The following is a 57671-nucleotide window of genomic DNA, read 5'->3' on the forward strand; positions in this document are numbered from 1 at the left end:
TATTCAAGGACAGCCTTTACATACGGCCACCATCTCGTAACAGACGCTTACATATACTGCGTGCTATCAATATGCCGTAAAAATAATCAAGACCGGCACGGCCGGCCGCGCCTCCGCTTCCCATTCAACGCAGACAGGAAACCCTCAGCAATGAACCATACGATCAAGCGGCTGGCGCTGGCCATAGCCGCCGCGCTCGCAGGCCAGGCCGCAACCGCCGCTCCGTTTCAGCCCATCCGCCACGACGCCTTCGCCCAGTCCTGCCAGGCGCTGTGGGGCAAGGAAACCGCTCGCAGTCATTGGGTGAAAGACGACGGCCAGGGCGGCCTCGCCTATGCGCCGCTGAACGGCAACGGCGACCGCATCATGGACTTCTCCAGCGCCGGCTATATGGGCGGCGGCGCGGCGCTGCCGGCTGCGCCAGTGAAGGCGACAGTGAAGCCCAGCGGCAGCGCGGCCAGCGATCTCGCCAACATCCAGGCCGCCATCGCCAAGGTGGCCGCCTTGCCGGCGGTGAACGGCGTGCGCGGCGCGGTGCTGCTGGCGCCCGGAACCTTCCTGCTCGAGTCGCCCATCCAGCTGGCCAGCGACGGCGTAGTGCTGCGCGGCAGCGGGTCCGGCGCCGGCGACACCGTGCTGAAGGCGCAAGGCAGCGGCCATGCGATGCTGAACCTGGGCGGCGCCAGCGCCAGCCTGACGCCGGTCGGCTCCGCCGCCGCCATCGCCGACGGCTATCTGCCCTCCGGCACCAGCGTGATCCACGTGTCCGACGCCTCCGGCTTCAAGCCCGGCGACGCGGTGATGGTGCGCCGCCGCGCCAGCGCCGAATGGATCCACTTCATGGACATGGACCAGCTGGTCCGCGACGGCAAGCCGCAAACCTGGATCAACGCCGGCAACAACAACGAGTACTGGCTGCGCGCCGTCGCCGCCGTCGACGGCAAATCATTGACGCTGAACGCGCCGCTGTCCGACTCCTTCGACAGCGGCTACCTGGGCGGCAACGGCGGCAGCGTGCAGAAATACGCGGCCAGCGGCATCGCCGGCCAGATCGGCGTCGAGCATCTGGCACTGGAAGGCCAGCCGCGCGGAAGCGGAACCGACTACGCGGTGGCCAATCTGGACAATCTGGCCGACGGCTGGCTCAGCGACATCCAGGCGCATAACTTCACCGGCGGCGTGGTGGTCGGCAAGCAGGGTCGACGGCTGACGCTGGAGAAAGTGGCGTTGAGCCACGACCACAACAATGTCGACTGCTCCGGCGCCAAGGAATTCGAATTCAGCATCGCCGGCAGCCAGGTGCTGGTGGACCGCAGCGCGTCCACCGGCAGCAAGAAGTCGTTCTACTACGCCACCCAGGCCCAGGCCGGCGGCCCCAACGTGCTGCTGAACTTCACTGGCCGCGCCGAAGCCTGCGGCAATATCGAACCGCACCAGCGCTGGGCCACCGGCCTGTTGGTCGACAACGCCGACATCAGCGGCGCGATCGCGCTGGGCAACCGCGGCGCCGACGGCAGCGGCCACGGCTGGAGCATGGGCTGGGGCGTGGCGTGGAATTCCAAGGCCGACCAGCTGGCCATCGCCGCGCCGCCGGGCGCGACCAACTGGGCGATCGGCAGCAGCGGCGCGCTGACGCCCAATGTGCCGGACGCCCAAGGCGTGCCGGTGCCGCCCAAGCTGGGCGCGGTGGACTCGGCCAACGTCCGCGTCGGTCCGGACAGCCTGTACCTGATGCAGCTGTGCCAACGGCTGGGCCCGCAGGCGGTGAAGAACATCGGCTATTGATGGCCGGCGGAAACGACAAGAGGCCCGGATGGGCCTCTCTTCATGCCGAACTCCCGATGCCACGCATCATCCGGCCGCGGGTATCGCCTGAAGCGAACCCGCGCTACGCGGCTTGGGTTCCCGAAGCTCCAATCGGTACGACGCGCCCCATTTCCCCTTTCAGGACGCGCCGTCCGAAAAGTCGAGGGCAAGGTTTTAAGCTGGCGACTGTGTGAGGTGCGCGACGTTAGCGCGCGCCGAGTTTGCCAGCGCCTTGCCCTCGGCTTTCCGGGCGGAAATCGCGGTCTGTAGGGGCGGCCTGGAGTTGTCTGCGTGCGAATCTTTGATCCGCTCAGCGATAGAGGGCTGGCCGGGCAGCCCTCTTGCCCGTAGCGCGGGCGGAACCGCCCTAATCATCGTCCGCGCAGCGGACTCTACGAAATGTCCACCGTGAATTGACTCGGATGAGCGTCTCGCTACGCTCGCAGCCTGATCAATCGTCCCGGGTCAGCACTTCCAGCAACTCGATCTCGAACACCAGATTGGAATTCGCCGGAATGCGGTCGCCGATCTGGCGCTCGCCGTAGGCCAGATGCGCCGGCACCCACAGCTTGCGCTTGCCGCCCACCTTCATGCCCATCATCCCCTGGTCCCAGCCCTTGATCACGCGGCCGGTGCCGATCACGCACTGGAAGGGCCGGCCCTTGTCGACAGAAGAGTCGAACTTGGTGCCATCCTCCAGCCAGCCGGTGTAATGGCTGGTGATCAGCGCGCCGCGCACCGCCTCCTTGCCCTCGCCCACCACCAAGTCCTCGATCTTCAGCTCTTCGCTCATTGCTCTTCATCCACAAAACGCCGCGCGGGGCGAAAGCCGCTATTGTACTCCGCGCGGCGGACGATGGATCAGGCGTCCCAGGCCGGGGCGAAGTCCGGGTTGGCGATGCGGCCGCCGTCTTCCAGCCCGGCGATGCGCGTCATATCGTCCTCATCCAGCCGCAGCTTCAGCGCGTCCAGATTCGCCGCCAGATTGGCGCGCTTGGTGGACGACGGAATCACCGCGATGTCCTGCCGCAGCTGCCAGGCCAAGGCCACCTGGGCCGCCGTCGCCTCATGCTTCTGGCCGATGGCCTGCAGCACCGGATCGCTCACCACCCGGCCATAGGCCAGCGGCATGTAGCCGGTCAGCGCGATGCCGCGCTCGCGGCAGAAGGCGCGGACATTGAGGTTCTGCAGATAGGGATGGACTTCCAGCTGATGCGTGCCGATAGCGTCGGCGCCGACGGCGGTGATGGCCTGTTTCAGGTGGGCGATGGTGAAGTTGGACACGCCGATCTCGCGCGTCAGCCCCAGTTGCTTCGCCTCCGCCAGCTGCTCCATGTACACCGCCATCGGCACTTCGTCCTTGGGCGAGGGCCAGTGGATCAGCGTCATGTCCACCTGGTCCAGACCCAGCTTGTCCAGGCTCTCGCGCAGGCTGGGAATCAGCTTGCCGGGACCGAACTTGTCGGTCCAAATCTTGGTGGTGACGTAGAGTTCGCCGCGCGGAACGCCGCTCTTGGTGATGGCGCGGCCGACATCGGCCTCGTTGCGGTAGATCTGCGCGGTATCGATGTGGCGATAGCCCAGCTCCAGGCCCATCGCCACCGACTCTTCGGCTTGCTGTTCCTTCAGGCGGAAAGTGCCCACTCCCAGTTTCGGCATTTGCACGATGCGTTTCCTCATTTGAATGGCGGCCGGTCGTCCCGCGCCCAGCGAGAGTATCGAACTCGGCCGGAAGCGGACGCCATGCCTTCGGCATTGACGGCGTCCAGCCTACCCGAGCCGACAGCCGGAAACCAGCCTCGGCGGAGATCCCCTTGGGCCGACTATCCTAATCGGCCTAAAAACGTTACATTGACGATTAATGTCCGAAGGGTGGGCTTCCCGGCATGAAACCATTGATTCTGCTGTTCGCCTGCGGCCTCAGCGCCGCCGCCGCCGCGGAAACGCTGACGGTGGGCATAGGCGATCAGGCCTTTCCGCCCTACAAGATGGGCAACGACACGCTGGACCCGCGCCGCCCCGGCCTGTCGGTGGAACTGGTGCAGTCGGCCGCGCGCAGTTGCCGATTGAAAGCCGATATTCGCCTGCTGCCCGGCGCGCGGCTGCTGAAGGAGCTGGAGCACGGCGCGCTGGACGCCGTGATGATGCTTTCCTACACCGCCGACCGCGCCGCCTACACCGCCTTTCCGCTGCAAGGCGGCAAACCGGACGAGGCGCGGCGGCTGGCCACGCTCAGCTACGCGCTCTACGTGCGCCGCGACAGCGACGTGGGCTGGGACGGCAAGAAGCTGTCCAATCTGCGCCGCAGCGTCGGCGCCAACGCCGGCTGGTCGATCAACACGGACCTGCAGCGGCTGGGCATCCCGGCGGAAACCGCCAACAGCGTGGCGCAAAACTTCGACAAGCTGGCCGGCAAGCGCATCGACGCCTACGCGGTGCACGAGACGCTGGGCGACGCCTACCTGGCGCGCAATCCAACGCTGCCGGTGCGCAAGCTGGCGTTGCCCATCAGCACCAAACCCTACTTCCTGCCGGTCTCGCGCCGCTACGCCGCCAGCCATCGCAAGCAGGTGGACTGCCTGTGGGGCGCCATCGCCGCCCAGCGCGACGAGCTGACCCGGCGGCGCATCCGCTTCTATCTGGACGCCGGCGGATAAGCCGCCAGGCTCAGTCGCCCAGCGTCCACGGATCAGCCAGGCGGATCACGTCGTCGCGCTCGGCTCCGGTGGAGATCAGCGACATCGGCGCGCCGGCCAGCTCCGCTATCCGCCGCACGTAGGCGCGCGCCTGCTCCGGCAGCGCGTCCAGGCTGCGCGCGCCGCGGGTGCTTTCTTGCCAGCCCGGCAAGGTCTCGTACACCGGCTCGATCCGGCCGCGCTCGGCCAGCCCCGCCGGATAATCGCCCCGCAGGACGCCGTCCAGCCGATAGCCGGTGCAGATTTTCAGTTCATCCATGCCGTCCAGCACGTCCAGCTTGGTCAGCGCCAGGCTGGCGATGCCCCCCACTCGCACGCTCTGGCGCAGCAAGGCCGCGTCCAGCCAGCCGCAGCGGCGCGGCCGGCCGGTGTTGGTGCCGTACTCGCCGCCGCGCTCGCGCAGGCGGTCGCCTAGCGCGTCGCCCAGCTCGGTGGGGAACGGCCCGCCGCCCACCCGCGTGGCGTAGGCCTTGCACACGCCCAGCGCGTGGCCGTGCGCGGCGCTGCCCAGGCCGGAACCGGAAGCCGCCTGCGCCGGCCCGGTGCCGGACGAGGTGACGAAGGGATAGGTGCCGTGCTCGACATCCAGCAGCATCGCCTGCGCGCCTTCAAACAGAATGCGCTGGCCGGCCTCATCGGCTTCGTTCAACAGTTTCCACGCCGGCCGCAGGTAAGGCAGGATGCGGCGCGCCTGCTCCAGCAGCGCCGCCAGCATCGGCTCCAGCTCGAAAACCGCCCGCCCCAGCGCCGCCAGCACCGCGTTGTGGTAGCGCAGCGTCTCCTCCAGCCGTCCGCGCAGGACGGCAGAATCGGCCAAGTCCGCCAGCCGGATCGCCCGCCGGCCGGCCCGGTCCTCGAACGCCGGCCCGATGCCGCGCCCGGTGGTGCCGATCACCTGGGTCCGCGCCGCCTCCTGCGCCGCGTCCAACGCGATGTGGGACGGCAGCAGTAAGGTGGCGTTGTCGGCGACCACCAGCTGGTCCGGACCGATCGCCAGTCCCTCGGCGGCGATGCGGTCGATCTCGGCCAGCAGCGCCTGCGGGTCCACCACCACGCCGTTGCCGATCACGCCCAGCTTGCCCCGCAAGAGACCGCAGGGCAGCAGCGCCAGCTTCCAGGTCTTGCCGCCCACCACCAGGGTATGGCCGGCGTTGTGGCCGCCGTTGAAACGCACCACGCAGTCCGCCGTCTCGGCCAGCAGATCGACGATCCGCCCCTTGCCCTCGTCGCCCCATTGCGCGCCCGTCACAATCACCTTGTTCATGCGTTTCTCCAGAAGTGAAAATTGATGCTGTTGCGACAACACCTTACGCAACTTGCCGCTCGATGGACAAACGACTTATTCTGGCTTTTCATGTCAGGAAAACTCACACGAATGAAACGAGACCTTCCGCCGCTGAACGCCTTGCGCGCGTTCGAGGCCGCCGCCGTCCGCCAGAGCTTCAGCGAGGCCGCCGAACTGCTGCACGTCACCCACGGCGCCGTCAGCCGGCAGATCCGCCTGCTGGAGGAGTGGCTGGGGGCGCCGCTGTTCGAGCGCCGCCACCGCCAGGTGCGGCTCACCGACGCCGGCCGCGACTACCTCGCCGACGTCCGCGCGGCGCTGGAGCGGATAGAGACCGCCAGCGCCCGGTTGCGGCGCGGGCCGCTGCCGCTGCGGGTGAACGCGCCCGCCACCTTCACGCTGCGCTGGCTGATTCCGCGGCTGTCCCGGTTCCAGTTGCAGCACCCGCACGTGGAGGTGAAGCTCACCACCTCCAGCGAGCCCATCGCCCAGCTGGCCGACAGCTTCGAGGTGGCGATACGCGGCGGCCCGCAGGCGCTGCCCGGCTTCATCGCCCACGAATTCCTGCAGGAAAGCCGGCTGCCGGTGTGCAGCCCAAGGCTGCTGGAGCGCCTGCCTATCGCCTCGCCGGCCGACCTGTCCCGCCACACCCTGCTGCACACCGCCGGCAGCCCGGAGTTCTGGCCGCAGTGGCTGGACGCCGCCGGCGCGTCCGGCCTGCAGCCGGCGGCCAGCCTGACGCTGGAGCACTTCTACCTGACGCTGCAGGCGGCGCTGGACGGGCTTGGCGTGGCGCTGGGCCCCAGCCGGCTGATCGCCGACGATCTCGCCAGCGGCCGGCTGGTGCAGCCGTTTTCCGGCCCGCGGCTGGAGGACTGGCGCTACTTCGCCTACGTGCCGGAAACGCGCGACGGCCACCCGGCGGTCGCCGCATTCTGCCGCTGGCTGGCTCAGGCGGACCCGGCGTGAGCGCCGACGACAAAACACTCCATTGTCATGCTCGACGCCGTCCGCCGCTTCGGCTATATCTAAAAGCCTCCGCCGGTCCGCGGGGGAACTCATCCCGCCGCGCGGCCTCGTACCAGTAAGCCTCGATTGCCCGGAGGGCGGCCAGACGCCGCGCTCCAACCCGGTTTTGCCAGTTGTTCCCCTTCCAGAAACGACAGGAGAAGCGCCATGCAATTGAACGGAAAAGTCGCCCTGATCACCGGCGCCGCCAGCGGCATAGGCAAGGAGATCGCGCTGGTCTACGCCCGCGCCGGCGCGGCGGTGGCCATCGCCGACATCAACCTCGACGCCGCGCGCAAGACCGCCGACGAGATCGCCTCCGCCGGCGGCAAGGCGATAGGCGTGGCGATGGACGTCACCAGCGAGGACGCGGTCAACCAGGGCACCCAGCAAGTGGTGGACGCCTTCGGCCATCTAGACATCCTGGTCTCCAACGCCGGCATCCAGATCGTCAATCCCATCGTCAACTACAGCTTCGCCGACTGGAAGAAGATGCAGGCGATACATGTCGACGGCGCCTTCCTCACCACCAAGGCCGCGCTGCAGCACATGTACAAGGACAAGCGCGGCGGCGTGGTGATCTACATGGGTTCGGTGCACTCGCACGAGGCCTCGCCGCTGAAATCGGCCTATGTCGCCGCCAAGCACGCGCTCTTGGGCCTGGCCCGGGTGCTGGCCAAGGAAGGCGCGCCCTACAATGTGCGCTCCCACGTGATCTGCCCCGGCTTCGTCCGCACGCCGCTGGTGGACAAGCAGATTCCGGAGCAGGCGAAGGAGCTGGGCATCAGCGAGGAGGAAGTGGTCAAGCGGGTGATGCTGGGCAATACCGTGGACGGCGTGTTCACCACGGTGGACGACGTGGCCCAGACCGCGCTGTTCCTGGCCGCCTTCCCCAGCGCGGCCCTCACCGGCCAGTCTTTCGTCGTCAGCCACGGCTGGTTCATGCAATAAGGAGCGCGCATGGCGAAGGACAAGCTCGATCCGGCCTGCCGCGCCGACGCCGCGCCCTACCGCAGCCCGGCCTTGCCGCCAGACCACCGCTACCAGGTGGTGGCGCTGGTGCTGCAAGGCGGCGGCGCGCTCGGCGCCTACCAGGCCGGCGTCTATCAGGGGCTGGCGGAGGCCGATCTGCATCCCAACTGGGTGGCCGGCATCTCGATCGGCGCGCTGAACGCCGCCATCATCGCCGGCAATTCGCCGCGCCAGCGCGCCGAGCGGCTGGAACAGTTCTGGCACACCATCAGCCGCCAGCCGCTGCTGCCGCCGACGCCGCACAATCTGTTGGACGACGCCCAGGCGCTGCCGCCGCCGCTGCAAGGCTGGCTGAACGGCCTGGAAGCCTGGCGCGCGCTGATCGAAGGCCAGAACGGCTTCTTCCAGCCGCGCCCGCCGCTGCCGCCCCGCGACGGCGGCACCGCCAGCTTTTACGATACCTCGCCGCTGAAAGACACGCTGGAGCGGCTGGCGGACTTCGACCGCATCAACGACAGCGGCGAAATGCGGGTGTCGGTGGGCGCGGTGAACGTCAAAAGCGGCAACTTCGTCTATTTCGACAATACCCGCCAGCGGCTGCGCGCCGAACACTTCATGGCGTCCGGCGCGCTGCCGCCCGGCTTCCCGGCGGTGGAGATAGACGGCGATTACTACTGGGATGGCGGCATGGTGTCCAACACGCCGCTGCAGCCGGTGCTGAGCGAGCGGCCGCGCAAGCACTCGCTGGTATTCCAGGTGGACCTGTGGAGCGCGCGCGGCGAGATGCCGTCCGACCTGTCGCTGGTCGCGCTCAGGCAGAAGGACATCCAGTTCTCCAGCCGCACGCGGATGATCACCGACTACATGCGGGAGAGCCAGCAATACCGCCAGCTGCTGCGCGAGGTGATGGAGCTGGTGCCGGCAGCGGCGCGCGACAGCCCCGCCTACCGCCATGCCGCCGGCCAGGCTTGCGACCGCCTGTTCAACGTGATCCACCTGATCTACCAGGACAAGCCCGGCGAAGGCCACTACAAGGACTATCAGTTCGGCGCCCGCACCATGCGCGAGCACTGGGCTAGCGGCCTGGCCGACATCCACGCCACCCTCGCTCATCCGGAATGGCTGAGCATGCCGTCGCCGGAACGGCCCTTCGTCACCCACGACGTGCACAAGCGAGCCTCTCGCTGACGGCGGCCGGAGCGCCTGGCGGCGTTCCGGCCCCTAGCCCTCCGCGCCGCCAGCCCCGGTTTCCTCCCATTCTTCGCCGCATGCCGCTTTGACGCAGCCGCGCAGCCAGCGGTGGGCGGGATCGGCGTCATGCCGCGGATGCCAGATCATGGAGATGACGATGCCGGGCACCGACACCGGCAGCGGAAAGCTCTGCATGCCGTCGCGCAGAAAGCCGGTATGCCGCTCCGGCACCGAGGCCACCAGATCGGTGGCGCGCGCCAGCGCCAGCGCCGCGGTGAAGCCGCCGACCAGGGTGGCGACGTTGCGCCGCAAACCCAGCGCCTTCAATGCCGCGTCTATCGGCCCCCGCTCCTGGCCGCTGCGCGACATGCAGACATGCCGGGCCGCGGCGTAGCGCTCGGCGCTGATCTCGCCGTCCAGCAACGGATGCCCGGCGCGCGCCACGCCGACGAAACGGTCGCGAAACAGCATCCTCACCCGCAACTCCGGCCCGGCCGACGCGCCCACCACGCCGGTGTCCAGATCCACGCTGCCGTCGCGCAGCGGCGCGCTGTCCTTGTCGGCCTTCAGCGCGAAGCGGAAGCGCGCGCCCGGCGCCTCCCGGGCCGCCCGCTCCAGCAGGCGGGGGCCGAAATTCTCGACGAAGCCGTCGCTGGTGCGCAAGGTGAAGGTGCGCTCCAGCGCGGACAGGTCCAGCTCCCGCGCTGGCGTCAGGGCCGCCTCCGCCTCGCCCAGCAGCGGGCCTATCCGCTCGCGCAGCGCCAGCGCCCGCGGCGTCGGCACCAGGCCGCGCCCGGCGCGGACCAGCAAGGGATCGCCCATCGTCGCGCGCAGCCGCGCCAACGCGCGGCTCATCGCGGACGGGCTCAGGCCCAGCCGGCGCGCGGCGCCGGCCACGCTGCCTTCGGCCAGCAGCGCGTTCAGGGTGATCAGCAGGTTCAGATCGGGTGTGCTCATCCGTCCACCATAGCACGGCCAGGCATGGCGTCATATGCAGCTATCGAATGCATGACGCGCGTCTTCCGCCACATCTCGCGCCGGCCTAGGCTGCGGACATGGACAAGGCGCGGACGGCCAACCGCCGCCCGCGCCATCGCAAACCTCATGGAGCATTCGATTGAACATCACGCATTCCAGCCAGCGCGGCGCGCTGGCTTGCCTGTCGCTATGCGTGCTGCTGTCCTCGCTGGGCACCAGCATCGCCAATGTCGCCCTGCCGGAGCTGGCCCGCGCCTTCGGCGTCTCCTTCCAGCAAGTGCAGTGGGTGGTGCTGGCCTACCTGCTCGCCGTCACCTCGCTGGTAGTCGGCGTCGGCCGGCTGGGCGATCTGATCGGCAAGCGCCGGCTGCTGCTGGCCGGCATCCTGCTGTTCAGCCTCGCCTCGCTGGCCGCCGGGCTAGCTTCCTTCCACGGGCTGCTGGCGGCGCGCGCGCTGCAGGGCCTGGGAGCCGCGGCGATGCTGGCGCTGGCGATGGCTTTCGTCGCCGATGTCGCGCCCAAGGCGCAAACCGGCCGCGCGATGGGCTGGCTGGGCAGCATGTCGGCCGTCGGCACCGCGCTCGGCCCCTCGCTGGGCGGCGCGCTGATCGCCGCCTGGGGCTGGCCGGCGATCTTCCTGTTCAACGCGCCGCTGGGCGCCGCCGTCTTCCTGCTCGCGCGGCGCAGCCTGCCGGCCGACGCGCCGACGGCGCGGGCATCCCGTTTCGATTTCGCCGGCGCGCTGCTGCTGGCGCTGACGCTGTCCGCCTACGCGCTGGCGATGACGCTGGGGCGCGGCCGCTTCAGCACGCAGAACCTGGCCTGGCTGCTGGCGGCGGCCGTCGGCGTCGCCGCCTTCCTCCGGGTGGAGGCGCGCGGCGCGGCCCCGCTGGTGCGGATCGACATGCTGCGCGATCCGGCGCTGGGCGGCCCGCTGATCGCCGCGGCGCTGGTGGCCACGGTGATGATGGGCACGCTGGTGGTCGGCCCCTTCCATCTGTCCCGCGCGCTGGGGCTGGACGCGATGGGCGCGGGCCTGGCCATGTCGATGGGGCCGGCGATTTCCATGCTGGCGGGCGTGCCGGCCGGACGCCTGGCCGACCGCTTCGGCGCGAAGCGCGTCAGCCTGGCCGGCCTGGCCGCGATGCTGGCCGGCGCTGCCTTCCTCTCCGCCCTGCCCGCCTCGCTGGGCGTCGCCGGCTACCTGGCGCCGCTGGCGGCATTGACCGTCGGCTACGCGCTGTTCCAGGCCGCCAACAACACCCTGGTCATGGCCGGGCAGCCGGCCGACCGGCGCGGCCTGGCGTCCGGCCTGCTCAATCTGGCGCGCAACCTCGGCCTGGTGACCGGCGCGGCGGCGCTGGGCGCCGTCTTCGCCGCCGCGGCCGGCGGGCCGATCGCCGACGCGCGGCCGGAAGCCGTCGCCTGGGCCACCCGCGCAGTCTTCGCCGTATCCGCGCTGCTGATGGCCGCCGCGATCCTCGCGCTGCGGCGCGGACGGCGGGCCGGGCTCGCGCCGGCGCGCGCCGCTTGAGCGCGGGCCATCCCAGCACCCGCGCCATTTTGGCCTTATCCGGCCGGCGCTATCCGAACCAACGCGCGCGCCAGCCGGCATCGCCCGCCAGCCGCTCCAGATTGTCGGGGCTGGGACGAAGGCAGGGACGCGCGCCCCAGGCGCGGGCGAATGAGGCCGCGGCCGGGGTGAAATACGCCGTCAGCTCGCACTGCAGCCGCCCATCCGTCTCCCTGAGCAGCAACAAGGCCTGCCCGTCGACAACCGGCCGCGCGGCGAAATCGGCCAGCAGGTCGTCCAGCAGCGGCTGGGCGCACAGCCCGTCGCCCAGCGGCAGCGAAAACCAATCGCCGCCGCTCACCGCAGGCGCTCCCTGACCGTTTCCTCATGCAGCAGCACATGGCTGTTGGCCAGCAGATCGCGCAGCGACACCACGCCGATCAGCCGCATGCTGTCCGGGCCGTCCACTACCGGCAGCCGGCTGAACCCCAGCTGCGCCATCCGCCCGGCGGCGTGGCGGGCGCTCATGCCGGCCAGCAACACCTGGGACGGCGACAAGGGTTCGGACCAGATGACGCAGGGCTGCCGGCTGGCCTCCGCCCCCTGCAGCCTTCTGCGCAGCAATAAGCCCACCACCCTGCCGTCGCGCAGCACCGGATAGCCGTTGTGGCCGCGCGGGCCGAAGAATGCCTGCCAGGCGTCCGCCGCCGGCGTCGCGCCGTCTATCGCCACGGCCTCGCGCGTCATCACGTCCGCCACATGCAGCCGCTCCAGCGGATCGACGCTGTATTCCCGGTGGATGTGCAGGCCGCGGCGGGCGATTTTCTCGGTCATGATCGAGCGCTTCAGCGTCAACGCCGTCACGCCGCAGGCGACCACGGTGGTCAGCGTCAGCGGCAGCAGCGCCGAGCCGTCGCCGGTCAGGCCGAAGGCGAACACAATGGCGGTGATGGGCGCGCCCAGCACGCTGCCCAGCACTCCGGCCATGCAGGCCAGCGCCCACAGCTCCGGCGAGCCGCCCGGCAAAGCCGGCGCCAACGCCGCGCCCAGGCCGGCCCCCAGCATCAGCAGCGGCGCCAACACGCCGCCCGAGGTGCCGGAGCCCAAGGCCAGCAGCCAGATCACGGCCTTCACCGCCAGCAGCGCCAGCGCCGCCTCCAGCAACAGCCGGTTGTTCAGCAGGTCGCCGATCACGTCGTAGCCCACGCCCAGCGCGCGCGGCTGCAGCCAGCCGCCGATGCCGACGACCAGGCCGCCCAGCGCCGGCCACCACATCCAGTGCAGCCGCAGCTTGCCGAAGCCATCCTCCACCCGGTACAAGCCCCAGGTCAGCAGGGCCGCCAGGCCGCCGCAGGCCAGTCCGGCCAGCAGGCAGGAACCCAGCGCCGCCAGCGTGGCGGGCGGCGTGTGCAGCGGAAACAGCGGCCCGGCGGCGAAGCACAACGTACGCAGGAAGCCGGCGCAGGCGCAGGCCAGCGCCACCGGCAGCAGGCTGCGCGGACGCAGTTCGAACAACAGCAGCTCCACCGCCAGCAGCACCGCCGCCACCGGCGTGCCAAACACCGCGGTCATCCCGGCGCAGGCGCCGGCCACCAGCAGCGTCTTGCGCTCCGCCGCGGTCAGGTGCAGGCGCTGCGCCAGCAGCGAGCCCAGCGAGCCGCCGGTCATGATGATCGGGCCTTCCGCGCCGAACGGCCCGCCGCTGCCGATGACGATGCCGGACGACAGGGGCTTGAGCAGCGCCACCTTGGGCGACATCCGGCTCTGGCCGAACAGGATGGCTTCCATCGCTTCCGGAATGCCGTGGCCGCGGATCTTGTCGCTGCCGTAACGTGCGATCAGGCCCACCAGCAGGCCGCCCGCCACCGGCGCCGCGATCGCCCACGGCCCCAGCGCGTGGCCGGCCGGTGCGCGTTCGGCCAGCGACAAAGTCTGGTAATAGAACAGATTGGTGCACAGGCGGATCAGGTCCAGCAGGACTACCGCGGCGGCGGTGCTGACCGCGCCGATCAGCAAGGCCATGCCGGACAGCAGCAACAGCCGCCGGTCCACCGAGTAATCGCGTCTCGCCGCACTCATCGTCCACCGTCCCCGTCATTGAAGGCGGTGATGCGCGACACCCGGAACACATCGCGCAGCGAGCGCAGCTCCGCCTCGTGCCGCGCCGCCAGCCGCGCGAGAAAACCCTCGCCGGCCGCGGTCAGATGCACCTCCACCTGGCGGCGGTCATGTTCGCTCTTGCGCCGCGCCGCCAGGCCCTGCTCCTCGCAACGGGTCAGCAACGCCACCGCGCCGTGATGCTGGATCTGCAGCCGCTCGGCCAGCTCGCCCACCGTCGCCCAATCCCGGCCCGGCACGCCGCGCACGTGCAGCAGCAGCAGGTATTGCTGCGGGGTCAGCCCCTCCGCCCGGGCCGCGTTCTCGCTGAAATGCAGGAAGCGCCGCAACTGGTAGCGGAATTCCGACAACGCTTCGTACTGCCGCTTGTCCATGCCGGCGGCCGGCTCGGCGACTTGCTCCATCATGTCTGGCCTCGAATATATATATCACAACATGATATTTATACTTGAGCCCGGCAGGCTCGGCAATATACATCACAATATGATATATATTCGGCCACCCCCACCACGCCGGGACGCTCCCGGCAGCCACGCAATGGAAAACCTGCATCGACAATTGCGCACCTGGCTGCGCGGCTTCTGGCCACAGGCCATCGTCACCAGCCGACGCGACCGGCTGGCCGGCAGCCTGGGTGCGGCTTTCGGCCTGATCGCCACCGCCTGGGTCTGCCACCGCGCGCTGGGCGAGCCCAACCCGTGGTTCATCGCGCCGATGGGCGCTTCCGCGGTGCTGTTGTTCGCCGTGCCCGCCAGCCCGCTGGCCCAGCCCTGGTCCCTCATCGGCGGCAATCTGTGCGCCGCGCTGGTCGGCGTCAGCTGCGCCCGGCTGATAGGCGACCCTGCCCTCGCCGCCGGCATCGCGGCGGCCATCGCCATCGCGCTGATGTTTCCGCTGCGCTGCCTGCATCCGCCCAGCGGCGCGGTGGCGCTGACCGCGGTGCTGGGCGGGCCGGCCGTAGCCCGGCTGGGCTACGGCTTCGTCTGGCATCCGGTGCTGCTCAACTCGCTGCTGCTATTGGCGGCGGCGTTGCTGTTCAATCGCCTGGCCGGCCGGCGCTACCCGCACAGCCCGCCCGCCGCGCCCGCCCCCACGCCGAGCGAGCGCGTCGGCGTCAGCCGCGCCGACCTGCACGCCGCGCTGGCCGAGCGCGGCGAGGTGGTCGACATCAGCGAGGACGATCTGGAGGACATTCTGCAGCGGGCCGAGGAAAGATCGCACCAGCGGCGCTTCGGCGCGTTGCGCTGCGCCGACTTCATGGTGAGCGAGGTATTGAGCGTGGGCGCGGCCGCCAGCAGCGACAAGGCGCTGGCCCTGCTGCGCGACCACCGCTTCGACGCCCTGCCGGTCACCTCGTCCGACGGCAGGCTGCTGGGCGAGATCAGCCTGCGCGAGCTGCTGGCCGCGGCGGGCATGCATCCCGCGCCGCTCGTCGGCCAGTTGATGGACACCAGCCCGCACACCTCGCGCCCGGACGATCCGATCGAGCGGCTGATCCACCCGTTCGCCGACCGCGGCGTGGCGCACAGCATGGTGGTGGACGGCGAAGGACGCCTGCTGGGCCTGGTGGCGCAGGGCGACCTGATCGCGGCGCTGTTCCGCGAGCAGCTGGAGCGGCCCGCCTGAGCGGCCGCCGCCGGGCAGAGGCCACTCAAGGCCCTCAGCGGCCGATGGCTTGCGTCAACGCCGCGCCTATCCTCGCAATCGCCTGGTTGCGCATAGGCATGGAGGCCTTGGTCTGCGTCACGTAGACGCCGAGCAGCCATGGCGCTCTTCCCGGCGGCCAGATCACGGCGATGATGTTCCGCGAGCCATAACCCCCCGCCCCGGTTTTGTCGGCGATCTCCCAGCCTGCCGGCAGCGAAGAACGGAGCAGCTCATCGGCGACCTTGTCCTCCCGCATCCATCGGCCTAGCTTCTCCCTCGACGCCGCCGACAACGCATCGCCCAACATGACCTTTCTCAAGCTGGCGACAACGGCATTGGGCGTGGTGGTGTCCCTCGGATCGCCGGGGGTACCCTCATTCAAGTCGGGCTCGGTGCGGTCCAAGCGGGTCTGCTCGTCGCCGATGCGCCTCATGAAAGCAGTGAAGCCCGCCGGACTGCCAATCGCCTCCAGCACTACATTGGCCGCCGTGTTGTCGCTATAACTCACCGCCGCCTGGCAAACTTCGCCCAGAGTCATGCTCTGCGGCGCCAGCCTTTTCTCCGTGATGGGCGACCAGCCCGCCAGCATGGATTGATCGATCGATGCCGTCTGCTCCAGAGTCGCCTCTTTCCGGTCCACCTTCGCCAGCAGCGCCGCGCACGCGAATGCCTTGAATGTGCTGTTTATCGGAAAACGCTCATCTCCCCGATAACTCCAGGCCTCTCCGCCGCCGGCGTCCAGCACCGCCACGCCGACTCTGGCGCGCAATGTCTTTTCCTCCGCCTGCACGGCCTTTTTCAGGCCATCCACGTCAAACGCATGCGCGGCGGAAACCGCCCAGAAAGGCAGAACGCACGCCGCGCCGATGATCTTTCCCCATGCCAAACCCTTTCCCACTTCAACTCTCCCGGAGTAAACAGACTGATCAGCGATAAACCTCGGATCGGCTTGATATCTTGCAATCGCAAGCCATCCCGACAGGGCTTGTCCAGCCCCTAAGCACGTCCCACGCAATCTATAAACAATCCACCCCGCAGTAAAACCCCCCAGCCGTAACACCCGTAACCCATTCACGCCCCAACCGGAATGCCTGGAGACTCGGCATGCCTCTCTCCGGTCCTCCTCTCGAAAGGCAAACGCATCCGCTCCGCGCCGAAAACGATAGGCCTGATCTTTTTGCGGCCGCCATTCCCAGCCAAACACGGTTGATCAAACCACGCCCCGGAAAAGCAGCGCCGCGCGTGAAATGTCTTTGCACTGGCTCTACGCGTTAGCCAGCGGCGCAGGCGCGCCGCTCCGGGCGCCAAGCACTATATGGCGTAAGCGGCCGCGACCGAAAGCCAGACCGCGCCGGGCCATGCCCTCTGCACGAAGAAATAGAATGCGGAGAACGCCAGCAGGCCGACAATAGACGCCAGGCTCACGGCAGGGGCCATCACGGCCAGCGCGGCCCCGCGCTCGCCCAACCGTCTGGCGGCCGGTCACGCCAGGCATGCCTGCACCAGCGTCTGACAGATGCCGAACACGCCCAGCGACAAGCCGATCCAGAAGCCATTTCACTTGAACGCGTCGCAACCCCACAAAGCCCCGCGAGCGCCGTAAGCCTCCCTGGTGGCGTTCGGAACGAAAAACATCAGGATGACAAGCTGCAGCCCTTTCATCGAACAGACCCAACGTAATGGCCGCAGCAAGTAGAGCGCGGCGGCGGCGATGAAGAGCAGCCGCAGCCAGTAGCCGCCGAGCAGCCCGCCCAACTCTTGCTGGCGATATGGACCGTGGCCCTGATCCAGGCGCGCTCCTTTACAGAGAAACAGGACACGAAGGTAGCCAACGCCGTTTTTCTCGCCATCATTGGCCAAGAGACGATTGACCTGAACACCGCGATGACCGGCACACCTCACGTCTGAGTCCACGCCATGGGCTATCCGCGATAAAAAACAAAGGGGCCAATGGCCCCTTTCCGTTGAGTCCAGCCAATGCCGGAACAGGACTGCCCGACCCTTGCTCGATCAGACCGCCTGCGGATGGACCAGCCGGCGCAGGTCCATCGACAGCCCGGCCAGCTGAGAGGCGGTTTGCAGGGTCTGGGTCGAGCTGGTCTCGGTCTCCTGCGTCGCCTGCGCCACTTCGGACACGGCGGTCCGCACCTGGTCGGCCGCGGTCGCCTGCTGCTTGGTCGACAGCTCGATCTCGCGCACGGCCTCGGTGGTGGTGCCGACCAGATCGGATATCTGCTTGAAAGCCATGGCCACTTCGGCGAACTGGCGCGCCCCGAGGTCTACCGCCTTGGCCCCGCTCTCGGTCGCCATCACCGTGGTGTTGACGGCGCCGCGCACGTCGTCGATCTGGGTGCGGATGTCCTTGGTCGACGCGGCGACCCGATCGGCCAGCTTGCGGATTTCCTCCGCCACCACGGCGAAGCGGCGGCCCGCCTCGCCTGCGCCGCTGGCTTCGATGGTGGCGTTGATGGCCAGGATATTGGTCTGCTCCGCCAGCTCGGACACGATGTCCAGCACCGCGCCTATCTCCTGCGACTTGCGTCCGAGATCAAGCATGTGGCTGACCACCAGATCGGTCTGGCGGCGGATGCCGCCGATGGCCTCCTGGCCTCTTTCCACGGTGCCCACGCCGCTGCGCGCCGCCGCTGCGGTCTGCTCGGCGATCTGCGCCACCCGCTGGGCGCTTTCGGCGATCTGGCGCGAGGTCACGCCCAGTTCGCTGATGGTGGTGCTGATCTCGCTCATCGCGCTGGCCTGCTCCCTGGCCCCGGAAGCCTGCTGGGTGGCAGCCGCCTGCAGCTCCGCCGATGAGCTCTGCACGTGTCCCACCGCGATTCCCAGCCTATCCGTCAGCGAGCGGGTGATGGTGACGCCGGCGCCGATCACGAACAACAGGCACAGGATGGTGCCGACGACGATGGTCATCTTGGCGCTGTTGGAAGTGGCGTCCGAATCCGCCTCGCGCTTCCTCAGCAGCTCGCGCTCATCGCGGCTGATCTGGTCGCACACGGCGCGCAAGGCGTCCATATACTTCTTGCCCTCTCCGGTCAGGACGAGTTTCAGCGCTTCATTGCCATGGCCGGCCTTGCGCAGATCGATGGTGCGCTTGAGCTCGTTGAACTTGCTGTTCACCAGCGTTTCGGCCTGGCTGATCTTGGCCTGCTGCCCGGCATTGTCGGCGCTCAGGGCGCGCAGTTCGGACATCACCGCCGGCACGCCGGCGACGGATGCCTGGAACGGCTCCAGATAGGCGGGGTCGCCGGTGAGCAGATAGCCGCGCTGGCCAGTCTCGGCATCCTTCATCAGGCTGACCAGGCCGGACACATGCTCCAGCACCTTCTGGGTATGGGTGACCGATCCCGCGGTGGCAATCAGCACGCTGATGCTCCAGTACGCCGCGATACCGATCACGATCAGGAAAGCTGACGATACCGTGAAGCCGAATGCCAGCTTCTGGCCGAAGGTTCGGTTTTTATTCATGATTTAGCCACTCCCATTACAGGCGGATCGGTCCGCCTACCCTTGCATTACTCCTGTCCGGAAGTCTGCTGCGGTCCGAGCAGGCGCCTGATCTCTGCCACGAAATTGACATAATCGATCGGCTTCTCGATGTAGCCATCGAAGCCGGCGGCCAGCATGCGCTCGCGGTCGCCCTTCATCACGCAGGCGGTCAAAGCCACCACCGCGATGGCCCGCGTCCGCGGATCGCCCTTGAGGATGGCGACGGCCTCGATGCCGTCCATCTCCGGCATCTGGACGTCCATCAGCACCAGATCCGGCGACTCGCTCCGGGCGATGTCGATGCCGTCGCGCGCGCACTCGGCGCAAAACAGCGTATGGCCTTCGCTTTCCAGCATCATGCTGGTAAGCACCATATTGCCCGGCGTGTCATCGACTATCAGTATGCGTGCCATTGTCCACCTCGCTTGCCAGGCCGGGCGCGGCCGCGGCGGCAATCCGGCGGCGCGCGGCCTGCTGCAGCGCGCGGCCGACCTCGAACAAAAACTGCCGCCGGTCGAAACTGTCTTTTTCCATCACCCGCAGCGCTTGCCCGCTCAAGCGCCGCCTATCGTCCATGCTGACGCTGCCATCGCTCAGCAGCAGGATGGGAACGGCGGCGGCGTTGTGGTTGCGCAGCGCCGCGAGCGCTTCGAAACAGCCGACATCGGACAGCGCCAGGCCGACGATCAGCAAGTCCGGCCTGGCGTCCCGCAACGCCGCCAGGGCAAGCGCGCCGTCGGCATAGCACTGCGCCTTGCAGTTCAAGGCGGCGAGATCGGCGCTCAGCCGCGTGCCGGTGGCCGCGTCGTCGATGATCATCACGGTCGTCGCCTGCGCCCGCGCATCGCCCAAGCCCAAAGCCTGCACCGCGTCGCGCAGGCTCTGGCGCGACACCGGTTTTTGCAGCAACCGCGCGACGCCCATCACACAGGCCTTCATTTCTTCGGCCGCAATGGCGGCGAGCACCACCGGCACGCGCTCCAGCCGGGGATTACGCTTGATTTCGTCCAGCACCGCCCAGCCGCCGCCCTCGGGCGACAGCAGGTCCAGCGCGATCAGATCCGGAACTTCGCCGCGCGCCATCGACAGCGCGGTTTCGGCATCGCGCGCGATGTCCGCCGCGAAGCCGATTCTCTCCAGATGGGCCTGGAGCTGCTCGGCGGCCTTCGCATCGTCCTCCACCACCAGCGCCCGGCGCGGCGCGGCGCTTGGCGGGACCGCCGGCGCGTCCATCCGCAGCGGCAGCCAGATCGAGAACTGCGCGCCAAGGCCCACCGCGCTGCTGACGCCGACCGTGCCCCCGTGCAGCTCCGCCAGCCGGCTGACCAGCGCCAACCCCAGGCCGCTGCCTTCATGCTGGCGCGAGCTGGAAGAATCAAGCTGGCTGAAGGTCTCGAACAGCGCCGGCAGATCGGCGGCGGCGATCCCGCCGCCGCTGTCCAGCACCCGCACTTCCAGAAACTCCTGCTCGGAACCGTCCGGCAGCGGCAGCAGGCGGCTGGCCCAGGCTTCATCCTCGCCGTAGCTAACGTCGCAGCGCTGCGCGCGGTGCAGCGACAGGACCACGCGGCCGCCGTCGCGGCTGAATTTGACCGCATTGGACAGCAGGTTGTAGACCATCTGGCGGAATTTCCGCAGGTCGACCAGCACCGGCTCCAGCGGCTCGCAGGGCAGGAACTCCAGCCCGATGCTCCTCCGCGCCGCGCTGTCCTGCACGATGGACAGGCAGGCGCGCAACACGGCATTGGCGTCGATCGGCTCCAGCCCCAGCTCCATCTTGCCGGCCTCCACCTTGGACAAATCCAGGATGTCGTTGATCAGGCCCAGCAAGTGGCGGCCGCTGGAGAGAATGTGGCCGACGCAGGTGGTCTGCTTGGGGCTGAGCGGCCCGATGACGCCGCGCGACAACAAGTCGGAAAAGCCGATGATGGCGTTGAGCGGCGTGCGCAGCTCGTGCGACATATTGGACAGGAACTCGGATTTGAGCCGGCTGGCCTGCTCCAGATCGCTGTTCTTTCGCTCCAGCTCCGCCAGCAGGATGGCGCGGTTTTCCGCCAGCGCGCGCGCCGCGCGCACCTCGGCCGCCTCCAGCTGCTTGTCCATCAGCTCGGCGCGAATGCGGCGGCTCTCGTCCTCGAACTGCTTGCGCCGCAGCTGGGCCCGCACGCGCGCCTTGAGCACGTCGAACTCGCTCGATTTCAGCACGTAGTCGTCGGCGCCGTTCGACAGGCCCTCGATCATCGCGGCCCGGTCTTCCATCGCCGTCAGCATGATCAGCGGAATGTCGCGCGTAGCCGGATCGCCCTTCAGGCGAGCGCAGGTCTCGCTGCCGGATAGCCCGGGCATCAGGCGGTCCAGCAGCACGCAATCGACGGTTTGCACCTTCAGCAAGGCCAGCGCCTGCTCGCCCGACTCGGCCAGGATCATGTCGTAGCCTTCGTCGCCGAGCACGTCGGCCAGCTGGTGCAGATAGGTCTGGCTGTCGTCCACCGCCAGAATGCGCCGGCCCGCCTGCTGCGGCAACGCGCCGCCTGCGCCGTCGACATTGCGCAGCACCGCCGCCAGCCGCGCCAACAATATGCCGGCGTCGCCATCCTTTTGCACGAAGGCGTCGGCGCCGGCGTCCAGAGCGTAAAGCTCGGCTCCTTCTTCGTCTGCCCCGGTCAGCAGGATGCACGGCACGGTGCGCAAGGCCGGATCCAGCCTCAGCTTGCGCACCACGGCGGCGCCATCGATGCCCGGCAGCATGCGGTCCACCAGCAGCGCCGCGGGCCGGCGCGACGCCATCGCGCGCAGGCCCTCCTCCCCACTATGGGCCAGCGCCACCTGATAGCCTTGCTCGCGCAGCAAGCTTGCAAGTTGCTCGCGGTAAGTCAGGCTGTCGTCGATCACCTGCACCAGCGGCGCGGCGTCGACCGGCACGCCCGCCGCCGCCAGCAACTGCACCGCGCGCGCCACCAGGCGGTCGCGGTCATAGGGCTTGCCGACATAATCATTGGACCCGGTCAGCATGCCGCGTATGCGGTCGCTGACCTGGGCCTCGCTCGACAGCACCAAGACCGGCAGGCCGCCCCCCCCGGCCGTGGCGCGCACTTCGCGCAGCAGGTCGATGCCGTCGCCATCCGGCAGCATGACATCCAGCACCATCAAGCCGACGGCCTGCCGGGCCATCGCAGCGCGGGCTTCGGCCAGCGAGGCGCAGGCGATGGTCGCGATCCCGCGCTCCTCGAACGCCTCCTCGAGATCGGCCCGAACCGTCAGGCTGTCGTCGACGATGAGCACCGGAGCCGTCATGGCGCGCGCCTCGCGGCCAATGCGGCCAGCGCCGGGCCGATGTCGGCCAGCGGCAGGATGCGTTGCGCCGCATTCAGCAGCGCCGCCTCGCGCGGCATGCCGTATACCACGCAGCTGGCCTCATCCTGCGCGATCGTCAATCCGCCGGCGGCGCGCACCGCCAACAGCCCGCGCGCGCCGTCCTGCCCCATGCCGGTCAGCAGCACGGCGGCGGCGGCGGCGCCGTACTCCTGCGCCACCGATTCGAACAGCACGTCGACCGACGGCCGGCACGACAGGCGCTCCGGCCCCGCCTCGCAAACCATCTTGCCGCCGCGCACTTGCAAATGCAGTCCGGGCGCGGCCAGCACCACGCCGCGCGCCGGCAGCGGCTGGCCGTGGCGCGCCAGCCGCACGTCCAGCGCGCAATGGTCGTCCAGCCAGTCGACGAAGGCATGGCCGAAGGGTTCGGCGATATGGATGACCACCAGCAGCGGCAACGGGAAATCGGCGGGCAGGCCGCCCAGCACCTCGACCAGGGCGCTCGGCCCTCCGGTCGACGCCCCCAGCGCCACCAGCCGCATAGACTGCCGCGGCGACGCCGGCGCGCAAGGCGCGATCGGCGGCGCATCCTGCGCGGCGCGGCGGCCGCGCAAATGGGTGACCACCTTGATCTTCGCCACCAGCTTGAGCATGGCCAGATAATGATCGGCCCAGTGGTCCTGCCCGGGCAGCGGCTTCTCGATCACGTCCAGCGCCCCGGCGGCCAGGGCCTCGTAAGTGCGGAACAGCTCGCCGCGGTTGACCGAGGACGAAACCACCAGGATCGGGGTCGGGCAATAGGCCATGATGTACTCGGTGGCGGCCAGCCCGGTCATCACCGGCATCATCATGTCCAGCGAGATGACGTCCGGGCGCAAGGCCAGGCACAGCTCGATGGCCTGCTTGCCGTCCTCGGCCTGGCCGACCAGCTCGAAAGCCGGGTCGGACTCCAGCAACTCGCACAGGTACATGCGCACCGTCAGCGAATCCTCCACCACCAGCACCCGCAATTTCGTCATCGCAGCACCAGCTCCCCGATCTGCGCCAGAAACGCCGTCTGATCGAATTCATTCTTGACAATATAACCATTGGCGCCGGCATCGCTGCCGCGCCGCTTGTGCTCCGCCGTGTCGAGCGAAGTCACCAGCAGCGCCGGGATGTCGCACAGCTGCGGGTCCGAGCGCACTTCGGTGATGAAGCCGAAGCCATCCATGCCCGGCATCTCGACATCGACCAGAAACAAGCCGTAGCGGTTCTGCCGCGCCAGCTCCAGGCCCTCCTCGGCGGAGGCCGCCAGCTCCACCTGGTAGCCGGCCGACTCCAGGATGCTGCTTTCCAGCATGCGGGTGGTCAGCGAATCGTCGACGATCAGGATAGGCGGGCGCGGCGCCGCCGTCTCGCTGTCGCTGCGGCGGACCAGCGCCCCGCCCAGCTCTTCCGGGTCGAGCACCATGCGCGGCTCGCCCTCGATGTCCAGATACAGTCCCAGCACCATCGGATCGGCCGTCATCAGCGGCGGAAGCGCGCGCAACACGACGCTATCCACCCCGCCCAGGCGGCTGGCCGCCACCGCCAGCAGCTCGCCCCGGCTGCGGATGACCACCGCCGTCATCGCGCGCGGCGACCACTGGTGCGCGGCCCGCCCCGCCGCGCCGATGGCCAGCGGCAACAAGGGCAGCAGCTGGCCTTCATATACGATGGCGCCGCCATCCACCGAATGCACCACCTGCTCTTGCGGCACCCGCAGCGTGCCCCGCACCGCATCCAGCGGCAGCGCCATGGTCCGGCCGTCGGCCTCGACCAGCAACACGTCCATCGCCGCCAGCGACAACGGCACGCACAGCTCGAACGTCGTGCCGCCGGCATCGCTGCTGACGCGGGCGACGCCGCCCAGCTTGCCCATCGCGGCGCGCACCACATCCATGCCGATGCCGCGCCCGGACAGCTCGGTCACCGCGCTGCTGGTGCTCACGCCGCCCTCCAGCAGCCTGGCCAGCAAGGCGGCGTCGTCGGCCGGCGGGTGCTGGCCGCGCTTGGCGAGCGCCGCTCTCAGCGCGTCCCGGTCGATGCCGCGGCCATCGTCGCGGAAGCGGAACCACACCATATAGCCTCGCCGCGACACCTCCAGCGCGATTCGGCCGGACGCCGCCTTGCCTGACGCGGCGCGCTGCTCCGGCGTTTCGATGCCGTGCGCCACCGCATTGCGCACCAGCTGAAGCAAGGCGCCCAGCATCACGTCGAGCACCTCGCCGTCTATGCGCAGCTGGCCGCCCCTGGCGTCGAACGCGACTTGCTTGCCGCAACTATGGGCGGCGTCGCGCGCGCAGCGCTCCAGCGTGGTGAAAATACCGTCGACCGGGATCAGGCGCAGCCGCTCGGCGGCGTCGCGGGTTTGGCGCAGCTCGCGGTCGATCCGCTCCGCCCCGCCGGCCATCCTACGCTCCAGCGCGTCGAGCTGCGCCGCCAGCGCCCTGCCGCCCTGAGACGCCCCCTCGCCCGCCAGCGCCAGCTCGCGCAAAGCCTCCAGCGCACCGATGGCTCGCCGTATGCCGGCCAGTTCCGTGCCGATTTCGCCCAGCCCCTCCAGCAATGCATCCACCTCCAGCACATCGGCCCGGACGATGCGCTGCGGCGCATCCTGCGCCGGCAGGACTCCGCTCTCAACCCCGGCGCCAGCTTTATCGACGGCGCCGGCTTGATTGGCGTCGGCCGACGGCAACTGGGCTAGCAGCGTATTCACTTGGTCGCAGGCAGCCAGCAGCTGGTCGATCATGCTGCGAGACAGCGACGTCTCGGACGACCGCAGCGGCGCCAGCAACGCCTCCACGCCATGCAGCAGATCGGCGATCTGCGCCTGGCGCACCACCCGCGCCGCGCCTTTCAGCGTATGGGCCCAGCGCAGCAGCAGCGCGATCTGCTCCTCATCCCCGCCGGTTTGCTCAAGCGCCAGCACGCCCTTGCTCAACTGCTCGACGAGTTCACCCGCCTCGATTCTGAAATAGCGGTAGGGATCTTTAGCCATGGCGGGCTCCCGTGCTGGGCGGAATGGAGGCGCGGCGCGCGTTCATGGCTGTTGCCCCTGCGGCGCATGAGCGGTGCGCGCCTCGATCTGCGCGGCCAGCGCGCCGATGTCCAGCACGGGCACCACGCCGGCCCCGGTGCGCACGCCCTCGCGCGGGCGTCCCTGGCCGGCGGCGTCAGCCGATGCGATCAACTGTCCGGCATCGGCGCAGATATGCGAGTCGAAAGCCTCGAAGGCCAGCGCGAGCGGCGCGCTGGCCTGCGCCAGCACCATCCAGCGCGGCGCGGCGCCGGCGGCTTTGCCCAACAGCGCGGCCAACTGATACACCGGCACGATCTGGCCGCGGAAATTGGTGACGCCCAGCAGCTCCGGCAGCGGGCCAGGCAGCTCCAGGATGCTCCGGTCGGCATGCAGGCCGCGGATATCGGCCAGACGGATCGCATACGGCTCGGCTCCTATCCGTATCGTCAGCAGATTGACGCTGCCGGCGGCTGGCGACGCGGGGGCCAACGAGAACGAGCGATCGAACTCCTCGCGCAAGCTGGCTGCGCTGCCGGTCAGCGTTGGAACGGGACTCATCGCGAGACTCCAAGGGCAGTCAGTTCGGCCCGGCAAAGGTCGATCAGCGCGCTGCGCGGAAAGCCGCCGCCGAACAGCAGCAGCCGGGATGGGTCCTCATGCTGCAGCAGGAGCAGGGCCTGGGCCAGATCGCGGCGCGCCGCCTCGAGCTCGGCCATCCGCCGCTCCAGCACGCCGATGTGCAGGCGCGCCAGCGCAAAGCCGGGATCCAGGTAAGCGGCGCTGCGGTAATGGGCCAGCGCGGCCGGATTGTCGCCCTCTTCCTCGTGGCACAAGGCCAGCACATAATGCGCGCCGGCATTGAGCTCGTCGCGCGCCAGCAGTGTGCGGCAGATGGCCTGCGCCGCAGCCAGCGCGCCGCTCTGGCTGAGCGAGACGGCCTTCAGCAGCAATACGTCCGGATCGTCGGCATGCTGCTGCGGCAGCTTTTCGATCAGGTCCAGGCTTTGCTCGAACTGCTCCTTGTGCAGGCAGGACAAGGCATGGTGCAGATCCGGCTGCGCCGGCGCGTGCTGGCCGGGATCCGCTTGCGGCACCGCCACCGCCAGCGTGTCGATGCGCTGGGCCGCGCGCGCGATCACGTGGACCCAGGCGGGATCACCCTGCGGCAACGGCTGGAATGGCGCCCCGCCCCATGCCGGCTGGCTGAATTTCATATCCGGCGCCGGCTCGCCAGCCTGGGACTTGCGCCGGTAATAGAAGGTGGCGTGGGTATGGCAGAGATGGAAATCGTTCGACAGGCCGCGCAGGGTTTCCGCATGCCCCAGAAACAGATAGCCGCCAGGGGCGATGGCGTCGGCGATCCGCGCCACGGCGGCCTGGGCCTGCTCCGGGCTGAAGTACATCAGCACGTTGCGGCAGAAGACGATGTCGTAGCTGCCCGGCGCCCATAGTTCGGCGTCTTCCCGAGCCAGATTGCGCTGCTCAAACTGCACCGACCGGCGCACGGCATCGCTCAAGGCGTAGAGGTCGCCATCGCGCGCGAACCAGCGCGCGCGCATGGAGGGGCCCACCTCGCGCAGCGACCAGACCGAATAGCGCGCCGCTCCCGCCTTGGCCAGCATGGCCGGATTGGCGTCGACGGCGCGTATCTGCACGCTGCCCGCGCCCAGGCCGATGGTCTCGCGCGCGGCGATCGCCAGCGTGTACGGCTCTTCGCCCGAGGCGCAACCGGCCGACAGCACCCGAACCGGCAAACCTTCGCGCGCCAGTTGACAGGCCGGCATCGCCACCTCGGCAAAAGCCTGGATCTGCTCGCCGTTCCGGTAGAAATACGTTTCGGTGACGGTCAGGTCGACCGCCAGCCGATGCAGCGCCTCGAACGGCGCATGCTCCGCCGCCAGCGCGGCCAGGTAGGCCGCATGGTCTCGGCCTCCATGCCGGGCCAGCACCCGCGCCAGGTTGCCCAGCTTGGTTTCGTCGAACTGCAAGCCGAGACGGCCGGCGATCAGATCGCGGAATTGCGCCACCTCGGCGGTCGACGGCTCGATGTTCATATCGCGCCGTCCCCGACCGCCAGGGCCTCCCACATGTCCTCCGGGACCATGCGGCCGGCGCGCAGCACCAACAGCAACTCCGCGTCGAGCGTCGCGATCGATTGCACCAGGCCGTCATCGCAGCCATCCAGCAACGGAGCGATGTCGGCCAGCGCGGCGGCGGAAAGTTGCCGCACGCCGATCACGCCGTCCACCGCCAACGCCAGTTGGCGCTCGCCCAGCGTCAGCGTGACGAAGCGCGACACCCGCGTCGACAGCGCCGAACCCAACAGGCGCGCGCAATCGAGCACCGGCACCGGGACGCCGCGTATCAGCGCCAGACCCAGCAGGAAATCGGACATGGAAGGCACCGGGTCGATCGGCAGCGCGCGCATGGTTTCGCGCACATGCGTCAACGGCAGCGCGTACAGGCGACGGCCGCTGCGGCACAACAGAACGGAAAGCAATGATTTGCTATCGAATGTCATGGAGATCCATTTCACTGACAAGCAGAACGATTACCTGCGTCATGCAATGCTGGCGCCAGCCCACTGTTGCATATGGTGAGAAAACTGCCGGCGCTTTTATGAAGATTACACAATATTCCCGCAGGGAATCAGCTTTATTGCATAAGCCCGTGGCGATTTTGGCCCTTCCTCGCCTTGCATGATCATGTCTTTGGAATTGAGCGGATCGCCTTGAATCCCCCGGCCGCGCATGGGTCATGAGCGAACCGGAGCATGCGGCAGGATGCGCATGGCTGATGCGAGAGAAAGCCGCCATCGCCAAGCCGCCGCCCTATTCGCAACCATCCAGAGAGGGCAAGCATCGATATCTCGCGACAGGCCGGCGCATACTCCGGATCACAGCCCGGGACCAGGCAAAACAAAGCCCTCCCGGAATGGGGAGGGCTTTAGGCTATGCGGGCCAGGCTCAGTGCTGATGCCCGTGCTCGCCATGCACATGCTGGTGAGCGATTTCCTCGGCGGTTGCCTCACGCACATCAATGACCTTGAGGGCGAAGCGCAGGTCTTTGCCGCACAAAGGGTGGTTGCCATCCAGCAATACGGTCGGACCTTTGATCTTGGTGACGAAATAGTAGCGCGGCTGGCCGTCCGGGCCGGGACGCTGAAGCTGGCCGCCTACCTTGACGCCGGGCGGGAAGTCGGCCTTGGGCATGGTGGTGACCAAAGCTTCGTCGCGAGCGCCGAACGCGTCTTCGGCGGCGAGCGCCACGGTGGTTTGAAAGCCTGCTTCCTGGCCGTCAAGCGCGGCTTCCAGCTTGGAGAAAAGATTGTCGTAATCGCCGTGCAGGTAGGAGACGGGGTGCTTGCCATCGTCGTAAACCAGGCCCTGGCTGTCTGTGACTTTCATTCGCAGGGTGACGGCGGTGTTCGAAGTGATTTTCATGACTGGCAATGGCTAATAAATTGAAGCGGGAAGGTTGGCAGCTCAACCGGGGAGTGTCAACCGAATCGCCCCCGTTTGCCCGGCGCTGAATCCGCGACGCGACGGGATGCGAAGACCGGCCCGATCTTGAAGCAGCCGGGAGGCGGGCCCCCGGGCTGGAGATGACGGGTCGATGCGGTCGGGCCGGCCCTCGCATCCGGTGTCGCTCAGACGGACAGGGCGGCCTGGATCAGCGTGCCCGAGCGCGCGAACAAGGCCTCGGCGGCAGGCGTGAGCCCGAGCATGTGGATGCAGCCATGAATCATGCCATCCAGCCGTTCGTCATGCGACGGCACCGCTGCGGCCCGCAGTCGCCGCGCATAGGCCTCGCCTTCGTCCCGCAGCGGATCGTACTCGCACGCCAAGATCGTGGCGGGCGGCAAGCGCTCCAGCGTCGCGGCCCGCATCGGGGCGGCGTAGGCGGACGGGCCGTCGCCGGTTTCGCCAAGGTAGGCGTCCCAGCAGAACGCCATGATGTCCCGGGTCAGGTAGTAGCCGTCGGCATAGAGGGCATGCGAATCCATCGTCAGCCTATCGTCCAGCGCCGGGTAGAGCAGAAGCTGATGCGCGATCGCCGGGCCATTGCGGTCGCGCGCCAGCAGGCACGCCGCGGCGGCGAGGTTGCCGCCGGCGCTGTCCCCGCCCACGGCGATGCGCGCGGGATCGATCCCCAGTCGCGCCGCCTGCGCGAAGACCCAGGCCACGCCGCTGTAGAAGTCTTCCAGCGGCACCGGAAAGCAGTGCTCGGGGGCGAGCCGGTAGTCGACCGACAGCACGACGCACTGGCTGGCGTTGGCCAGCGCGCGGCACGGGTTGTCGTAGAGCTCCAGCGAGCACAGACACCAGCCACCGCCATGGGCGAACACGATGGCCGGTTGCGGCCCCTCTGCGTGAGCCGCGCGCTCCGGCCAGTACGCCCGAACCCGAAGCGGATGCCCATCGCCGGCCGCCGCGATGAAGGTTTCCACCCTGGCGACCGGCTGCAAGGGGCCATGCAGCGCCGACAAGTCCTGCTCGGTGGCGCGGCGGATGTCGTCCAACGACGCGCCGTCTCCCCCTTCAGGCAGCGCGTCGAGAAACGCGGCGATGCGCGGATCCAGCGGCATGCTCAGGCCCTCCCTTCGAGGAAGGGCACCAGGTGCGCGATGAATGCCTCGGGCGCCTCTTCCATGATGAAGTGGCCGCAATCCGGCACGACGATGCCGCGCAGATCCGTGGCGTTGTCGCGCATGGTCGCCAGCGGCGCATCGTTGGTGGCGTGTTCGGCGCCAATGGCCAGCACCGGCATCGCCAGCTTGCGTTGCGCGCGTTCGCGGTTCTGCCTGATCGTCTCGGGAATCGCGCGGTAGTAGGCGAATCCGCCCCGCAAACCGCCGGGCGCCGCATAGGCCGCGATATAGACATCGGCGGCCACGCGGTCGCGGCGATGGGACCAGCGGTCGAACATGAAATCGAGATAAGCCTTCTCGCGGCCGGCGATCAGCGCCTCGGGCAAGTCGGCCACCTGGTTGAACATGAAGTGCCACAGGAAGATGTTCTGTTCCGGCGGCGCGAAAATGTCCGGCGCCGGCGCCAGCCCGGGAATCACAGCCTCGGTGATCGCCAGCCGGCTGACCGCATCCGGATAGTCGCTGGCAAGCGCGTAGGCGATCCACATGCCGACATCGTGGCCGACCACCTGGTATTGCTCGTGGCCCAGCTGCGCCATCACGCGGTGCAGCCTGGCTGCGGCGGCGCCGGTGTCGTAGCCGTCGAGCGGGCGGTCCGAATGGCCGGTGCCGGGCAGGTCGACGGCAATCGGCATGAAGCCTTTTTCCGCCAGCGCCTGCATGACATGACGCCAGGCGAACCAGGTCTGCGGCCAGCCGGGGATCAGCAGCACCGGTTGCCCGCTACCGGCGGAGACGCAATGGATGCGCTGACCGTCGATGCGGACATAGCGGTGGGTATAGTTGTCGTGATCGATTCGATCGATGGATGGTTTCATGATGTTCTCCGGTGGCTATCAGGCGATGCCCAGCATGGCGTGGATCTGGGTCCGGTCGACCGCCGCGCCGGCGAAATCGTCGAAGACCTTGCTTGTCACATTGATGATGTGGCGATTGATGAACTCGACGCCTTCGCGCGCGCCGTCTTCCTGATCCTTCAGGCAGCACTCCCATTCGAGCGCGGCCCAGCCGGCGTAGTCGTTCTGCGCGAGCTTGGAGAAGATCGCCTTGAAATCCACCTGGCCGTCGCCGAGCGAGCGGAAGCGGCCGGCGCGCTCGAGCCACGAGGTATAGCCGCCATAGATGCCCTGCCGGCCGCTCGGGTTGAACTCGGCATCCTTGACGTGAAACATGCGGATCCGCTCCTGGTAGATGTCCAGGTAGTCGAGATAATCGAGCTGTTGCAGCACGAAGTGGCTTGGGTCGAACAGGATATTGCAGCGCGGGTGTTCGCCGACCAGCCCATAGAAGCGCTCGAAACTCGCGCCATCGTGGAGGTCTTCGCTCGGATGGATCTCGTAGCAGAGATTGACGCCCTGCTCGTCGCAGACATTGAGAATCGGCAGCCAGCGCCTGGCCAGTTCATCGAAGGCGGCTTCGATCAGGCCATCGGGGCGCTGCGGAAACGGGAACAGGTACGGCCAGGCGAAGGAGCCGGAGAAGGTGCCCATCTCGGTCAGGCCGAGCCGGCGCGATGCCCTGGCCGCTTGTTCGAGCTTCTCCAGCGCCCATGCGGTGCGCGCCTGCGGATTGCCGCGCAGCGCCGCCGGGGCGAAGTTGTCGCACATGCTGTCATAGGCTGGATGCACCGCGACCAGCTGACCGAAGATGTGCGTGGTCAGTTCGCTGACGACCAGTCCATGCTCCGACAACGCGCCCTGGATGTCGTCGCAATAGGCCTGGCTTTCCGCCGCGAGGCCGACATCGAACAGCCGCTCGTCCCACGCCGGAATCTGCAGCGCCTTGAAGCCGGTTTGCGCCGCCCACGCCGCAATGGCCGGCAGGCTGTTGAATGGCGCGGCGGCATCGCTGAACTGCGCCAGATGCAAGCTCGGACCCTTGATCGTTTTCATTCTTTCACCTTAATTATTTGTCGATCGACAAAGAATAGAGCTTGCGATGGCTTGCGTCAACAGTCGGATGCGCTAGAATCCACCGCACGACAGCAAACCGTGAGCAAACTATGGCCGGACGGCCCAGAGAATTTGATCGAGACCAGGCCCTGGAAAAAGCGATGCGAGCCTTCTGGGCCCGAGGCTACGAAGGCACGTCGATGGCTAATCTGGTCGATGCGCTCGGCATCGCATCGGCGCGCATCTACGCCGCTTTCGGCAGCAAGGAGGCATTGTTCCGCGAGGCGGTGGCCTTGTACGAGTCAGGTCAGGGGGGCTTCGCCGAACGCGCGATGCTGCAGGAGAAAACGGTCAGGGCCGCGATCGAGCGCATGTTCGTCGATGCGATCGAGACCTACACCCAAACCGGCCAGCCGCAAGGCTGTCTGGTGGTGTCCGCCGCCGCCAGCGGCGGGCTGGAAAGCGATCCGGTCATCGCCTGGCTGGCGTCGCATCGGCGCCAGCGCACGCAATCGATCATCGACCTGCTGGCTGGCGCGCTGCAGCGCGGCGAGTTGAAGCCGGATACCGACGTGGCCGCGCTGGGCGACTTCTATGCGGTGCTATTGCATGGCGTTTCGATCCAGGCGCGCGACGGCGTCGGCGCCGAACGCCTGCGGGCCATGCTGGTTCCCGCCATGGCCGCGCTGGATGCGGCGCTGCTCCCCGCCGATGATGGCCAAAGGTAGCGCGCGTCGATCGATTTGATTAGCGGCTCGAAAGCGCGCCATCGAGAAAGCCCGCGGCAACGGCGGGCTTCCGATCTTACGCATGCCGCTCCGGCCGGGGTCGAGTCCACGTTGCGCTCAAACCGCCCGTCTTGCCACCCGCTCCAGGCTAGCCCGCGCGATTACGCGGTGGAATGGCGTGATGACCGCCAGGTAGGTCCGCCCCAGCAAGTTATGGCAATGCACCACAGAGACAATGACGAGCTCCCTGCCGCCTGCCGCGCCAGCGCGCTGCTGGATCGCCAGCCGGAAGTCGAGATGTCGATCGTCCTCGCCCATTACCAGTTCCCCCGCGCTCTTCGACAGCAGTGGAAAAAAACCGATCACCGGCCCCCGCGCCGCCGCCATACCCACCGCGCGAGACGATTTGACGCCGACTATCGCCATAATCATGTCCCGCAGCCGCGTCAGCGCGCGAATCCACCATGCCTGCGGCTCGAATCCCGCGCGCACCAGCATTTCAAGATCGTCGCCGGCTCCCGCCGGCAACTGCACCGCATAAGCATCCAGCAGGTCCGCGCCCCGATAAAGCGGCGCCAGGATGCTGTCGGATGGCACGGGTATCGCATAAGCTTTATGGGCATTGATCATCAAGCAATCTCTCCATGGTTTGGGCTTGGCGTGAGCCTGCGTAGACCTTGTTGCTCAGCGCCCGTCGATTCGGCGCGGGCCGGAATAAGCGATCATTGCTTCGGCGGCGCGGCCGGATCGCTATGCAGGCACTCCCAGGATGTAAGTATCGACATGATCTCGTCGCGTTCGGCGGAGGTGGCGTCTTTCACGGTGATCCCCGTCAGAATCAGCACCGCACGCCTCACACTCGGCATAACATGCCAAGTGATTCATCGTATCAACTTATCCCATGGCATACACAGCCTGTATGGAGCACGCCGATGCGCACACTGAATAGACACGACTGGATCGAAGCGGGCTTCGATACCCTCGATAAAGTCGGTTATGGGGGCATTTCCGCAGAGAGCCTCGCGCGTCGGCTCAACGTGACGCGGGGATCGTTCTATCACCACTTCCGCAACCGGGAAGACTTCGTCCGAACCCTGTTGACCACTTGGGAAAACGAGCATGCGGAGCGCATGCTCTCCTACGCAGCCGACGGTCATGGCGCGGGCGAGACCCTGAAGCGCTATCTGAGCATCGCGGCAAAGAAAAAACCCGGATGCGAAGTGGCGATCCGCGCCTGGTCGTTGCACGACCCGCTGGTTGCGGAGTTCCAGCAACGCGTCGATGCAAAGCGCCTGGCATTCGCGATTGAGACGTCTCGCCGATTGGCTCTCTTACCTGGCGAAGCCGAAATGGTGGGCCTGGCCGCGCACCTATGCCTCATCGGCGGCCAGCAGGCCGGACTGAGGCGCGATGCCGAACGGTTCAACCACTTCGCGCAGCGCGCATTTTCCTTCGTTGAAAAAATGCATTTTCTCCGGCGCGCATGATGTGCGCGATGAAAGTACGGACTGCCGCTGCTAGCGATAGATCAACACCCTCGCGCAAGCCGGATGGCCAAGAAAGACAGACGACGGGTTCTCGGCCAGAGCAGTTGATCATGCGTTTGCGCTAGCATGACTGCTATCGGTCAGGAGCAGCCAATCGGTATCCGGCCAAACACAGTCTCCAGAATGTCCGTGCGATAACTGCTACCGTGATTGTCGCCAGGTTCTGCTTGGTAAATTGGGCATTCGCGGGGTTGCCGCTCCTTCTTGGAGGAATTGGCGGCGTCTTTGTCATATACAAACAAGTTAGGTGCTAATGTTCACTTGCCCATGCTGTGGCTACTACGTTTTCAAAGAGCCACCTGGTTCCTACGATATTTGTCCCATCTGTTTTTGGGAGGATGATGTCTTTCAGCTTTACTACCCAAGCCAATCAGGTGGCCCAAATAAATGTTCTCTAATTGAATCACAAGTGAACTTCATCCAGTTCGGCGCCTGTGACCGCAATATGAAAAAAAATGTGCGTATAGCGACGGATGCAGACAGCAAAGACCCACTGTGGTTTCCACTTTGGGTTAGGCGAGTTGAGCTACCAGATCATGAATCAGATATGTCACACCCACAACATGAAAAGTCCGTTACTAAACTTTGCTATTGGCTACGCACCTAACACTTTATTCAATCCATATGAGCTAACCCTCAGCGGTTTATCCAAGCGTTAACATCTCCCTTTCCTGGCAGCCAATGGCAGCTTAAGATCATTTTCTACCTATTTCAGTGGAATGGCTTGGATATGATAAATGCATATTACGGTCAATCCTTGACGCGGGTCCTTGCTGCGATTGAAGGCTTCTTCGTCACCTATGGCGCATGGCCTTCTCAAGTTCGCCTTACGCCTGGCTACATAGCGTATCTACATGATCAAGCACTATCTACTGATGCGTACTCAAAGCTAACCGCAAGAGTTGCTTTGGTTCCTGATCCTTCGGCAACTGTGGTGGCAGAAGACGAAAATGGTCAGTCGTACAACTATGGTGCTTCCGGCTTCCCGAAGAGCAGGCCCACAGTTCGCGCAAGAGAGTGGCTCGGCCTTTGCGACCTCAAACATTCTTAAGAATCTGCTTTTTTAAAGCTCGACCGACGGCAAAGAGTCGGCTACGGCCTGCCGCCGCCGTAAAAATGCGGCCAGGAATAGATGTTCATAATGGTGACTTTGACTATGGCAACGACTCCAGACAACTTATGCACCCTACATCAACACGAAGAATCCATCCGTACCGACAGCTTGACCGCAATCACGGCTAACGAGGCTCTGTCAGACCATTTGCAAGCAGTTCACGACGCACTGGATCATCTTACGGTCCTGCTGCAGGTCACATCTACTCCAGGCAGTGATACGCACACTCTGCAACTGTTTGTCATTCGATTGTTCAACACAGGAGCCTGTGCCTTGAAAATTGGACTTTCCGGGTATTATCAAACAGCATTCCAGATTATGCGTGACTCGCTGGAATTGCTTAACCTCGTAGACCTTTTCCGAGCAGACCCGACTATGGTTTCGCAGTGGAAGGCTGCCGACGACAGAAAGCTAAAGAGGGACTTCAGCCCCGCGGCAGTGCGCAAGGCTTTGAGTGCGTTTCAGCAATACTCAGGCCAGGACCGGGAGAAATTGTACGCTCTGTTTTCAGGATATGCGACGCACATGACTTACAAAGGGTTTCAACTTGTGGCTACAGGGGATTCGCCCAGTCTTGGCCCTTTCTTCGAATTGAAGCTGCTTCGAGCATTTCTTGAAGACCTAGGTCGGCATATATCACACGCAACCATAGCGCTTAGCACGATATTCAATAAATGTGAGTTGCCAGTTCTCGAGGCAAAGGCTGCCTACATAGAAGGGCTTAACAAATACCACTTGAAGTACATCAAACAGTAGCTCGTTAAATGACCGTTTCCGGGATGGTTGAACTGCTACTTTGGGTCGGTAGCCGCCAGTGCGGGCTTTGCCTGGTTCGTCCGCTTCAGCCGAAACGCGGACATCTGAAGAATTGATACGACATAACAAAGAAGAAGGGGCCAGCGGCCCCTTCTCACTTGTCAGACTCCGGCAAACTTTATTCGGATCCGATTGACTTTACTCGCTCTAGTTGTGTTAATGCAATAAAGATGCATCATAAAATGAACTTAACAAATTGATTAAATTGTAAAAACAAATATCACCACGAAATTAAAGATGTCGCACAAGATGTTCTTTACATGCATCGCAGCCATCCAAGAACTACAATAAATCCGTATCATCACCTCGTCGGCAGATCTTCGGGTAAGAAATGTCAACCACTAGCAAAAACCGGTCTGATTACGCAAACGTCACCCCGGAGACCCGCATCCGAATGCAAGCGGTGCGACGTCGCGATACAGATCCTGAGATCCGGGTACGGCGAGCACTACATAGATTGGGTTATCGGTTCCGATTACATCGCAAAGACTTGCCAGGTACCCCCGACATTGTGCTACCCGGTCATCGGAAGATCATTTTTGTTCATGGCTGCTTCTGGCACGGCCATCCACACTGCAAACGAGCAAGGCTTCCAAAAAATAATGCTGAGATCTGGCGCACCAAAGTTCGAGACAACCAAGCTCGCGATGACAGAAACATTTTCGCCCTTCGCCAACTAGGTTGGAATGTAATGATCATCTGGGAATGCGAGACAAGCGACCCATCTTTTCTAAGCGAGCGCTTACAGAACTTTATGCGCACAAAATAAGATCATTGGCATGCATGCTTATCTCTCTCTTGCCATTAGATAGCGCCATCTCGCTCCCCCTCATCGGCACAATTGCCACGTCAAAGTAAGCGACTCTGCCCCCAACACTAGACGCTTATAGCATCTGGGCGGTTCTTCCCGTTTGGCACATCTAAATGTGTAGTTTTTCAACAAAAAATTTCACTCAAAAAACGTATATACATCATATATACATTGAATATCCGTTGCATATGCTACAATGCAAGTATGGCCGCTCCCAAAAAAACAACCAGCTTACTGCTTCGTCTAGATGAGCCTCTCAAAGATGCCGCAGGTGAAATCTGTGCCGATCTAGGGCTGACGGTAAGTTCTGCTGTACGTCTTTTCTTAATAGAACTTGTGCGCCGCAAGGAACTTCCTTTTGCAGTCAGGGGCAAATCATCGCCACAAAATGACGATCAAGATAGCGAAAAAACAAAATGAAAATTATCGATACCGTCTTGTCCCCACCCGCTGAAAAAGCAGTTGTAATGTCACTCGAAGATAAATCAATGATTAAGAAAAAACAGAATGAAAAAAATGGGAGCATCGATTACAAAAATTTCTTAACTGGAATCTCCCCCCTAGGTGAGCCATTTACTTTCGTAAGTTTGTTCTCAGGAGCCGGAATCGGTGACTATGGTCTGAAGCTGGCAGGAGGGCATTGTCTTGCAGCATGCGAAATTGATCCTCACAGAGGTGCAGTGCATCGTGCAAATATTGGAGCGCATGTATGGGGAAATATTCGAGAGGACAAGGAAAATCTCATCGCGACACTTGATGGAAAAAAAATTGACCTCTTAATTGCGACTCCTCCTTGCCAAGGGTTCAGCACGGCTAATGCTCGCCGTGGATTACGCGAAGACCCCAATCACGCAAGCAAGGATGAAAGAAATCATCTCTTTTTTGAGGCACTCTATGTTGCCAGAAAGTTGAAACCCACTGTTATTCTTTTTGAGAATGTCCCTAATTTTTTAGTGCGAAAAATACGCAGTGAAAATGGGAAGATGATCGGGAGAGTACATGAATTTATAAGCGCCTCACTTTCAGAATATGTCGGTCTTCAAGAAGTCATTTGTTTTTCGGAAATAGGCGTCCCTCAACGACGACGTAGATCTGTTGCCATATTTATTAGAAATGACAAATTTTCAGATCCATCAAACATTTTAACAAACTATCTCTCCCCGAAAAATTGGCCTGCACACCCTAGTGGTACACCATCGAACATAATCGAGGCTCTAAATGACCTACAAGCACTGGATGGGATAGATGAAACAACAGCGATCTCTCCGCTAGATCCATTACATCAAGTTCCACATTATTCGGAAAAACATTACAGTTGGATAGCCGGCATTCCCCACGGCAGTGGGAAAAGTGCTTGGGAAAATAAGTGCTCATATTGCGAGGATGAGCAGACGCCAATTTTTACTGTTCATTGCAATAATTGCGGTGCTGAAATGAAAAATCGCCCACACGTAGCCAACAAAGACGGCTCCATACGGGCGATTAAAGGGTTCAAGACAAGTTATAAACGCATGCTACCAAATGAGCTAGCACCAACGATAACTACGGCTAGCGGTCACTTCAGCAGCGATTTAAAACTTCATCCAACCCAAAACAGGGTTTTAAGTGCAAGAGAGTGTGCGCGATTACAGGCAATTCCGGATTCATTTACTTGGCCACCTGAACAACATTTCCGCAAAGGCTACTTAATCCGAGAGATGATAGGCGAAGCAGTTCCTCCATTAGTAACATACCGTTTTGGGATTGCAATATCTCATCTCATAAATGCTTCACAGCTTTAGCTTATTTGTCGAGCCAAACTCTGATCAAGTCAAGGCAGTCGATACAAAGTAGCTATGTGGTCATTTTTAATGAGCGGTTACGCGATGAATACCTGAATGAACACTACTTCGAGATGCCGGAGGAGGCTGGGCAGATCATGCCGCATGGTGGGATGGCTATAACAGGTACGCCCACGTGGCTCAGTTGGCCGAATTCCGCCAGCGGTATTGGTTGCACCGCACCGCCAGCCACAGGCTAGCACTGAAACCAATTCAACCACTATGCAAGCCGATGACTTCTCCCTTTACTGCTTGTACGGTGAATGGGGGTAAGTCAATTTCCCCCTTCACCGTGTTCACGCCACCATCATTCCTCAGCCAAACTTTGCTGCGTCAATGACCGTATCGTCTTAGGTCATCATGACGATACAAAGAGCAGCATGGCGCGACTTTGCAAACCATCCTTAGTTTGAATCTTCTGGCGACAGAACAGTTATGCTACTGTCCCCTCCGCTGTAGATGGCCCCTCTAGGCCAGTCGATTCCGTCGGAATAGCAAGTTTAGGCGTATCACCGATTGCCTCCAGTGATTCAAGTATGACTTTGTCAAAGCTCGCCAGAGGCGCAAATCGCTTAATTAGTTCAACAGTATCCTTGCCGCCAAAGTCTGATATCTGCTGTAGGCGTAGATCATTCGCGTCGGGGTTGGATGCAATCAGCAAAGCTTGGAGGTAGGAGACATGTAGGTGACGTGCCTCAAGCAAGACTTCTGACCATGTCCTCACCGTGATGTCCGAGTTGTTTTCGTGGATACCTCCCTTATCTGCACCAACCAGCACTCCTGAAACACGAATTTTTGGACTTGTGAACTTAGATCGAATTAAGTAGATATACTCGTCCAGCTGACGATATTCCGCTGGGGTGAGAGTTTTTCCTACTTCTGGTCCTTTTAATTCAAAAACTATAAACTCCTTCTCTTCTCCAGGATCGCTTAAGAAAACAAAGTCTGGTTTGAGAGCATCGGTCTTCTGGGCTGGTACAGCCGGATCTGCGGGCACCCCAGCTTTATCTGCCGCCCTGCAGAGCGTCCTGATATTTTCATTGGCAGAAAGTTTTTCCCATTGGGGACCAAGGAGCCATGGGAAAGATTCGATCAACCTCTGCAAATGGGTTTCAGTCTTATTGGTATCAATCATTTTGCGCATCACCGTAATTGCAGCGATACGCTGAGCCATTGTCACTGCCAACCCCATGGCTTCCGGAACCATGCTTTTCCGCAAGCTCTCGATTAATCCGGCAAAAACTGCTGAATCGGAGTCCATGGAGGAAAAAAGCTTTTGCCAGAGGCTTTGGGTTAGAACTCTTGTGGGCGTATGTGTCCACGCTTCCGCAAAACTACGAGTCGTTTTGTTCTTCGTCTCCTCGTCGTCAGCCAAACTAGGCAGGACTTCATTAAGAAGTTCAGCCAAAGCTTCCTCTTCAGTGCCAGAAAGGCGCGTGCCAGATACTTCTCTGATTCGCTTTATGATCTCGTTCTTTGGTTGCTGAGCGCGCCACTTGCGAAACTCCTCGATCCAATATGATGCTTTTGACTGCCCCCACGCGTGGAATGCTGCGGTTTGTTCAGTATCCCAGTCGATAGAGCGTCGGTCTGTAGAAACCACATCGACCGGGAGTTCATCAAGCCAGTCTGCCTCGATAACACCGTAAATGTATCGACTCATAATCTCCTTACCTTTTAGGTCAAAGAAGAATGGGCGATCCTGTGCGATTTTCCCGTGAGCGTATATCCCGATTCCTGCTTGCTCAATAGACCAGTCGGAGCCTGGAAGATTCACAAAGCGAACCCAGTAGCGAACCTCTTTCGATTCGCCACAAATTTTGATATTTTCAGTCTCTGGCTTGCTATACTCACCGAAGCCAAAACTATGAAGCGGAGGCAGCGCATCTTCAGGGGTAACTTGTTTCCCATTGACCCTTACGTCGAAATCAGCTCTGAGCATGGACACAGTGAATCTCCGACCCATTGACTGAAGCAACTGGTCGATATTCATGGCCTTTTTGAGGGAGGTGTTACTCAAATATACACAGACGCCACCTTCCCCGTCCTGCGCGTTCGATATAAATTGATCGTAAATGGCTTTATCTTCATTCCCCTCTAAACGCGATTTAAGCGCCTCGATGGTGACCCCATCAGCAATGACCTCCGGCTCGTACACACTATTGGAAATCGTCGTGGAGGCTTCTATCAGGCCACTCAAATGGAAGCGAAGCCAATAGACGAGCGGTTCTGGCGCACTCTCTTCCGTCCTGATCTTTGGGTTTGGTAGGGATAAAACATCAACCACTGAGGCAATCCCGAAGCCTGCCAGTTTTCCAATACCCTTACGTCCCATTGGCGAGCGGCCACCTGCGGTTTTATCGCTTGGGGAGTTTCGACGGTTCCGCCCAATGATAAGAAACTCGTCGGTTAGCTCGTTTCTCGTCATTCCCCTTCCGTTGTCTGTAATGACAATGTAGGGCTTTTGATCAGCGCCAGTTTTTAAATCAATAAAGACTTTGGTTGCGTCGGCATCCCAGCTGTTGGACAAAAACTCGGCAACTACATTTGTTGGCTTATTTTGATATAGCTTGATGCCGAGATGTTCAATCACTCGGTTTGAAAACTCAAGCTTGAATGGCTTGTTATTCATTTTTCTTCCTTACTGACTCGGCGCACACTTTGTCTATTGATTCCACAAACTTTGGTGGTGGAGTGTTTCCTATAATTATGCACAACCAACTCCAGCCCTCTATTAACATACTGCCTTGGCGTTACCATTTCTCAGCTTATTAACTCTTAACAGGCCCAAGTTTTTTAACCAAGTCTGATAAAACTGTATTGTTATCGCTCATTTGAACAAGAAAGTCTCGCACAGGCTTCCCTCCAAGTTCACAGATCTGTTGGATACGAGCATCATTTGCGTCTGCATCTGTACCTGATAACAATGCTGCCAAAAGATCCATATGATCTCTACGTGATCTAAGAAGCAAATCTTGCCATTTCTTATAAGTCATTGCATTGCTTTTTTGCTTCTCAATGCCTTCATCAAAATTACGCGCCACCAATATGCCAGTTACATTTGACTTTGAAAACCTAGATTGCAAGAACGTCATATACGAATGAAGTTGATGAAACTCAGGCCATGATGCGGTTGCATCCGGCCCTTTCAATTCAACGACCAAAATATTCGCATCATCTGCATTTGAAAGAAATACAAAATCCGGTTTTGTATAGTCCGTCGGCGTTGATACATGACTAGCCCTCGCCTGAATGAGCCCCTCTTTCTCAGCCTCATCACAAATAGTCTTTAGAGCTCTTCTAGCAAAGAATTTTTCATAACTGTTGTCAAGTATCCATGGAAATTCTTCTATCAGTGTTTGAAGCTGAGTCTCCTTGCCGAGCATAATGTGATTTTCAAGCTGAGTAAGAGCATATACACGCTGTGCAAATACGACTGCGAGTGAAAGACTTTCTGGAACTAGCTGATCAACGAGCCGCTGCACCACTAAGGAAAATTTGTCTGCATCAAAGAGAGAAGCTTCTTCCCAGAGCTTCTTAATTAACTTCCTAGCAGGCTCATGGACCCAGGCACGTACAGCCGCTTCCACAAGCTTTTCTTTATCCTCTGACTCTTTTCCAAGCCGGGGAGTAATGTCAGCAAGTAATTCGACTAAGTGTTCTTTTTCAGAATCTCTAACTTTAAGGTCGGTATTATTTTCAATAACTTTATCTACCAACTTAGTATCTTCCGCTTTCGCCGCCTCCTTTCTATGGCGTTGATATGCATTGATCCAAGCTTTTACTTTCTCCCCGCCCCACTTTTTGAACTCATCAAACTCGGCATCCTCCCAATCAATCGATGTTCTGTCTGTAGAAATCGCATCATATGACAGCTCATCTACCCAGTCCGCCTCAACTACACCATACATATACCTTGAGAAAATCTCATTACCTTTATTTCCAAAAAAGAAGGGACGATCCTGTGCAATTTTTCCATGAGCATATACACCTACACCGGCTTGCTCTTGCGGCCAACTAGCCTCTGCAACAAACCCAACCCAACACTTCACCTCTTTAGGACCGTGACGGGTACTTACTGTCGTAGTTTCAACGCCCTCAGGAGGGATTCTTAGCTCCCATGTCGGAAATGCGTGACTTTCCCCAAGAAGTACTTCATTGACTTCTACCTTAAAGTCCTCTCTTGCAAGAGTTACAGTGAACCTACGTCCCAAGGACTCCATTAATTGCTGTGGTGAAATAGGTCTACGAAGAGTCAACTTTCTCGCAAGCACAAGCGTCCCTGCGCCTTTCTCTTCAATTCTCTCAATAAACCTTTTTACAACCTCTTTCTCTCCATCTGCATCATTGGCATTTATTTGCGCAAGAGGGACATTTCTTGCAATCTCCTTTGGTCTATATACCGTAAGAGATTGTGCTGCACCATGCTCTTCACCAAGCATGTCATCATAGTTAAAGCGTAGCCATGTGGACAGTCCGCTACTTACACTGATTAAGTCAACTTCTTTTGCGACACCGAAAGGGGCCAGCTTGCCAATGCCTTTCCTACCCATAGGGGCTCGTCCACCTATAATCTTACCTCCGGGATCACTTGGATCCCTTTTTGCTTTGCCAACAACGAGATAATTATCCACCAATTTTTGCTCATCCATGCCAACGCCGTTGTCAGCAACGGCAACACTAGTAGGACTTCCATCAGCATCGGTACTTAAATCAATCCACACATTTCTTGCATTTGCATCCCATGAATTAGAAACCAACTCAGCAAGAACATTTGTTGGTTTATTTTGATATAGCTTTAACCCCAAATGTTCGATTACATTATGTGAAAACCTTAACTCTAACGGTGTTACCGGTGAGTTGCCGTAATTTTTATTTTCTTGATCCATCTTTATCACCATTTTATATAAATAAGCTACAAAATATAATCTGCATAATTTTCTAAATCATGATGGCACTATAAAACCCACCTTCATGATCATATATCATTGAATTATCAATTCACGCAAATCGCCCACGTACAAACGCTGGGAAATTAAGTTTCCTGCACAATCTTACCGCCCACTTCCAGACATGGCGGTTTTCAAAAGCTTTATCTCTATGTGGAATTATTCGTGGCAAGCGAGTGAAATTACACATGCCAAAAAAATCTTTCTCTACCAGATTACTCCAGCGGCCGTAATTACTCACCACCCCCTTCAGAACACTCTGTATTACAGCCTCTATAGAGTCATCATCCTTATTAAAGCTTATTGCCAATGTTGACAGTGCATGATTGCCTGACCTCTCAACATCTAGCAAAACAACTGGGCGCACGCTTTTAGAGCTAAACAATGCAATCAGGCATACCCTTTGCCGACGCTCGGTCATCGAAAACATTCCACCCAGAGGTAATTTGCAGAAGCTCATCGAAACCCGCATATCTGGCAGCATGGTTGCCATCAATTGAACCGTCTTTGCCATCGACTCCAGAGTTCCAAGCTGGCTCCATGCAACGGACTCCAGCAATTGTAAATCGATCGGCAGGACATTTGCATTTTCCCCTTGTTGCCCCAGGCTTGCAGGTTCAACCATAGGTACAGATTGGGAGGGGACATCACCCGTTTTTTTTCTCCCCTTGCCCGCGACGGATGGCTTTATTGATGACCAAATTTTTTTGATCTGCACCAGATTAGAGAAACCACTACCTTTCGGGGAGATTGGCAATACCGGCTGATGCTGGTTGGTCCGGGAGCAATTCTTACCTTCAAACACCTTGTACTGCCTGTCCCTTCTCTCAACAGTCGAATCTTTGTAGCCAATCGATGCTGAACCCTTAGGTACTGATGGCCGGTGCACCATTGCCGGATGTGAAAAAGACAGTGACTGGCACGGCAGCTGCCGCCCTGAGACATGCGTCAGCTCTAGCACCAGCCAAATCTCTCCCAGCTGGACTCCACGGAATGTCCAGCTGGAATCAGGAATGTGCGGAGGCATGAAGCTGACATATGGCTTGCCAATGGTAAACCCGTACACGCTCTCCCAGCTCTTGCGTGCGGACTGGTCATACGCCAGCCAGGCAAACTCCTGGACAAAGGCATGGTTTAAGAGACGGACCGGCATCTCACTACTGAAATGGAGCAGCAGCGGAGCCCCCTGCTGGAAGTTCTGCTGCCGATGCAGGGTCATCAGGCTACCTGGTTGCATCAGCGCGTTTGCCAAGGTCTTGTTGTGCACGAACAGGAACCGGATCAGCTCGATCGTCGGAACCAGCAGCGTACCGATGTCAGTTTGATAACGCAGTAAGCGTTGCACCCCACCTTTATTCTCCCCGAAGGGATAAAGCCCAGCAGGCAGGGCATCGGACCCAAGCTCTTCAGCCTTCGCCACATCGGGAACCGTCGCAAAAACTGTCATGCCGGCAGATTGGTATTGAAGCAGCTGGCCCTTTTCAAATCGAGAGCCCAGTGTCAGGAGGGGTAATAACCCAATCGACAAGGCATGCATGTGGAAACGCCCTGACTCCGTCCCTCTCACCACGGTACGGACCTGCCAGCCCTCTTCTGGGTGCCGAAGTAGCCCAGCCAGCCAGTACACCTCGAGGGGCTCGGGCTCTCGCTCGAATGTCTCGATGGTCAGCCTTTGCATGCACGCCCCCCCAACGAATCAAACCATTCTTCATCTTCAGGGCCTGGTGGTACTGGCAACCTCCGGAGGCCAGCTAGCTTCTGCACTCGCCAGGGCATGGGTGCAATGCCTTGCTCCTGTAGTCGCACGATGGCCCACTTCACTCTCCGCCACTGGAAAGCCCCCACCGACTCTACGGCCTGGCGGATCAGTTCTGCTGTGCGGGGTAAACGATGGAGCTTTTTCCCCAGGCAGCCACGCTTGCCCTCTAGTCCCTCCAGCCGGGTCAGTGTGACCCGATGCGGCGGATCCATCGCCATGATCGTTTCGATCCCAGTCCTGATACGGTTGACCCACTCGGCATCCAGGCTGGGCCAATCTTTTTTGCGGCCCCCCACTTCCGCGCAACGCCTGGGTCTCGGTCGCAGCGAGGACTTCCCAGAGGAAGAACGCACGGTCCCCAAAAGTTGCCAAACCGTCTGCAAGCCGAGCCGCCGGCTTTGCCGGCGAATGGTATTCGGGTCAACATGCAACTGGCGGGCAATGCTCCGTAAGCTAACGCCACTGGCTGTGGCTGCATGCAACGCGGCATCAAAGGCTCGCCCGTAGTCCAACGGCCTGTGCCACTCGCTGGGGAGCCCTTCTTCGCTCAGGTGCCGGCAGTATCGGTAGCCGCAGTCACAGCGAAAGACCCCGATTGTGCGTCCACGATTGCGATGAATGCTGGCCTCACTGATCATTGGTTGCCCACAATGACTCTCGAGTGGGTTCAGGCACGGCCAAGGCCCTTTGCCAAAGGGCCGTTCGACGGCCGGGAGAAACTCGAGGAATTGCTGCATCAACAAGTGGCACAGGGGGTGGGGGCTGCTGCGGAGCTTCCTACCAAATGCCATAAGCCAAGTATCGAGGGCGCTGCCACTACGGATCCCCGTTATGCGGCAGAACAGCTCATCACTGAAGCACTCGTGGCATCGCAGGGCCAGCTTGGATTGGTCAATCTTATGGTTGCCGCGCAGGAACCCCCGGTCGGCAAGCATTTCCTGATAAAAGCGACTCCACTCTACCGGTGTTCTAGCGGGGGGCACCTCGCTGAGAAGGCGAACGCTACGCCGTGCAAGATCATGCAAGTGATCCCGGTCTGATGCGGTTTCCCCGCCCCAGCAGGGCTCACTGTTCCGGCAGTTTTCTGAGATTGCGGCAATGAACACATGGCGGTTCTCGCGGCCGAGCGACACCGAGCTCTCTCTCAACGGCACAGCATGGTCCACACAAACCAGTACCCCTGGCAACTGATGGGATCGCCGCCAGTACAGCTCCCCGTAGTCTCCCGCCATCTGAAGCAGGCACTCTGGACAGAAGCGCAGTATGTTCACCACCGGCACCCGGGAGGCCGCCAGCCCCAGCTTTAAATACAGCCCCGATGTCCCCCTCGCCTCCATCGCCTGCCTCGCGTAACCTCGGCGCACTTCATCGGCAAAAGCAAGGAAGTAAGGATATAAGGTCAGCTCCATGATCACGCGGACCCGATTTAAGTCCCGCGAGGTGGGTATGCGCTGTACCAGCAGCTCCAGGTGACCGGGTAAGTCTGGCCTGGCGATCACGTGGCGATCGCCGAACAGGTCGTCCAGAGTCTGCTTGGGGCTGGTTGACCCGGTATGGCGGTGATAGCGTGCCAGCACGCTGTAGAGCAGCTCGTCGGGGTAGATTTGCGGAAAGTACGCCAGCATGGAAGATGTCCTAGGCCGCGAAGTCGGCCAAAGGGGCCTTGATCACCCCGGCCTTGTTCAGGGCCTCGTAAGCACTAAGACCTGCTTGCTTACCCTCCTCGGTAATGCGGCGTAAGTCTTTTTCTGGCAGCGATCCTGCGGGTTGGGTCTTTGCGCGCTTGGGCTTTGGCTTGGTAGGCACCGGGACCGTTCCCTGATGCCACTGGGTCAGGATTGCGCCGACCAAGGTTCGGGGGTCACCAGCAGGATTGGCCGCCAGCGCATCGTCGGTGAACATTCGGGCAACGCTAGCTTCCATCCCCAAGTCGGTGAGCACTCTCACCATAGTATCGCGCGGCCCATCGGATGCAGGGGCCGGAACACAGCTTGCCGGGGGCCGCACGGAGGAAGATATCTGCAACGTCCAGGTATCGAAGAGCCTCTGGACGTGCTCGTGCAGTGGGAGCAGGTCATCAAACTCACTCAACGCTTTCAGGTTGCCGGACTTCAATGCTGCCATCATTGGGGCGATGATCTGGAAGTGTTGCTTAGCGACATGGCGGATCATCGCGGCATCGATGCGCTCGGGCCTGTTCCTGACCGCACGCATTTGGATCACGTACTTTTGCGTCAGCATGAACAGGTTGATGACAACGTCGACGATACCCTGGCTTTCCTCATATAACGCAGTCCGGGTCTCGCTATCCAGCGGGGTGAACTCACGGGTCCATTGCAATTGCCACATCTTCTGGATGAAATAGTCCCAGCTAGAGTTTTGCGGCATACGCTCCCATACCATGGATCCCAGGCCACTTGCCCGCCGAGCCTGACGAAAGTCCTTCTGTAGCAACGGCAACGCGCTCAAGGTGCCGATAAAGATAACCGGGATGGCTACGATATTCACCATGCGAACCAGAAAGGTCATCAGGTCATGGGCGTTGATTCCACTGGCTTCCTGAATATTCTGAATTTCGTCGATCACCAGCACCCCGATGGCATGGAGGCTGGCCACCTGCGCCATGTGCACCAGCATCACGCCGGCAGAGATTCCATCCCGACCGTACTTGGCCAGGTAATTCGTCCCTAGCAAGTGATCGACCTCGGCAAAAAAGCTGATGCACAGGTCCTTGTGTGATCCCCGCGAGGGACAATCCAGCTTGAGCCAAACTATCTGGTGCAGGCTGAATGGCTCGTTGTGGTAGATCACTTGCGGGTACAGCGACAGGACCCGCTCCATGGATTTGGTCTTGCCTACTCCGGAGCATCCAACCAAGGCAAAGCTTGCGGCGGTATTACTGACCTGCTGGCTCCCGGCGCTCAAGTCCTTCTTCTCGATCCGCTCGTAGTTGTTCTGCAAGTGCCGCAAGTAGTCGCCATTGTTGGGGTTCCTACCGACATAGCCTTGGCGCAGCAGCATGGCGAAATGTTGCTCAAGAGCCAGGTGATGCTCCAGCGGTTCGAAGAAACGCTTCAACCGCAACAGGCAATGCGCCCGAATATGGTCGGGGTACTGGCGTTCGGCTTCATCATATATCGCAGGCACCGAGAGAGCGCGGATGCTGGCAGCTGTCGTCAGGATAGGGGGTAGTTGGGCAATGAATGGGTTGTTCTGGTACTCGGGAAGCCAGAGGTGATCATCATTGGCATCAATCATCTCGCCTCCCGTCATTTTTCAGACTGCGTAGTATCTCGGTAATGTCCGGCACGCCGAGGTCTTCAGGTGCATCAGGCCGAAGAGGAATGACCTTGGCGGGTTCCGGCTGGCCGGGGGCCGCCGGCATAAAGCGCTCGCTTTCCCGCTTGGCCTGCTTCTCTTCGGTGCGGTTCTGGCGAATCTTGCTGGTACGTTGCTTGTTGGATTCGGACGAGCTAGGCTTCTGCGCTTCGGCATCGGCCACTATCGACTCGATACGGGATGCCAAGTCGGCGGTTGCCTGATATTGCTTTTGCTTGCCACTATTTGCCTGCTGAGCTTCCTGCTCCTGTCGCTGGGCACTTTCCCAGACAGACATGCCCTTGTCGGCACGGCTCCGATCAGTCAGGTAACACACCTGGTACCCCGCCGTTGCATCGGGATCGTGCAGGTAGATCTCGTCTTTAACCCGGGGATCATAGGAAATTCCTACGCTCCAGCGGCCTCGCTGGCGAGCAATGTCAAACCAGTGTTCCTCGATGGCTTTGGCACAACTGTAGTAGCTACCGAGGAACTTCAATCCGTAAGTGGTCACCGTCGCCGTGCCCACCGGCAGCAGGCAGAAGCGAACTCTGTCTTCCGGCCAACGCCGGAGGGCCCCGTTACAGTTGGCAATGCCCCATTCCCACAGGTCGATTGGGATGGCAGGCACCTCATCCTGAATCATCTGTCGGGTCCGGTCATACCTCTCCAACAAGTGCGAGTTGTTGTAGTACAGAACGCACTCGATGATCACTTGGGTGAACTGGTCCATGTCGAGCGTGGCATCCAGCCGGTAATCACGGCCGCCGCGTTGAGCGTAATCGGTTTCAATATAGCCAGGGGTGTACGCCTTGAACTTTGCCGGTAGCAAACGGAAGCGCTGCTCAACGATACCCTTCCAGTCTGCGCGGTAAGGCGCGGCATTCTCGACGATGACGGCAAAGTTGTTGATCAGGCTTTCGATGTAACGGGACTCGATCTCGCCACGGTCTCCCAACAGGATTCCGGGAAGGAAGTGACATGGCCAATCGGCTTCGCTGATCTCTATGTTGAACTGCCTGCAAAACGCCACCTTGTCACCGGCGGTATTGGCCAGCGCCATCATCGCCCCGACCCATGACGGCCCCTCTAGCCCCACGTAGATGCCCACGATCATCCGGCTGAAAACATCGATCACCACGTACAGCACGGGCCTGCCGATGATCCTGCTACGGTTACATCGCGACAGTAGGTAGACGTCGGCTATGGTGGCATCAATCTGGAAACGAGAACCTGGCCCGCTCACTTCGGCGGTAGACGTCCCAAGCAACCCACGCATGTCTTTATCATAGACGCGTGGCGTACGGCGCTTTCTCTCAATCCCTTGGCGGCCTTCTTTTTCCAGCCAGTAACTAAATTGGCGCAGAGTAGGCGGCCCATCCGGCGAGGTGTCGACATGGGACACCAAACCGGTGTCGGGGTCGATCACCTTGGTAAAATAGAACTCCTTCAACATATCCTGATACGTTGAATGAATAGTGAAGCGCTTGTTCTTGAGATAGTTGCGCTGCAAGGCAATCCGAAAGATTGATAAGTCTCCCTCGGCCAAGCCTCTACCTGAAGAGGTCCCATACTTTCGAGGACGGCCAAGCTTTTTGCCTGTCCCAATGCGAGACTTTCCCTTGCCCCCTGAGTTTATGTAATCAGGGAGAAGCGCATTAGGCGTTTGCCCACGTTGCCAGTAGCGGCGTAGATAACCATAGAGCGTGCGATGAGTTGCAAGCCCTTCTGCAACCACCGCGGCGACCAAGGGGCCTCGCTTAGATCTGTCAAAGATCGCTGGAGTCTTGTTCACTAGCGGTGTTATGAGCCCCCACGCTTTCTCGCGTACTGCTTTTTGCTTTTCACTCCGCTCCTGTCCCACAGGGAGAAACGGATCCGCATCCATCAGCTGTGCCCGTCGCTCGGAGAGGTCCGCAAGCAAGGCCTTGTATTCCCGCATGACGGGCAGCGCAGTAGGGGAGTGAACATCTATGACGAAGGCGATGGACTTTGCCGGGTGGATCCACAGGACACGCAAAATCAAGGGTTCGCCAGCAGTCGGATAAAACAGCAGATCATTGGCCAGAATCATCATGCACTCCTGGACTGCCCAGAGTGAACAGGAGCGGCCATCCTGAGCGTGGACACCGCAGCGAGAGAGTCAAATTCTCGATCGAGATCCATGACCAACTGCTTATTGGCCAGCAGGAAACGTATTACCGTCAGCCCTTCGCCAGACTGAAAGCCATGGGTCTGCTCCAGCCAGCGACAGAAGCCTTTGATTGCCATAGAGCCAGCAGAATGCCAGTTCTCACGGACTACCCTTACTCGATCCTGCCAATACCCCTCGTAAGGCATCTGCGTACCATCAAGCGAACGCATTGGGTGCAACCATTGCAAGTTTTGGACCCGTTCTGCGGGTAGCTCGACATCCGTCACCACTCCCCAGTCTACTTTCTGTAACTCCCAATACCGGCGCTCGATCTCGAATTTCTCTATCACTCTTTTGTCATCGAGCTCGGCATGAGGCTTGAACGTTCGAGCAATGACCCGGCTGCCTGACGCATCAGATACATCCACGACAAAGTCCGTGGTCATAACGAGATCAGTCTGGGTCTGGGTATCGCGTGGATGTGAGACACCAATGTCGGTAGCAATCTGGCGAGTGATCTCCCGATCAAGGGGAAACTGCTCCCGTACGTCGACAACCGAGTCCTCCCAATCAAACATCAGGAACAAGCCGGTCTCGCCATCCGACAGCAGGTGATGAATGCGGGCAGTCTTCCATCCTGATATGCGGCTGACCCTGCCACTTGAAGGGACATCCTGAATGGTCAACCACGGTTTGTAAGCCGCAAGCTGCCCGGTACCCCTACCCTCTGCAAGGTAACGCTGTATCTTGGCTTCATCGAAGCCATAACGCCGCTTAGCCATAGTTTCTCTACTCGCATCACCCACTCATCATAACGCTGGCGTTTGTCGCGTTACAATGGAGTGATTGCCTGGCCGGCAACGCTGCACATGACAGCCATCGTTAGTCAGGGGGAAACCAATGCTACTTTTTCTTGATACAGAATTTACAGACTTCACTGAGCGGGAGCTGATCAGTATCGGCATGGTCAGCGAAGACGGACGACATGAGCTCTATCTTGAGATCCAAGACTTCGATCGCGACAAGTGCAATTCTTTCGTGCGACAAGTCGTCTGGGCTGAGCTTGGACAGATCCACGGAGCAACCGTAAAACGGTCGGAAGTAGCTGAACGCTTACTTCAATGGTTTGTAACGCTACCCCGCAGCGTGAAAATCGCCAGCGACTCGCAGTACGACAGGGACCTGCTTGCCAATGCGCTGGGAGGGGAATGGCCAAAAAATCTGACTGGATGGCTAGATCTCAGGCCGATGATCGATACCACCGTGTTCAATCAAGCAGTGGAGCGCTATCACACCCCAGAGCGGCCATGGCATCACGCGTTGTACGATGCCCGAGCACATCGCGCCGGTTGGTTGGCTTGGATGGATGACAGGAAAAACAAGACCTAGACACCAACTCCTACAAAAAAGGCTGTTCCCCTTAATTATTGGAGTTGTTATCCGAGCCTAGCTCTTGTTATTTTCTTATCAAATACAAAATATCAAAATGCACAATTACGATACACATAATAATTCACCAACAAATTAAATTACGCCATCAATTCCATTAAAAACTGCAACTCTCTGCACCACCACGAGGCCAAAATGACATTTACGTTTTATGCTGATCTACTTGGAATATCAGGGCTATACCGACTCAGTCCAGCCGTCGCACATGAAAAGCTAAACGATTTTTACAACACAACATTTTATTCTCTCAATCCTGATTGGGAACGAGAAAACGATGTTAATGTATTGATGTTTAGTGACAGTATCCTGATAACTGGAAACAATCCAGAGGCCGCATTATATCAGCTATCATGGGTTTACATGAAGCTACTGCATAAAGGACTTCTACTTCGCGGAGCCATTGTTGAAGGCAAACTCAATTATGAGCCACGAATAACAAGAGATACGTTTCAGAAATTACTGCCGGACGACGATACATTGGCAAGGGCAGTTGGCCTCGAAAGTACACATAAAGGGGCAAGGCTATTAATCGAGCCATCTCTTGCTCAAAGCTTACTTAGACAAGAGCCGGACTGGCTTACCCAAGATGGGTACGTTCGAAATGTGCGGGGAACAAATGCAATACCATACGACAATGTTCTTCGCCGCATTACTCCTACGCCCGATGGATCTGCGTATGAGTTGCTATATTTTTGGGCTTGCAGCAACGATCTGAACCATCATGAAACAGATTATCGTCGAAAACGTGACGAGTTAAATGAAATAAGGAAAATGGTTCGTGAGGATATTGGAGAGCACTACAAGGAAACAGGCGCGCTTCTTTCTCGCTGCGAAAGTCGCCAATCCTTCACAGACAAGTATTTTTCTCCTCAGTTTTAGCCTTACCAAAGTTAGCATAATGAGTTTTCCTGACAAGTCCTAAATCAACCAAAGCTTTAAAAGGTCAAATGAGGAAGAAAAAAGCCCGGCAGGTAAACTTGCCGGGCTTTGTTACATCTTTATTGTCTGGGATACATCTTTATTGTTTAAGATAAATATTTATTGTCTGTAAACACTAGTCACGAGCGCCAGATCCACTTACTCCACCGTCACGCTCTTGGCCAGGTTCCGCGGCTTGTCCACATCCGTTCCGCGCGACAGCGCGACATGGTAGGCCAGCATCTGCACCGGGATGGTGTGGACGATGGGGCTGAGGACGCCGACGTGGCGCGGGGTGCGGATCACGTGCACGCCGTCGGATTCGCTGAAGTGGCTGTCGGCGTCGGCGAACACGAACAGCTCGCCGCCGCGGGCGCGCACTTCCTGCATGTTCGACTTCACTTTTTCCAGCAGCGCGTCGTTGGGGGCGATCACCACCACCGGCATGTTCTCGTCCACCAGCGCCAGCGGGCCGTGCTTCAGCTCGCCTGCCGGATAGGCTTCGGCGTGGATGTAGGAGATTTCCTTCAGTTTCAGCGCGCCTTCCAGCGCGATCGGGTAATGCAGGCCGCGGCCGAGGAACAACGCGTCGTCCTTGGCGGCGAAACGCTCGGACCAGGCCTTGATCTGCGGCTCCAGATTCAGCGCGTGCTGCACGCTGCCCGGCAGGTGGCGCAGCTCGTCCAGGTATTGCGCTTCCATCTCGGCGGATACGCGGCCGCGGGTCTTGCCCAGGGTCACCGCCAGCGCGAACAGGCCCACCAGCTGGGTGGTGAAGGCCTTGGTGGAGGCCACGCCGATTTCAGCGCCGGCGCGGGTGTAGAACACCAGGTCGCTGGCGCGCGGGATGGCGGATTCGCGCACATTGCAGATGGACAGCGCGTACTGGTGGCCCAGCTCCTTGGCGTACTTCAGCGCCTCCATGGTGTCCAGCGTTTCGCCGGACTGGGAGATGGTGACGATCAGGTGCTTGGGATTGGCGAAGGCGTCGCGGTAGCGGTATTCGCTGGCGATTTCCACGTCGCACGGCAGGCCGGCTATGCTCTCGATCCAGTACTTGGCGGTGAGGCCGGCGTAGTAGCTGGTGCCGCAGGCCAGGATCTTCACGCCTTCCAGCTGCGGCAGGATGGCCGCGGCGGCCTGGCCGAACAGCTCCGGATTGAAGCCGGCGTCCTGCACCGCTTCGATGGTGTCGGCCAGCGCCTTGGGCTGTTCGTGGATTTCCTTCTGCATGAAGTGGCTGTACGGGCCCAATTCAAGCGATGCCAGCGACACGTCGGACAGATGCACCGGGCGCTCGATGGCCTGGTCGTTCTTGTCCATCAGCTTGACGCCATCGCGGGTGAGGTGGCCGATGTCGCCCTCTTCCAGGAAGATCACGCGGCGGGTGGCGGACAGGATGGCGGAGACGTCGGAGGCGATGAAATTTTCGCCTTCGCCCAGGCCCACCAGCAGCGGGCAACCCATGCGGGCACACACCAGTTCGTCCGGACGGTCCAGCGCGATCACGCCGATGGCGTAGGCGCCGGTCAGCTCGCGGGTGGCTTTCTTCACCGCGTCGAACAGGCTGTCGCCAGCCTGGTAGTAGTGATGCACCAGGTGGGCGATCACTTCGGTGTCGGTTTGCGATTCGAAGGCGTAGCCCAGACCCTTCAGGCGCTGGCGCTGCTCTTCGTGGTTTTCGATGATGCCGTTGTGCACCACCGCGATCTTGCCGAAGGAGATGTGCGGATGGGCGTTGTATTCGGTCACGCCGCCGTGGGTGGCCCAGCGGGTGTGGCCGATGCCGAGCTGGCCTTGCAGGCTTTCCTCGGCGGCGGCGCTTTCCATTTCGGCGACACGGCCGACGCGGCGCACGCGGCGGATTTCGTCGCCGGCCAGCACGGCCACGCCGGCGGAATCATAACCGCGGTATTCCAGACGCTTCAGGCCATCCACCAGGATGGGAACGATATTACGCTTGGCGATGGCGCCAACGATGCCGCACATTATTTTCTCCTTGCACTACTGTCTTGAACTGCGGGCGCGCAAATCAGCGTCACGCCCTTCGCTTGAATCTTGTCTCTGGCGTCTTGCGCCAGGCCATCGTCGGTCACCAGGGTGTGGATCTTGTCCCACGGCAACTCCAGATTGGGAATGCGGCGGCCGATCTTTTCCGACTCCACCATCACGATCACTTCGCGCGCCACTTCGGCCATCACGCGGGACAGGCCCACCAACTCATTGAAGGTGGTGGTGCCGCGCTCCAGGTCTATGCCGTCGGCGCCGATGAACAATTGGTCGAAATCGTAGGAACGCAGCGCCTGTTCGGCGATCTGGCCCTGGAACGACTCCGAATGCGGGTCCCAGGTGCCGCCGGTCATCAGCAGGATGGGTTCGTTCTCCAGCTCGCGCAGTTGGCCGGCCACGTTCAACGAATTGGTCATCACCACCAGGCCGCGCTTGTTGCTCAGCAACGGAATCATCGCGCTGGTGGTGGTGCCGCTGTCGATGATGACGCGATTGTGGTCGCGCAGCCTTTCCGCCGCCGCGCGGGCGATCGCCTGCTTTCGTTTCGAAACTTGACCGACATCCGGCTCCGCCGCCATCTCGCTGGGCAGCGACACCGCGCCGCCATAACGACGCAGGAGCAGACCGCCGGTTTCCAGCAAGGCCAGGTCTTTGCGGATGGTGACCTCGGACGTGGCGAAGCGCTGGGTCAGCTCTTCCACGCTGACTTCGCCCCGCTCCTGCACCAGCGCGGCGATGGCATGGCGGCGCTGCTGAGTGTTTCGTTTTGTCATCACAAGTTTCGTTTCGAAAGTTTTTGAATGATAACGCTCAATCACATGAAAGACAAGATATCCCTAAAGCTCGCACTCGGAGCCCTCGCATCCTCGGCCCCAGCCATCTGGACATAATTCACATGTCATCGCAAAATCAAAGTCCTGCCTACCCACGCCATGAAAAGAGAGCGCTGTCATGCCCGGCCAGCCCGCCTCGCCAACCCCGCCCCAACGAGCGCAAGCCCTGCAAATCCTGGCTCAGACCGGGATCGGCAAGGCCAACTATGCGCCGCCATTATTCCGGCTGCTATGGCGCTTGCAGGTGAACTGCCCGCCGCCGCACTTCCTGCCGTTCTGGCAGGCCGCTCTGCTATTAGGCATATTTTTTGGCCCAAGCTGGGTTGGATTGATGTGGCTGCTGAGCGGTCTATTGGCGTGGCCGCAACCGAGCGGGCTGATTCTGTCCGTCGCCGGGCTTGTCATCGGCGCGCTTTTTGGCCTGAGCATGGCGCTTTATTACGCATATGGCCGCCGCAAATACCGGCTGCCGGCATGGGAAGCGCTCTCGTCGCCCCTTGCCGCGCACAAGCAAGCATGAGCGGAGCATCCAAAGAAAAACGCCCTGTTCCGGAAGAGGAAAACAGGGCGCTGCGCTGTGAGCGGGAGACTGCGGCAACTGCCGCAGCAAGCCTCAGGATTTTTTCTGCGGCCGCTTCCAGCCCGGCACCGTTATCTGGCGCGCGCGCGCCACGGTCAATTCGCCTGCCGGGGTGTCCTTGCTGATCACCGAGCCGGCGCCGATCGTGGAGTCGCGCTCCAAGCGCACCGGAGCCACCATCAGCGTGCCCGAGCCAACGAAGACGTTGTCGCCGATCTGGGTCTTGAATTTGTTGACGCCGTCGTAGTTGCAGGTGACCGAACCGGCGCCGACGTTGACCTTGCGGCCGATCTCGGCGTCGCCGATATAGCTCAGGTGATTGACCTTGGAGCCATCGCCGATCTTGCTCTTCTTCACTTCGACGAAGTTGCCGATGTGCACGTGTCCGGCCAGCTCCGCGCCCGGACGCAGGCGCGCGTAGGGCCCGATCCGGCATTCCTCGCCCACCGTCGCATCCTCCAGATGCGAAAACGGCGCGATCTTGGAGCCCGCGGCGATCTTCACGTTCTTCAGCACGCAGTTGGCGGCGATCTCGACATTGTCGCCCAGCTCCACCACGCCCTCGAACACGCAGCCGACGTCGATGCTGACATCCATGCCATGTTTGAGCTCGCCGCGGATGTCGATGCGCGCCGGGTCGGCCAGCGTGACGCCGGCTTCCAGCAGCGCGCGCGCCTGGTTGGTTTGCAGAATGCGCTCCAACTCCGAGAGTTGCAGCTTGTTGTTGACGCCGGCGGCTTCCCAGCTGGCGTCGACGCTGGCGCTTTCCACCGCCACGCCGTCGCGCACCGCCAGCGCCAGCACGTCGGTCAGATAATATTCGCCCTGGGCGTTGCCGTTGTTCAGCGCGTTCAGCCATCCCGCCAGGCGGGCATTCGGCAACGCCATCATGCCGGTGTTGATCTCGCGGATATTCAACTGTTCCGGCGTGCAATCCTTGTGTTCGACGATGGCTTTCAGCTTGCCGTCGGCGCCGCGCACCATGCGGCCGTAGCCGCTGGCGTCGGCCAGCACGTCGGTCAGCACCGCCATGCCGTCGCCGGCGGCCTGCTCCAGCCTTTGCAGCGTGGAAACCTTGGTCAGCGGCACATCGCCATACAGCACCAAGGTCTTGCCGTCCGCCGGCAGGTGCGGCAGCGCCATCTTCAGCGCGTGGCCGGTGCCCAGCTGCTCCGCCTGCTCGGCCCATACGATGTCGGCATCCTGGATTCTGGCGCGCACCTGCTCGCCGCCGTGGCCGTACACCACCACCAGGCGGGACGGATTCAA

At 61.8% G+C, this 57671-nt stretch carries 50 protein-coding genes (1 of these 50 only partly in view); 17 read left to right on the forward strand and 33 right to left on the reverse strand.

The genetic code is table 11. The features are described 5' to 3' along the window. The first annotated feature begins 150 nt into the window (after positions 1-150). Entirely contained in the window at positions 151-1785 is a 1635-nt protein-coding gene (locus ACX17K_RS04160) for a hypothetical protein (protein ID WP_493773816.1), read from the forward strand. A 472-nt stretch (positions 1786-2257) separates the two neighbouring features. Here the strand turns inward: ACX17K_RS04160 and ACX17K_RS04165 are convergent, their stop codons facing one another. Continuing rightward, positions 2258-2599 carry an FKBP-type peptidyl-prolyl cis-trans isomerase gene (locus ACX17K_RS04165; RefSeq protein WP_347370871.1) on the reverse strand — a complete coding sequence of 114 codons (342 nt, stop codon included), beginning with the start codon at positions 2597-2599 and terminating at the stop codon, positions 2258-2260. 68 nt (positions 2600-2667) lie between these two features. After that, positions 2668-3465, reverse strand: a complete 798-nt coding sequence (gene dkgB / locus ACX17K_RS04170; protein WP_493774000.1) for a 2,5-didehydrogluconate reductase DkgB — start codon at positions 3463-3465, stop codon at positions 2668-2670. A 227-nt stretch (positions 3466-3692) separates the two neighbouring features. Between dkgB and ACX17K_RS04175 the strand changes: the two genes are divergently transcribed. Further along, positions 3693-4463 (forward strand): substrate-binding periplasmic protein, encoded by a 771-nt coding sequence (locus ACX17K_RS04175; RefSeq protein ID WP_493773817.1) that lies wholly within the window; start codon positions 3693-3695, stop codon positions 4461-4463. Between the two features lie 10 nt (positions 4464-4473). On the opposite strand, the gene ACX17K_RS04180 is transcribed toward ACX17K_RS04175, so the two are convergent. Next, positions 4474-5766, reverse strand: a complete 1293-nt coding sequence (locus ACX17K_RS04180) for an adenylosuccinate synthase (RefSeq protein ID WP_493773818.1) — start codon at positions 5764-5766, stop codon at positions 4474-4476. Positions 5767-5877: 111 nt separating this feature from the next. Here ACX17K_RS04180 and gcvA point away from each other — a divergent pair, with 111 nt between their 5' ends. The 3 genes from gcvA to ACX17K_RS04195 all read left to right on the forward strand — a co-directional run bounded on the left by gcvA (position 5878) and on the right by ACX17K_RS04195 (position 8955). Continuing rightward, positions 5878-6756 carry a transcriptional regulator GcvA gene (gene gcvA / locus ACX17K_RS04185; protein ID WP_493773819.1) on the forward strand — a complete coding sequence of 293 codons (879 nt, stop codon included), beginning with the start codon at positions 5878-5880 and terminating at the stop codon, positions 6754-6756. Between the two features lie 207 nt (positions 6757-6963). Continuing rightward, complete coding sequence (locus ACX17K_RS04190; protein WP_046167652.1) at positions 6964-7746, forward strand: 3-hydroxybutyrate dehydrogenase; 783 nt, start codon at positions 6964-6966, stop codon at positions 7744-7746. A gap of 9 nt (positions 7747-7755) precedes the next feature. Continuing rightward, on the forward strand, positions 7756-8955 hold the full coding sequence (locus tag ACX17K_RS04195) for a patatin-like phospholipase family protein (protein ID WP_493773820.1): 1200 nt from the start codon (positions 7756-7758) through the stop codon (positions 8953-8955). Between the two features lie 33 nt (positions 8956-8988). On the opposite strand, the gene ACX17K_RS04200 is transcribed toward ACX17K_RS04195, so the two are convergent. Further along, a complete protein-coding gene (locus ACX17K_RS04200; protein ID WP_347370866.1) occupies positions 8989-9915 on the reverse strand; it encodes a LysR family transcriptional regulator in 927 nt (308 codons plus the stop codon). 160 nt (positions 9916-10075) lie between these two features. Here ACX17K_RS04200 and ACX17K_RS04205 point away from each other — a divergent pair, with 160 nt between their 5' ends. Further along, positions 10076-11470: an MFS transporter gene (locus ACX17K_RS04205; protein WP_493773821.1), complete on the forward strand. Its 1395-nt coding sequence runs from the start codon at positions 10076-10078 to the stop codon at positions 11468-11470. A 49-nt stretch (positions 11471-11519) separates the two neighbouring features. On the opposite strand, the gene ACX17K_RS04210 is transcribed toward ACX17K_RS04205, so the two are convergent. From ACX17K_RS04210 to ACX17K_RS04220, 3 genes are read right to left on the reverse strand one after another with little or no spacing between them, the layout of a single operon-like run. Beyond that, positions 11520-11810: a hypothetical protein gene (locus ACX17K_RS04210; protein WP_493773822.1), complete on the reverse strand. Its 291-nt coding sequence runs from the start codon at positions 11808-11810 to the stop codon at positions 11520-11522. After that, positions 11807-13528 carry a chloride channel protein gene (locus tag ACX17K_RS04215; protein ID WP_493773823.1) on the reverse strand — a complete coding sequence of 574 codons (1722 nt, stop codon included), beginning with the start codon at positions 13526-13528 and terminating at the stop codon, positions 11807-11809. Before ACX17K_RS04215 ends, ACX17K_RS04210 begins: the two co-directional genes overlap by 4 nt. Then, complete coding sequence (locus tag ACX17K_RS04220; RefSeq protein ID WP_046159111.1) at positions 13525-13974, reverse strand: MarR family winged helix-turn-helix transcriptional regulator; 450 nt, start codon at positions 13972-13974, stop codon at positions 13525-13527. Before ACX17K_RS04220 ends, ACX17K_RS04215 begins: the two co-directional genes overlap by 4 nt. Positions 13975-14104: 130 nt before the next feature. On the opposite strand from ACX17K_RS04220, the gene ACX17K_RS04225 reads away from it, so the two are divergent. Beyond that, positions 14105-15193 carry an HPP family protein gene (locus ACX17K_RS04225; protein ID WP_493773824.1) on the forward strand — a complete coding sequence of 363 codons (1089 nt, stop codon included), beginning with the start codon at positions 14105-14107 and terminating at the stop codon, positions 15191-15193. Positions 15194-15227: 34 nt separating this feature from the next. Here the strand turns inward: ACX17K_RS04225 and bla are convergent, their stop codons facing one another. From bla to ACX17K_RS04295, 14 genes are all read right to left on the reverse strand, one after another. Beyond that, the gene (gene bla / locus ACX17K_RS04230; protein ID WP_493773825.1) at positions 15228-16112 is read right to left on the reverse strand and encodes a class A beta-lactamase; all 885 of its coding nucleotides are present in this window, start codon (positions 16110-16112) and stop codon (positions 15228-15230) included. Between the two features lie 659 nt (positions 16113-16771). After that, a complete protein-coding gene (locus ACX17K_RS04235; protein ID WP_493773826.1) occupies positions 16772-17128 on the reverse strand; it encodes a hypothetical protein in 357 nt (118 codons plus the stop codon). Positions 17129-17224: 96 nt separating this feature from the next. Beyond that, positions 17225-18694 (reverse strand): CHASE3 domain-containing protein, encoded by a 1470-nt coding sequence (locus ACX17K_RS04240; RefSeq protein ID WP_493773827.1) that lies wholly within the window; start codon positions 18692-18694, stop codon positions 17225-17227. Positions 18695-18741: 47 nt separating this feature from the next. After that, on the reverse strand, positions 18742-19128 hold the full coding sequence (locus ACX17K_RS04245) for a response regulator (RefSeq protein ID WP_493773828.1): 387 nt from the start codon (positions 19126-19128) through the stop codon (positions 18742-18744). Next, positions 19103-22009, reverse strand: a complete 2907-nt coding sequence (locus ACX17K_RS04250) for a response regulator (RefSeq protein WP_493773829.1) — start codon at positions 22007-22009, stop codon at positions 19103-19105. Before ACX17K_RS04250 ends, ACX17K_RS04245 begins: the two co-directional genes overlap by 26 nt. Further along, positions 22006-23049, reverse strand: coding sequence for a chemotaxis-specific protein-glutamate methyltransferase CheB (gene cheB / locus ACX17K_RS04255; protein ID WP_493773830.1), 1044 nt, complete (start codon positions 23047-23049; stop codon positions 22006-22008). The genes ACX17K_RS04250 and cheB overlap by 4 nt, the downstream gene beginning before the upstream one ends. Next, a complete protein-coding gene (locus tag ACX17K_RS04260; RefSeq protein ID WP_493773831.1) occupies positions 23046-25052 on the reverse strand; it encodes a response regulator in 2007 nt (668 codons plus the stop codon). Before ACX17K_RS04260 ends, cheB begins: the two co-directional genes overlap by 4 nt. A 42-nt stretch (positions 25053-25094) precedes the next feature. Then, positions 25095-25631: a chemotaxis protein CheW gene (locus ACX17K_RS04265; RefSeq protein ID WP_493773832.1), complete on the reverse strand. Its 537-nt coding sequence runs from the start codon at positions 25629-25631 to the stop codon at positions 25095-25097. Beyond that, positions 25628-27127 (reverse strand): CheR family methyltransferase, encoded by a 1500-nt coding sequence (locus ACX17K_RS04270; protein WP_493773833.1) that lies wholly within the window; start codon positions 27125-27127, stop codon positions 25628-25630. The genes ACX17K_RS04265 and ACX17K_RS04270 overlap by 4 nt, the downstream gene beginning before the upstream one ends. Then, complete coding sequence (locus ACX17K_RS04275) at positions 27124-27594, reverse strand: chemotaxis protein CheW (protein ID WP_493773834.1); 471 nt, start codon at positions 27592-27594, stop codon at positions 27124-27126. Before ACX17K_RS04275 ends, ACX17K_RS04270 begins: the two co-directional genes overlap by 4 nt. A 445-nt stretch (positions 27595-28039) precedes the next feature. Further along, positions 28040-28516, reverse strand: a complete 477-nt coding sequence (locus ACX17K_RS04280) for an FKBP-type peptidyl-prolyl cis-trans isomerase (RefSeq protein WP_493773835.1) — start codon at positions 28514-28516, stop codon at positions 28040-28042. Positions 28517-28722: 206 nt separating this feature from the next. Beyond that, positions 28723-29661: an alpha/beta hydrolase gene (locus tag ACX17K_RS04285; RefSeq protein WP_493773836.1), complete on the reverse strand. Its 939-nt coding sequence runs from the start codon at positions 29659-29661 to the stop codon at positions 28723-28725. A 2-nt stretch (positions 29662-29663) separates the two neighbouring features. Then, positions 29664-30542: an alpha/beta fold hydrolase gene (locus ACX17K_RS04290; RefSeq protein ID WP_231149930.1), complete on the reverse strand. Its 879-nt coding sequence runs from the start codon at positions 30540-30542 to the stop codon at positions 29664-29666. A gap of 18 nt (positions 30543-30560) precedes the next feature. After that, on the reverse strand, positions 30561-31616 hold the full coding sequence (locus ACX17K_RS04295; protein WP_493773837.1) for a sugar phosphate isomerase/epimerase family protein: 1056 nt from the start codon (positions 31614-31616) through the stop codon (positions 30561-30563). A gap of 161 nt (positions 31617-31777) precedes the next feature. Between ACX17K_RS04295 and ACX17K_RS04300 the strand changes: the two genes are divergently transcribed. After that, positions 31778-32344, forward strand: coding sequence for a TetR/AcrR family transcriptional regulator (locus tag ACX17K_RS04300; RefSeq protein WP_347370849.1), 567 nt, complete (start codon positions 31778-31780; stop codon positions 32342-32344). 117 nt (positions 32345-32461) lie between these two features. On the opposite strand, the gene ACX17K_RS04305 is transcribed toward ACX17K_RS04300, so the two are convergent. Next, positions 32462-32974, reverse strand: coding sequence for a DUF2867 domain-containing protein (locus tag ACX17K_RS04305; RefSeq protein WP_493774001.1), 513 nt, complete (start codon positions 32972-32974; stop codon positions 32462-32464). Positions 32975-33066: 92 nt separating this feature from the next. Then, a complete protein-coding gene (locus ACX17K_RS04310; RefSeq protein ID WP_493773838.1) occupies positions 33067-33189 on the reverse strand; it encodes a hypothetical protein in 123 nt (40 codons plus the stop codon). 87 nt (positions 33190-33276) lie between these two features. Between ACX17K_RS04310 and ACX17K_RS04315 the strand changes: the two genes are divergently transcribed. The 6 genes from ACX17K_RS04315 to ACX17K_RS04340 all read left to right on the forward strand — a co-directional run bounded on the left by ACX17K_RS04315 (position 33277) and on the right by ACX17K_RS04340 (position 38413). Beyond that, complete coding sequence (locus ACX17K_RS04315) at positions 33277-33831, forward strand: TetR/AcrR family transcriptional regulator (protein WP_493773839.1); 555 nt, start codon at positions 33277-33279, stop codon at positions 33829-33831. A 313-nt stretch (positions 33832-34144) separates the two neighbouring features. Next, complete coding sequence (locus ACX17K_RS04320; RefSeq protein WP_493773840.1) at positions 34145-34498, forward strand: CPCC family cysteine-rich protein; 354 nt, start codon at positions 34145-34147, stop codon at positions 34496-34498. A gap of 534 nt (positions 34499-35032) precedes the next feature. After that, positions 35033-35761 carry a hypothetical protein gene (locus ACX17K_RS04325; protein WP_493773841.1) on the forward strand — a complete coding sequence of 243 codons (729 nt, stop codon included), beginning with the start codon at positions 35033-35035 and terminating at the stop codon, positions 35759-35761. A 391-nt stretch (positions 35762-36152) separates the two neighbouring features. Continuing rightward, entirely contained in the window at positions 36153-36590 is a 438-nt protein-coding gene (locus tag ACX17K_RS04330; RefSeq protein ID WP_493773842.1) for a very short patch repair endonuclease, read from the forward strand. A gap of 246 nt (positions 36591-36836) precedes the next feature. After that, positions 36837-37052, forward strand: coding sequence for a type II toxin-antitoxin system RelB/DinJ family antitoxin (locus ACX17K_RS04335; RefSeq protein ID WP_493773843.1), 216 nt, complete (start codon positions 36837-36839; stop codon positions 37050-37052). Continuing rightward, positions 37049-38413, forward strand: coding sequence for a DNA cytosine methyltransferase (locus ACX17K_RS04340; RefSeq protein WP_493773844.1), 1365 nt, complete (start codon positions 37049-37051; stop codon positions 38411-38413). Before ACX17K_RS04335 ends, ACX17K_RS04340 begins: the two co-directional genes overlap by 4 nt. Before the next feature lie 472 nt (positions 38414-38885). On the opposite strand, the gene ACX17K_RS04345 is transcribed toward ACX17K_RS04340, so the two are convergent. From ACX17K_RS04345 to ACX17K_RS04375, 7 genes are all read right to left on the reverse strand, one after another. Further along, positions 38886-41084, reverse strand: coding sequence for an ATP-binding protein (locus ACX17K_RS04345; RefSeq protein ID WP_493773845.1), 2199 nt, complete (start codon positions 41082-41084; stop codon positions 38886-38888). A 139-nt stretch (positions 41085-41223) separates the two neighbouring features. After that, a complete protein-coding gene (locus ACX17K_RS04350; protein ID WP_493773846.1) occupies positions 41224-43341 on the reverse strand; it encodes an ATP-binding protein in 2118 nt (705 codons plus the stop codon). Between the two features lie 112 nt (positions 43342-43453). After that, positions 43454-45079 carry a Tn7-like element transposition protein TnsE gene (locus ACX17K_RS04355; RefSeq protein WP_493773847.1) on the reverse strand — a complete coding sequence of 542 codons (1626 nt, stop codon included), beginning with the start codon at positions 45077-45079 and terminating at the stop codon, positions 43454-43456. Next, the gene (locus tag ACX17K_RS04360) at positions 45067-46785 is read right to left on the reverse strand and encodes a TnsD family Tn7-like transposition protein (RefSeq protein WP_493773848.1); all 1719 of its coding nucleotides are present in this window, start codon (positions 46783-46785) and stop codon (positions 45067-45069) included. Before ACX17K_RS04360 ends, ACX17K_RS04355 begins: the two co-directional genes overlap by 13 nt. Before the next feature lie 10 nt (positions 46786-46795). Beyond that, a complete protein-coding gene (locus ACX17K_RS04365) occupies positions 46796-48418 on the reverse strand; it encodes an ATP-binding protein (RefSeq protein WP_493773849.1) in 1623 nt (540 codons plus the stop codon). After that, the gene (locus tag ACX17K_RS04370; protein WP_493773850.1) at positions 48411-50555 is read right to left on the reverse strand and encodes a TnsB C-terminal domain-containing protein; all 2145 of its coding nucleotides are present in this window, start codon (positions 50553-50555) and stop codon (positions 48411-48413) included. Before ACX17K_RS04370 ends, ACX17K_RS04365 begins: the two co-directional genes overlap by 8 nt. Next, on the reverse strand, positions 50552-51394 hold the full coding sequence (locus ACX17K_RS04375; RefSeq protein WP_493773851.1) for a TnsA endonuclease N-terminal domain-containing protein: 843 nt from the start codon (positions 51392-51394) through the stop codon (positions 50552-50554). The genes ACX17K_RS04370 and ACX17K_RS04375 overlap by 4 nt, the downstream gene beginning before the upstream one ends. A 118-nt stretch (positions 51395-51512) precedes the next feature. On the opposite strand from ACX17K_RS04375, the gene ACX17K_RS04380 reads away from it, so the two are divergent. Together ACX17K_RS04380 and ACX17K_RS04385 are read left to right on the forward strand one after the other, a co-directional pair. Beyond that, the gene (locus ACX17K_RS04380) at positions 51513-52001 is read left to right on the forward strand and encodes a hypothetical protein (protein WP_493773852.1); all 489 of its coding nucleotides are present in this window, start codon (positions 51513-51515) and stop codon (positions 51999-52001) included. 195 nt (positions 52002-52196) lie between these two features. Next, positions 52197-52940, forward strand: a complete 744-nt coding sequence (locus tag ACX17K_RS04385; RefSeq protein ID WP_493773853.1) for a hypothetical protein — start codon at positions 52197-52199, stop codon at positions 52938-52940. Between the two features lie 198 nt (positions 52941-53138). Here ACX17K_RS04385 and glmS read toward each other — a convergent pair whose 3' ends face one another. Continuing rightward, on the reverse strand, positions 53139-54968 hold the full coding sequence (gene glmS / locus ACX17K_RS04390; RefSeq protein ID WP_493773854.1) for a glutamine--fructose-6-phosphate transaminase (isomerizing): 1830 nt from the start codon (positions 54966-54968) through the stop codon (positions 53139-53141). Continuing rightward, positions 54968-55762: a DeoR/GlpR family DNA-binding transcription regulator gene (locus ACX17K_RS04395; protein ID WP_493773855.1), complete on the reverse strand. Its 795-nt coding sequence runs from the start codon at positions 55760-55762 to the stop codon at positions 54968-54970. The genes glmS and ACX17K_RS04395 overlap by 1 nt, the downstream gene beginning before the upstream one ends. Before the next feature lie 178 nt (positions 55763-55940). Between ACX17K_RS04395 and ACX17K_RS04400 the strand changes: the two genes are divergently transcribed. Next, a complete protein-coding gene (locus ACX17K_RS04400; RefSeq protein ID WP_231160851.1) occupies positions 55941-56342 on the forward strand; it encodes a DUF6404 family protein in 402 nt (133 codons plus the stop codon). 93 nt (positions 56343-56435) lie between these two features. Here the strand turns inward: ACX17K_RS04400 and glmU are convergent, their stop codons facing one another. Continuing rightward, positions 56436-57671, reverse strand: partial view of a bifunctional UDP-N-acetylglucosamine diphosphorylase/glucosamine-1-phosphate N-acetyltransferase GlmU gene (gene glmU, locus ACX17K_RS04405; protein WP_493773856.1) — the 3' portion only. 129 nt of this gene lie beyond the right edge of the window; the window shows 1236 of its 1365 coding nt (coding positions 130-1365); its start codon lies off the right edge, out of view — the gene reads right to left on this strand; its stop codon occupies positions 56436-56438.

Source organism: Chromobacterium sp. INPA-IVC, assembly GCF_059047085.1.

Bases quoted from the DNA above. Each gene is read 5' to 3' on its own strand.
- ACX17K_RS04160 (WP_493773816.1), top strand. From the start codon at position 151: ATGAACCATACGATCAAGCGGCTGGCGCTGGCCATAGCCGCCGCGCTC.
- ACX17K_RS04165 (WP_347370871.1), bottom strand. From the start codon at position 2,599: ATGAGCGAAGAGCTGAAGATCGAGGACTTGGTGGTGGGCGAGGGCAAG.
- dkgB (WP_493774000.1), bottom strand. From the start codon at position 3,465: ATGCCGAAACTGGGAGTGGGCACTTTCCGCCTGAAGGAACAGCAAGCC.
- ACX17K_RS04175 (WP_493773817.1), top strand. From the start codon at position 3,693: ATGAAACCATTGATTCTGCTGTTCGCCTGCGGCCTCAGCGCCGCCGCC.
- ACX17K_RS04180 (WP_493773818.1), bottom strand. From the start codon at position 5,766: ATGAACAAGGTGATTGTGACGGGCGCGCAATGGGGCGACGAGGGCAAG.
- gcvA (WP_493773819.1), top strand. From the start codon at position 5,878: ATGAAACGAGACCTTCCGCCGCTGAACGCCTTGCGCGCGTTCGAGGCC.
- ACX17K_RS04190 (WP_046167652.1), top strand. From the start codon at position 6,964: ATGCAATTGAACGGAAAAGTCGCCCTGATCACCGGCGCCGCCAGCGGC.
- ACX17K_RS04195 (WP_493773820.1), top strand. From the start codon at position 7,756: ATGGCGAAGGACAAGCTCGATCCGGCCTGCCGCGCCGACGCCGCGCCC.
- ACX17K_RS04200 (WP_347370866.1), bottom strand. From the start codon at position 9,915: ATGAGCACACCCGATCTGAACCTGCTGATCACCCTGAACGCGCTGCTG.
- ACX17K_RS04215 (WP_493773823.1), bottom strand. From the start codon at position 13,528: ATGAGTGCGGCGAGACGCGATTACTCGGTGGACCGGCGGCTGTTGCTG.
- ACX17K_RS04220 (WP_046159111.1), bottom strand. From the start codon at position 13,974: ATGATGGAGCAAGTCGCCGAGCCGGCCGCCGGCATGGACAAGCGGCAG.
- ACX17K_RS04225 (WP_493773824.1), top strand. From the start codon at position 14,105: ATGGAAAACCTGCATCGACAATTGCGCACCTGGCTGCGCGGCTTCTGG.
- ACX17K_RS04240 (WP_493773827.1), bottom strand. From the start codon at position 18,694: ATGAATAAAAACCGAACCTTCGGCCAGAAGCTGGCATTCGGCTTCACG.
- ACX17K_RS04245 (WP_493773828.1), bottom strand. From the start codon at position 19,128: ATGGCACGCATACTGATAGTCGATGACACGCCGGGCAATATGGTGCTT.
- ACX17K_RS04250 (WP_493773829.1), bottom strand. From the start codon at position 22,009: ATGACGGCTCCGGTGCTCATCGTCGACGACAGCCTGACGGTTCGGGCC.
- cheB (WP_493773830.1), bottom strand. From the start codon at position 23,049: ATGACGAAATTGCGGGTGCTGGTGGTGGAGGATTCGCTGACGGTGCGC.
- ACX17K_RS04260 (WP_493773831.1), bottom strand. From the start codon at position 25,052: ATGGCTAAAGATCCCTACCGCTATTTCAGAATCGAGGCGGGTGAACTC.
- ACX17K_RS04265 (WP_493773832.1), bottom strand. From the start codon at position 25,631: ATGAGTCCCGTTCCAACGCTGACCGGCAGCGCAGCCAGCTTGCGCGAG.
- ACX17K_RS04270 (WP_493773833.1), bottom strand. From the start codon at position 27,127: ATGAACATCGAGCCGTCGACCGCCGAGGTGGCGCAATTCCGCGATCTG.
- ACX17K_RS04275 (WP_493773834.1), bottom strand. From the start codon at position 27,594: ATGACATTCGATAGCAAATCATTGCTTTCCGTTCTGTTGTGCCGCAGC.
- ACX17K_RS04280 (WP_493773835.1), bottom strand. From the start codon at position 28,516: ATGAAAATCACTTCGAACACCGCCGTCACCCTGCGAATGAAAGTCACA.
- ACX17K_RS04285 (WP_493773836.1), bottom strand. From the start codon at position 29,661: ATGCCGCTGGATCCGCGCATCGCCGCGTTTCTCGACGCGCTGCCTGAA.
- ACX17K_RS04290 (WP_231149930.1), bottom strand. From the start codon at position 30,542: ATGAAACCATCCATCGATCGAATCGATCACGACAACTATACCCACCGC.
- ACX17K_RS04295 (WP_493773837.1), bottom strand. From the start codon at position 31,616: ATGAAAACGATCAAGGGTCCGAGCTTGCATCTGGCGCAGTTCAGCGAT.
- ACX17K_RS04300 (WP_347370849.1), top strand. From the start codon at position 31,778: ATGCGAGCCTTCTGGGCCCGAGGCTACGAAGGCACGTCGATGGCTAAT.
- ACX17K_RS04305 (WP_493774001.1), bottom strand. From the start codon at position 32,974: ATGATCAATGCCCATAAAGCTTATGCGATACCCGTGCCATCCGACAGC.
- ACX17K_RS04315 (WP_493773839.1), top strand. From the start codon at position 33,277: ATGCGCACACTGAATAGACACGACTGGATCGAAGCGGGCTTCGATACC.
- ACX17K_RS04320 (WP_493773840.1), top strand. From the start codon at position 34,145: ATGTTCACTTGCCCATGCTGTGGCTACTACGTTTTCAAAGAGCCACCT.
- ACX17K_RS04325 (WP_493773841.1), top strand. From the start codon at position 35,033: ATGGTGACTTTGACTATGGCAACGACTCCAGACAACTTATGCACCCTA.
- ACX17K_RS04330 (WP_493773842.1), top strand. From the start codon at position 36,153: ATGTCAACCACTAGCAAAAACCGGTCTGATTACGCAAACGTCACCCCG.
- ACX17K_RS04335 (WP_493773843.1), top strand. From the start codon at position 36,837: ATGGCCGCTCCCAAAAAAACAACCAGCTTACTGCTTCGTCTAGATGAG.
- ACX17K_RS04340 (WP_493773844.1), top strand. From the start codon at position 37,049: ATGAAAATTATCGATACCGTCTTGTCCCCACCCGCTGAAAAAGCAGTT.
- ACX17K_RS04345 (WP_493773845.1), bottom strand. From the start codon at position 41,084: ATGAATAACAAGCCATTCAAGCTTGAGTTTTCAAACCGAGTGATTGAA.
- ACX17K_RS04350 (WP_493773846.1), bottom strand. From the start codon at position 43,341: ATGGATCAAGAAAATAAAAATTACGGCAACTCACCGGTAACACCGTTA.
- ACX17K_RS04355 (WP_493773847.1), bottom strand. From the start codon at position 45,079: ATGCAAAGGCTGACCATCGAGACATTCGAGCGAGAGCCCGAGCCCCTC.
- ACX17K_RS04360 (WP_493773848.1), bottom strand. From the start codon at position 46,785: ATGCTGGCGTACTTTCCGCAAATCTACCCCGACGAGCTGCTCTACAGC.
- ACX17K_RS04365 (WP_493773849.1), bottom strand. From the start codon at position 48,418: ATGATTGATGCCAATGATGATCACCTCTGGCTTCCCGAGTACCAGAAC.
- ACX17K_RS04370 (WP_493773850.1), bottom strand. From the start codon at position 50,555: ATGATGATTCTGGCCAATGATCTGCTGTTTTATCCGACTGCTGGCGAA.
- ACX17K_RS04375 (WP_493773851.1), bottom strand. From the start codon at position 51,394: ATGGCTAAGCGGCGTTATGGCTTCGATGAAGCCAAGATACAGCGTTAC.
- ACX17K_RS04380 (WP_493773852.1), top strand. From the start codon at position 51,513: ATGCTACTTTTTCTTGATACAGAATTTACAGACTTCACTGAGCGGGAG.
- ACX17K_RS04385 (WP_493773853.1), top strand. From the start codon at position 52,197: ATGACATTTACGTTTTATGCTGATCTACTTGGAATATCAGGGCTATAC.
- glmS (WP_493773854.1), bottom strand. From the start codon at position 54,968: ATGTGCGGCATCGTTGGCGCCATCGCCAAGCGTAATATCGTTCCCATC.
- ACX17K_RS04395 (WP_493773855.1), bottom strand. From the start codon at position 55,762: ATGACAAAACGAAACACTCAGCAGCGCCGCCATGCCATCGCCGCGCTG.
- ACX17K_RS04400 (WP_231160851.1), top strand. From the start codon at position 55,941: ATGCCCGGCCAGCCCGCCTCGCCAACCCCGCCCCAACGAGCGCAAGCC.